This window comes from Amycolatopsis deserti (assembly GCF_014653945.1).
Taxonomy (GTDB): domain Bacteria; phylum Actinomycetota; class Actinomycetes; order Mycobacteriales; family Pseudonocardiaceae; genus Amycolatopsis_E; species Amycolatopsis_E deserti.
Genome location: NZ_BNAU01000009.1, coordinates 1 through 57,087, shown reverse-complemented (window position 1 = coordinate 57,087; position 57,087 = coordinate 1). Strand labels below are relative to the sequence as shown.

The following is a 57,087-nucleotide window of genomic DNA, read 5'->3' as shown; positions in this document are numbered from 1 at the left end:
GATGTGGTGATCTCCGGGGGCGGGCCGGTCGGCCTGATGCTGGCGGGCGAGCTGCGGCTCGGCGGGGCGACCGTGCTGGTCGTGGAACGGCGCACCGAGATCGACCCGACCCTCAAGGCGGGCTCGATCAACCTGGTGACGGCCGAGGCGCTGTACCGGCGCGGCCTGCTGGACCGGCTCGAGGCCGAGCGCGACCAGGCGCTGCGGGCGATGAAGGTCGGGACGGGGCTGCGGAACTCGCCGCCGCCGCTCGTCGGGCACTTCGGCGGGATCATGGTCGGCTCGGACCGGGTCGACTTCACCGACCCCGCGTTCCGCGACGCGGGACCGGCGGCCCGGCTGACGCTGGTGGGCCAGCAGTCCGTCGAGAAGGTGCTGGAGCAGCACGCGACCGGCCTGGGGGCGGTCGTGCGCCGGGGCGCCGAGGTCACCGGGTTCGACGCCGATGACCACGGCGTGACCGTCTTCCTCGGCGGCGACCGGGTCCGCGCCGGCTGGCTGGTGGGCTGCGACGGCGGCCGCAGTCTGGTGCGCAAGCTCGCCGGGTTCGCCTTTCCCGGCACCGATCCGGAGATCACCGGGCGCCAGGCGCTGGCCGACCTCGACGGTGCCGAGGCGCTCGGGGTGGGCTGGCACCGCACGGATACCGGCGTCTACGTGCACGGCCCGCTGCCCGGGCGGATCCTGACCGTGGAGTTCGACGGCCCGCCCGCCGACCGCACCTCGCCGGTCACGGTGGCGGAGCTGCAGGAGAGCGTCCGCCGAGTGTCCGGAGTGGACGTCACGGTCACCGCGCTGCGGTCCGCGACGCGGTTCACCGACAACGCCCGTCAGGCCACCACCTACCGCCGGGGCCGGGTGCTGCTCGCCGGGGACGCGGCCCACGTGCACTCGCCGTTCGGCGGGCAGGGGCTCAACCTCGGCATCGGCGACGCGGTCAACCTCGGCTGGAAACTCGCCGCGACCATCCGCGGCACCGCGCCGGAGGGGCTGCTCGACACCTACACCGTCGAACGGCACCCGATCGGCGAGTGGGTGCTGGAGTGGACCCGGGCGCAGATCGCGGCGATGCGGCCGGACCCGCGCGCCAAGGCACTGCGCTCGGTGCTCACCGACCTGCTCACCACCGGCGACGGCTCGACGTACCTGGCGAAGAAGCTGTCCGGGCAGCTGCACCGCTACCCGGTCGACGGCGAGCACGACCTCGCCGGCCGCAGCGCGCCGGACTTCGAGTTCACCGACGGCAGCCGGCTGGCCGACCACTGCCACGACGGACGGGCCGTGCTGATCGGCGCGCGGATCGACGACGAGCGGGTGCGCGTGGTGCCCGGCCGGTGCGTCCAGCGGCCCGGCCTCAAGGCCCTGATCAGGCCGGACGGCCACGTCGCGTGGGCCTCCGAGGACGGCGGCACCGACGGGCTGGAGAAGGCGTTCGCGACCTGGTTCGGCACGCGCGACCCCTCACATCGGGTTTTCGCGTAACAATGGGCAGGTGAGCACCCAGGATCCGCTGGCGGGATTCGTCGGCTTCGCCACCGCGCTGCGCGAAGCCGGCGTCGCATGCGGGCCGCAGCGGGTGCAGGCCTACCTCGACGCGGTCGAGCGTCTCGACGTCGGCGAGGCGGACCAGCTGTACTGGGCGGGCCGGCTGACGCTGTGCTCGGACCCGGACGACCTGATCCGCTACGACGACGCGTTCGCGCAGTGGTTCGCCGCCGCGCCGCCGGAACCGCGGCCGGCCACGGTCCGCCGCGAGCAGCGGTCCCGCATGGCGGCACTGGTGTCCCAGTCCGCGGGCGAGGGCGAGGCCGAGTCGGACAACGACGAGCTGCGGGTCGCGGCGACGGACGCGGAGGTGCTGCGCGAACGCGATCTCGCCGAGCTGACCAAGGCCGAGCGGGAGCACCTGCGGGAGCTGATGGCGGTGCTGCGGCCGCAACCGCCGGTGCGGAAGTCCTTGCGCAGCAGGCCCGCCCGCCGCGGCTCGCTCGATCCGGGGCGGACGCTGCGCGCGATGCTGGCCGGCGGCGGGGAACCGGTGCGCCTGGTGCACCGGAACCGGTCGAACCGGCCGCGGCGGGTGGTGCTGCTGCTCGACGTGTCCGGCTCGATGAGCCCGTACGCCGACTCGCTGCTCAGGTTCGCGCACGTCGTGGTCCGCCGGGCGCCGGCCGCGGTCGAGGTGTTCACCCTCGGCACGCGGCTGACCAGGGTGTCCCGGCAGTTGCGGCAGCGCGACCCGGAACGCGCGATGCTGGCCGCCGGCACCGCGGTGCCCGACTTCGCCGGCGGCACCCGGCTGGGCGAGACGCTGCGGATCTTCCTGGACCGCTGGGGACAGCGCGGGCTCGCGCGCCGCGCCGTCGTCACGGTTTTTTCCGACGGCTGGGAGCGCGGGGATCCCAGCCTGCTCGGTGAGCAGATGGCGCGGATGCGCCGTCTGGCGCACGCGGTGTTCTGGGTGAACCCGCACGCGGGACGCGAAGGCTACGCTCCGGTGCAGTCCGGCATCGCGGCCGCGCTCCCGCACGTCGACCGCTTGCTGGCCGGCCACAGCCTGGCCACCCTGGAACGACTGCTGCTGGAGATCCGCGATGCATGACGTACTGGACGAGTTGTACAAGCGCTGGCGCGAGGGCGAGGCCGTCGGCGTCGGGACCGTCGTGGCGACGTTCTCGTCGGCCCCGCGTGCGCCGGGCGCCGCGATGCTGGTCACCGAGGACGGCACGGCGGTCGGCAGCGTGTCCGGCGGCTGCGTCGAGGGCGCGGTGTACGAGCTGGCGCAGCAGGTCGTGGCTGACCGCGAGCCGGTGCTGCAGCGCTACGGCGTCAGCGACGACGACGCGTTCGCGGTGGGCCTGACCTGCGGCGGGATCATCGACATCTACGTCGAGCGGATCGACCGGGAGACCCTGCCCGAGCTGGGCGACGTCGTGGACTCCGTGCACCGCGGGGAGCCGGTCGCCGTCGTCACCGTGATCGAGCACGAGGACCCGGAGCGGCGCGGGCGGCACATGATCGTGTGGCCGGACCGGACCGCGGGCACGCTCGGCACCGACCGGATCGACGACGCGGTCGCCGACGACGCGCGCGGCCTGCTCGCCAACGGGCGCACCGGGACGCTGCACTACGGGCTCGAGGGCGAGCGGCGCGGCGAGGGCATGGCGGTGTTCGTCAGCTCCTTCGAACCGCAGCCGCGGATGCTGGTGTTCGGCGCGATCGACTTCGCGGCGGCGATGGCGCGCATGGGCTCCTACCTCGGTTACCAGGTCACGGTGTGCGACGCGCGTCCGGTGTTCGCCACCGCGTCGCGGTTCCCGGAGGCCGACGACGTGGTCGTGGACTGGCCGCACCGCTACCTCAAGGCCGAGGCGGAGGCGGGCCGGATCGACCGGCGGACGGTGATCGCGGTGCTCACCCACGACCCGAAGTTCGACGTGCCGCTGCTGGAGGTCGCGCTGCGGCTGGACGTCGGCTACATCGGGGCGATGGGATCGCGGCGCACGCACGAGGATCGCCTCACCCGCTTGCGGGAGGCGGGATTGACAGAGGACGAACTGTCGCGATTGGCCTCCCCGATCGGGCTCGACCTCGGGGCGCGCACACCGGAGGAAACGGCGGTGTCGATCGCCGCGGAGATCATCGCGTTGCGGTGGGGCGGCGGCGGGAAACGGCTCACGGAGTTGTCCGGGCGCATCCACGGCTGACTTCTCGCGCGTGCACGAGTGGGCCCTTTCGCACCTCTGCGAGTGGTCAGTTCGTACGAGGCTGTTCCGCGTTTGCGGCGGTGTTGCGGGGGATTTCCGTGCAGTTGCGGGAGCCGGGTTGAAGTGTCACCCAACCAGGACTTGTCCGATCGGCACGGACGTAGCACGCTCGCTTGTGAAGCCGATCACCCAGCTCCCACCACTGGAGGCCTCATGCGCATCACCGTCAATGTGGACGGAACCAGCTACACCGACGAGGTCGAACCCCGCACGTTGCTCGTTCACTACCTGAGGGAGACGCTCGGGAAAGTCGGCACCGTCGTCGGGTGCGACACCAGCAACTGCGGTGCCTGCACGGTGCACCTCAACGGGCACAGCGTGAAGTCCTGCTCGGTTCTCGCCGTGCAGGCCGACGGGGCCGAGGTGACGACCATCGAGGGCCTGGCCCGCGACGGCAAGCTCCACCCCGTGCAGGAAGCGTTCCACGACAACCACGCCCTGCAGTGCGGGTTCTGCACCCCGGGCATGATCATGCAGTCGATCGACCTGCTCGCCGACAACCCGAACCCCGACGAGCACGCCGTGCGCGAGGGGCTGGAAGGAAACCTGTGCCGCTGCACGGGTTACCAGAACATCGTCCGGGCCGTGCGCGACGCCGCGCAGCGGATGAGCCCGGGCGCGGGCCCGGAGGCCGAGCGCGTGTCCGGTGACGACGTCACCCGGGCTCCCAGCGCGTTCGCGGGCGGGGGCGAGTGACATGACGTCGACGATCGAGCCCGAGGTCGGCAAGGCGCGCACCCGCAAGGAGGACGCGCGGCTCATCACCGGCCGCACCCGCTGGACGGACAACATCACGCTGCCCGGGATGCTGCACGTGGCGATCCTGCGCAGCCCCTTCGCCCACGCCCGGATCAATTCCATCGACACGGCCGCGGCGCGGGACATGCCGGGCGTCGTGGCCGTCTACACGGCCCGCGACCTCGACCCGGACAGCGCGATCGGCATGCCGTGCGCGTGGCCGATCACGCCGGACATGAAGCAGCCGCGGCGGCCCGTGCTGGCCGCCGACCAGGTCAACTTCGCCGGTGAGGGCGTCGCGGTGGTGGTGGCCCGCAGCAAGGCCGAGGCCGCCGACGCGCTCGAGGCCATCGACGTGGACTACGAGGAACTGCCCGTGGTCCTCGGCCTGGAGAACGCGATCGCCGACGACGCGCCGCTGGTCCACGAGGACCTGGGCACGAACAAGCAGGCGACCTGGGTCTTCGACTCGGGCGAGGCCGGCACCGGCGGCAACGTCGAGGAGGCGCTGTCCGGCGGTGAGGTCGTGCTCAAGCGCCGCTTCCGCCAGCAGCGGCTGGTCCCGGCGTTCATGGAGCCGCGCTCGGTCGTGGTCGACCCGACCGGCACCCAGATCACCATGTGGTCGGCCACCCAGGTGCCGCACATCCTCAAGACGATGACCGCGCTGACGCTCGGCATCCCCGAGCACAAGTTGCGCGTCATCGCGCCGGACGTCGGCGGCGGGTTCGGCGGCAAGATCGCCGTGCTGCCCGAGGAGACCATGGCGGTCCTCATCGCGCAGAAGCTCGGCAAGCCGGTCAAGTGGACCGAGACCCGCTCGGAGTGCATGCAGACCGCGCACCACGGCCGCGACCAGATCCAGGACATCACGATCAGCGCGAACCGCGACGGCACGGTCACCGGCCTCAAGGTCGAGCTGCTCGCCGACATGGGCGCCTACAACGGGCTGGTCGGCCCCGGCGTGCCGATCCTGGGCGCGTTCATGTTCAACGCGATCTACAAGATCCCGGCCTACCACTTCGCGTGCACGAACGTGTTCACCAACACCACGCTCACCGACGCCTACCGCGGCGCCGGGCGGCCGGAGGCCACGTTCGCTATCGAGCGGATGATGGACGAGCTGGCCGCCGAGCTGGGCATGGACCCGCTGGAGCTGCGCGAGAAGAACTGGATCAAGCACGAGGAGTTCCCGTTCACCACGGTCTGCGGGCTGACCTACGACTCGGGCAACTACGAGGCCGCCACCGAGCGCGCCAAGGAGCTGTTCGACTACGAGGGCCTGCGTCGGGAGCAGCGGGAACGCCGTGAGCGCAAGGATCCGGTGCAGCTGGGCATCGGCATCTCGACGTTCACCGAGATGTGCGGCCTGGCGCCGTCCCGGGTGCTCGGGTCCCTCGACTACGGGGCCGGCGGCTGGGAGCACGCGGCCATCCGCGTGTTGCCCACAGGCAAGGTCGAGGTCGTGACCGGCGCCTCGGCGCACGGGCAGGGGCACGAGACGGCGTGGAGTCAGATCGTCGCCGACCGGCTCGGTGTGGCGTTCGAGGACATCGAGGTCATCCACGGCGACACGCAGTCCTCGCACAAGGGCATGGACACCTACGGGTCGCGGTCGCTGGCCGTCGGCGGCATCGCGGTGGTCAAGGCCGCCGAGAAGGTCGTCGACAAGGCCCGCACGATCGCCGCGCACCTGCTGGAGTGCTCGCCGGACGACCTGGAGTTCGAGGGCGGCAAGTTCACCGTCCGCGGCACGGACACGTCGACGACGATCCAGGACGTCGCGTTCGCGACCTTCGCCGCGCACAACCTGCCCGACGGCATGGAGCCCACGCTGGACTCGGAGGCCGTGTTCGACCCGGAGAACTTCTCGTTCCCGCACGGTACGCACCTGTGCGCCGCCGAGGTGGACACCGAGACCGGGCGGGTGCGGTTGCGCTCGTACGTGTGCGTGGACGACGTGGGCAAGGTGGTCAACCCGCTGATCGTGGAGGGGCAGGTGCACGGCGGTCTCGCCCAGGGCATCGCGCAGGCCCTCTACGAGGAGGCGGTGTTCGACGAGAGCGGCACGCTCACCACCGGCACGTTCGCCGACTACCTGCTGCCCTCGGCGGCCGACCTGCCGTCGTTCGTCACCGACCGCACCGAGACGGCGGCGACGTCGAACCCGCTGGGTGTCAAGGGCGTCGGCGAGGCCGGCACGATCGCCTCCACCCCGGCGGTGGTCAACGCGGTGGTGGACGCCGTGCGGCACTTCGGGGTGAACGACATCGAGATGCCGTGCTCGCCCATGCGGGTTTGGTCGGCGATCCACCGCGGCCGCACCGACGCCGGTGGCGTCGGCGCGGAAGCCGGCGGCGGACTGGGTTCCATCGACGCTTCGGGAGGTGCGCAGTGATCCCCGCTGCCTTCGACTACGTCGCCCCGTCCACTGTGGACGAGGCGGTGCAGGCACTGGCCGCGGCCGGTGAGGACGCCAAGGTGCTGGCCGGCGGGCAGAGCCTGCTTCCGGTGCTGCGGATGCGGCTGGCCGCGCCGACGACGCTCATCGACCTCGGCAAGATCACCGAGCTGCGGGGCGTCCGCGACGACGGTGACGCGATCGTCATCGGCGCCATGACCACGCACTACGACGTGCAGCGCGACCAGCTGGTCGCCGAGCACGCCGCGCTGCTGGCCAGGGCGACCGACACGGTGGCCGACCCGCAGGTGCGGCACCGGGGCACGTTCGGCGGTTCGATCGCCCACGCGGACCCGGCGGGCGATCTGCTGGCCCCCGCGCTGGCGCTGGACGCCGAGATGGTGATCGCGAGCAGCAGCGGCAGGCGGACCGTGCCGGCGGCGGAGTTCTTCCAGGACTTCTTCACCACGGTGCTGGACCCGGGCGAGATCCTGGTCGAGGTCCGCGTGCCGAAGCACACCGGCTGGAAGGCGCACTACGAGAAGTTCAACCGGGTCGCCCAGGCGTGGTCGATGGTCGCGGTGGCGGCCACGGTCCGCACGGACGGCGACACGATCGCCGAGGCTCGGGTGGCGCTGACGAACATGGCGTCGGTGCCGGTGCGCGCCACCGCGGTGGAGCAGGCCCTGGTCGGCCAGTTCGCGTCTGACGACACCATCCGCGCGGCGGCCGCCCACGCCGCCGAGGGCACCAGCCCCACAGCGGACGGCAACGCGGACGTGGAGTACCGCCAGGAGCTGGCGAAGGTGCTGACGGGCCGGGCCGTGTCGGCAGCCCTGGCAGCGGTCTGAGCCCGGTGGGTGGCCACCCCGGCGGCGGGGTGGCCACCCACCGCACGGCCGCGCGGTCCTGCGCGCGGCCGCGGCCCGCCGGTGCGCGGCCCCCGTCCCCCGTGGGCACCCACCGCCCAGCTGCGCCGGGCACGCCGCCCCGCCGCTCTGCCGCCTCGCCGCCGAGGATCGAGCGGGCCGCGTCGTCTCGGCGCCCAACCGCGGTGAGCAGCCACCCCGAAAGCCATCCCCCCGCGCACAGCCACCCAGTGCCCGCGCAGCCACTCACCGCGCGCACAACCACCGATCCGGGTCCCTCGAAGTCACCCGCAAGCCGGTTCCGGCACTAAGGTGGCTCCGAGGGACTTGCAGCTTTCTGGAGAAGGGAGGTCGGCCCGTGCGGCTCGACCATGAATTCACCGTTCCGGCCCCGCCCGCCGAGGTGTGGAAGGCGGTCACCGACCCGGAACGCGTTGCCCCCTGCATGCCGGGCGCGACCCTGACCAAGGTCGAGGGCGACACGTTCACCGGCACGGTCAAGGTGAAGCTGGGGCCGATCTCCCTGCTGTACAAGGGCTCCGGCGAGTTCCTGGAGACCGACGAGCAGGCCCGCAAGATCGTGATCAAGGCCTCCGGCAAGGACTCCCGCGGAGCCGGCACCGCGGCGGCGACCGTCACGGTGACGCTGGCCGAGGAAAACGGCGGCACCAAGGGCACCGTGGCGACGGACCTGAACGTCACCGGCCGCCCGGCGCAGTTCGGCCGCGGCATGATCTCCGAGGTCGGGGGCAAGATCCTGGACCAGTTCGCCGCTAACCTGGCCGACCGCCTCGGCACGCCGGAGGCCCCCGCGACCCCGGCGGCGGAGGAGAAGCCGGCCGAGTCCGGGGTGACCACCGAGCCGGCCCCGGACAAGCCCAAGCTCGAGACGGTCAAGCCCCAGCCGCAGGAAGCCGAGGCCATCGACCTCTTCGAGTACGCCGGCAGCTCCGTGACCAAGCGCCTGGCCCCGGTGCTGGCCGGAGTCGCCGCGGTGCTCGGCATCGTGGCGATCGTGCGCCTGATCCGCCGCCGCTGACCCTTCGCGCGTCGAGCAGGCACCACCCCCCTGCTCGACGCGCCCCCCGACGCAGCGCGGCTCGTTCCGCGCCCCGGACACAAGACGCAACCGCGCGCCCCGCGCTCCGCGGTCCCGGGCGCCCCGCGCCTCGCGGGTCGTCGCGCCATGCGCGGCCCCCCGCCCTTCGCCCCCAGGTGCCTTTCGGCCTCGCCCTCCGCCCCGCGCGCCTCGCCCTCCACATTGGGGGCCCGCCGCCCCGTGCGCCTCCGCCTGCGCGCCCCGCGGTCCGCGCCTCGCGGGCCCCGCGCCCCGCGATCCCCGCGCGCCCGCGCCTCGCGATCGCGCAACGCGCGCCCCCGCCACGTGCCCGCCCCTTCGCCCCAGGGGCCTTGCGGCCCTGCCCTCCGCCCCGCCCTCCGCGTTGGGGTCCCTCCGCCTCGCGCCCCTCCGCCTGCGCGCCCCGCGGTCCCGCGCCCCCCGCGGTCCGCGCCTCGCGGGGCTCGGGGCCCCGCGCGCGAGCTGTCCCGCGCGCCCCGCACCTTCGCGCCAGGGGCCTCGCCCCTCCGCACCGGGCGCCTCGCGCCCCGCGCGCCCCGCGCGCCTCGCGCCTCGCGCCCCGCGCCCCGCGGGTCTCGCGCGCCGCGCATCGAGCCTCCGCGCCTCGCGGGTCTCGCGCGCGCCGCGCGCCCGCGCGCCGCGCCTCGCGGGTCTCGCGCGCGCCGCGCATCGCGCCTCCGCGCGTCACGGGCCTCGCAGCCCGTCCCGCGTCGCCTGGGCGCTTTGCCCCGGTTGCCGCGACGTGCTGCGCGCCACGGTGGGGAAGTGGCGCGCCGCCTGGGCGGTTGTACCGGGTGTGCGCAGCGAAACCGACGTCGTGGTGATCGGGGCGGGGCAGGCTGGGCTGTCGGCCGCCTACTTCCTCCGGCGGGCTGGTCTGGAGTTCGTCGTCCTCGACCAGAATCCCGGGCCGGGCGGTGCGTGGCGGCACCGGTGGCCGTCGCTGCGGTTGGACAAGGTCCACAAGTTCCACGACCTGCCCGGCATGGCCTTCGCCGAGCAGGACGAGCACCGGATGGCCTCGGAGGTCGTCGCGGAGTACTTCGACCGCTACGAGCGCACCTTCGACCTGCCGGTCCGTCGCCCGGTCGAGGTGCGAGCCGTGCGGGACGAAGGTGAGCGGCTCCTCGTCGAGAGCGCCGGCGACAGCTGGGCCGCCCGCGCCGTGATCAACGCGACCGGCACCTGGACCCGCCCGTTCTGGCCGCACTACCCCGGCCAGGAGACGTTCACCGGCCGCCAGCTGCACACCGCCGACTACCGCAGCGCCGAGGAGTTCCGCGGGCAGCACGTCCTGGTCGTCGGCGGTGGGACGTCGGCCGTGCAGCTGCTGATCGAGATCGCGGACTTCGCCGGCGGCACCACGTGGGTGACCCGCCGCCCGCCGGTGTTCAAGGACGTCGAATTCGGCCCCGAACTGGGCCGCGAAGCCGTGGCGAAGGTCGAGCGCCGGGTCCGGGCGGGCCTGCCGCCGGCGAGCGTGGTCAGCGTGACCGGCCTGATGCGGACGCCCCAGGTGCGTGACGCCGAGGCCCGCGGAATCCTCGACCGCAAGCCGATGTTCGACCACATCACGCCGACGGGCGTGGTGTGGCCGGACGGCAGCGAACAGCGCGTGGACGTGATCCTCTGGGCGACCGGCTTCCGCGCCGCCCTGGACCACCTGGCGCCGCTGCACCTGCGCGAACCCGGCGGCGGCATCCGCATGGAGGGCACCCGCGTAGCCGCCGAGCCGCGCCTCCACCTGGTCGGCTACGGCCCATCCGCGAGCACGATCGGCGCGAACCGCGCGGGTCGTGCGGCTGTCCGCGAGATCCGGCAGTTGCTCGCCGGGGTGGAGGTCGCGGCGGCATAAGCCGGACCTGCGGGCGAACTGCGGTCTGGCGGGACGCCCGGTGGGTGAGAATTGTGCGGGCCGCGCGGCTGCTCGCGAGGTTCGGTGACCGCTTGCCGGGTCGGAAGCAGTGGCGGCGGTGGAGTCTGGCGGAAGCCGGTGGATGAGGACTGTGCGGGCCGTGCGGGATCGGGACCCCCGGTCGCGGGCGGCAGGGGCACGCACCCTGGTGGGCGCCAACGGAGGTTGCCGGCGCGGCTGCCGGGTCGGCGCGGCTGGAGTCTCCCCAGCGCGGCTGACCCGCCCAACGCGCTAATTCGGCAGCGCGAACACCCGCCGGGCGTTGCCGCCCAGGAACAGCTCCTCCGGGGTGGCTCCCAGCTCCAGGTCGGGCAGTCGCTTCAGCGCCTGGGCCGGCGTCAGCATCGGGTAGTTGCTGCCGAACAGCACCCGCGTCCGGCCGCGTCCCCGCATGTACTCCACCAGCTCCCCGGGTAACCGGTGCACCGCGTAGGCCGACGTGTCCACGTAGAAGTTCGGGTACTTCGTCGCCAGGGACAGGACCTCCGCCATCCACGGGTAGCCCACGTGCCCGCCCACCACGACCAGCTCCGGGAAGTCGAGCAGCACCTCGTCCAGGTAGGGGATCGGCCGCCCCGGCTCGGACGGGCACAGCGGCCCGGTGTGCCCGATCTGCGTGCAGAACGGCACGTCCTCCTCCACGCACGCGACGTAAACCGGGTAGTAGCGCCGGTCGTTCGGCGGCAGGTTCCACAGCCACGGCACCACCCGCACCCCGACGAACCCGTTCCGCACGCACCGCCGGATCTCCCGCACCGCCCGCACCGGGTCCGTCAGATCCACCGAGGCCACCCCGGCGAACCGGTCGGGGTGCGCCGACACCACCTCGGCCACCTCGTCGTTCGTGATCAGCGCGCCGCCCGGCCCGTGCCACGCCGACAACAGCCCGACCCGCACCCCGGCCTCGTCCATCGCGTCGAGCGTCGCCGCCAGCCGCGGCGCCCGGCGGGACATGTCCGTCCACCGCAGCAGCGTCTCCAGCCACGGCTGGTCCATGAACCGCTGGTTCGGCTGCTGCATCCACACGTCGATCACGTCAGCCATCGCTCTTCCCTTCGCCGGTCAACAAAGTGCGGGCAGCCCGCGCCACCAGGGCCTCGGCCAAAACGGGGGGTGGCCGCCCCTGCGCCAGGTAACGCCGCACAGTCGCGTACGGCAGGTCGATCAACACCAGCAGCAGCTCGTCGGTGCCCAAACCGGTGGCCGGACGCAGCGGCCGCAGCGCGGCCCGCAGGATGTGGTCGAGGTCGGCGTCCGTCCGGCCGGCCGCTGTCCGGTCCTCCGCGGACCAGGTGCCGAACCCCAGTGCCCGCTTGCCCGCGTACAGCACCTGCGCCTCACCCGGATGCTCCCGGCACCAGCGCACCACCGAGGCGGTCGCCTCGACCACGGCCCGCACCGACGGCTCCGACCCCAGCACCGAGCGGTAGTCGCCGTGGAACCGCCGCACCGTCCGCAGCCACAGCGCGGCGAGCAACGCCGGCCGCCCGGAGAACCGGTGGTACACCGACCCGCTGGGCGCCCCTGCCTCCCGCGCCACGGCCGACATGGTCACGGCCTCCGGCCCACCCGAAGCGAACAGCCGGACGGCCGCGTCCAACAGGTCGTCGGCGGAATGACGAGGTGGCCTCCCCATTTTTTAGAGAGTACTCTCCAATTCATGGTGGTCAACCTCCACACCCGCCGCTTCGCCGTCGGCGAGACCGCGACCGGGAAACTGATCGACTCCCTCGGCGGGCCCGGCGACCGGTTGTGGCCGCGGAAGTGGCCGCCCATGCGGCTCGAACTGGAAGTGGGCGCGACCGGTGGTCACGGCCCGGTTCGCTACCGCGTCGAGTCCTACGTGCCGGGCCGGCTGCTCCGCTGCCGTTTCCTGCGCCCGCGCGGCTTCGACGGCTACCACGAGTTCACCGCTCTGCCCGGTCCGGATGGCACGAGCGAGCTGCGGCACGTCGTGGTGGTCCGGCTGCGCCGGTGGGCGCTGCTCACCTACCCGCTGTTCTGGCGTCCGGCACACGACGCGGCGCTGGAAGATCTCCTGGACCGCGCCGAGCGTGAGCTCACCGGCACCGTCGCCCGGCCCGCCCGCTGGAGCCCGTACGTGCGGCTTCTCCGCGCGCTCGCTTGACAGCGCACCGCCCGCCCTCAAAGGTTTGACCCATGAACAAGGGCATGCTCACCCTCGACCAGCTCCGGGAACTGGTCGAGGAGGGCACCGTGGACACCGTCCTCGTCGCGATGACCGACATGCAGGGCCGTCTCCAGGGCAAACGCTGCTCGGCCGAGTACTTCCTCAACGAGGTCGTCACCCACGCCACCGAGGCCTGCAACTACCTGCTCGCCGTCGACGTGGACATGAACACCGTCGACGGCTACGCGATCTCCTCCTGGGAAAGCGGTTACGGCGACTTCGTGCTGCGCCCCGACCTGTCCACGCTGCGCCGCGTGCCCTGGCACGACGGGACCGCCCTGGTCCTGTGCGACGTCGAGCGCGTCGAGGGCGGCGAGGTCACCGCCTCGCCACGGCAGGTCCTGCGCGGCCAGCTCGACCGGCTCGCGCAGCGGAACCTCGCCGCCTACGTCGGCACCGAGCTGGAGTTCATCGTCTTCGACGACACCTACGAACAGGCCTGGCGCCGCGGCTACCGCGACCTCCAGCCGGCCAACCAGTACAATGTGGACTATTCGATGCTCGGCACGGCGCGGCTGGAACCGTTGCTGCGCCGCATCCGCAACGACATGGCCGGCGCCGGCATGTACGTCGAATCCGCCAAGGGCGAGTGCAACCCCGGCCAGCACGAGATCGCGTTCCGCTTCGACGAGGCCCTGCGCACCTGCGACAACCACAGCATCTACAAGACCGGCGCGAAGGAGATCGCCGCGCAGGAGAACCGCAGCCTCACCTTCATGGCGAAGTACAACGAGCGCGAGGGCAACTCCTGCCACATCCACCTCAGCCTGCGCGGCACGGACGGCACGCCGGTGTTCGCGCAAGACCCGACGCTGATGCGGCACTTCATCGCCGGACAGCTGGCCTGCCTGCGCGAGCTGACCTGCTTCCTCGCCCCGAACATCAACTCCTACAAGCGTTTCGTGCCCGGCAGCTTCGCGCCGACCGCCGTCGCCTGGGGCACCGACAACCGCACCTGCGCGCTGCGCGTTGTCGGTCACGGGCCGTCGCTGCGGGTGGAGAACCGGGTGCCGGGCGGCGACGTCAACCCCTACCTCGCGGTCGCCGCGCTCATCGCCGCCGGCCTGCACGGCATCGAGAACGAGCTGCCGCTGGAGGACGAGTTCATCGGCAACGCCTACCACTCGGACAAGCCGAGGGTCCCGGCCACGCTGCGGGAGGCGGCGGAACTGCTGTCCGACAGCAAGGTCGCCCGCGAGGCGTTCGGCGAGGACGTCGTCGAGCACTACCTCAACGCTGCCCGGGTCGAGCTCGCCGCCTTCGACGCCGCCGTCACCGACTGGGAGCGCCAGCGTGGGTTCGAACGCCTCTAAACCGGTCATGGGTCTCACCACCTACACCGAGAAGGCGAGCTGGGGCGTCTGGCACACCGATGCCGCACTGCTGCCAAGCTCCTATGTGGACTCCGTGCGCAATGTGGGCGGCATACCCGTCCTGCTCCCCGCAGGGGACACCGACGTGCTGTCCGCTGTGGACGCTCTCATCCTGACCGGGGGAGCGGACGTCGAACCCCACCGCTATGGACAACAGCCCCAGGACAAGACCGTCACGCGCCCCGAGCGGGACGCCTTCGAGTTCGCCCTCGTGCGCGCCGCCCTCGACCGGGGGATGCCCGTGCTCGGTGTGTGCCGCGGCATGCAGGTCCTCAACGTCGCGCTCGGCGGCAGCCTGACCCAGCACCTGCCGGACCGCGTCGGGCACAGCGAGCACCAGCCGTCACCGGGCGTCTACGGCCCGACGCACGTCACGCTCGCCGACGGCAGCCGCGTCGCCGGGATCCTCGGCGCGCAGACCAAGTGCCAGTGCTACCACCACCAGGCCGTCGAGGAGCTCGGCGACGGCCTGCGCGCCGTCGGCTGGGCCGCGGACGGCACCATCGAGGCGGTGGAGCTGCCGGGCGCGGACTTCGTGGTCGGCGTGCAGTGGCACCCGGAGCAGGACACGCAGGAAGTCCGGTTGTTCGCGGCGCTGGTGGCGGCATGCCGCTGACCGGCCCGCACGAGGAGCACGGAGGAACAGGGATGCAGCGGTTCGACGGCCGGGTCGTCGTGATCACCGGCGGCGGCAGCGGGATCGGCCTGGCGACCGCCCGCCGCCTGGCGAGCGAGGGCGCGAAGGTGGTGATCGCCGACATCGACGCCGACGCGGGCAAGGCCGCCGCGGACGAGGTCGGCGGCGAGTTCGTCGCCACCGACGTCACCAGCGAGGAGCAGGTCGAGGCCCTCTTCCAGACCGCGGTGGACCGCTTCGGCTCGCTCGACGTCGCGTTCAACAACGCCGGCATCTCGCCGCCGGAGGACGACTCGATCCTCACCACCGGCCTGGACGCCTGGCAGAAGGTCCAGCAGGTCAACCTGACCTCGGTGTACCTGTGCTGCAAGCACGCCATCCCGCACATGCGGCGGCAGGGGAAGGGCTCGATCGTCAACACCGCGTCCTTCGTGGCGGTGATGGGCGCGGCGACCTCGCAGATCTCCTACACCGCGTCCAAGGGCGGGGTGCTGGCGATGACCCGCGAGCTGGGCGTGCAGTTCGCCCGCGAGGGCATCCGGGTCAACGCCCTGTGCCCCGGTCCGGTGAACACCCCGCTGCTGCGTGAGCTGTTCGCCAAGGACCCGGAGCGGGCCGCGCGCCGCCTGGTGCACGTGCCGCTGGGCCGCTTCGCCGAGCCGGAGGAGATCGCCGCTGCCGTGGCTTTCCTGGCCAGCGACGATGCGTCGTTCATCACGGCGTCGCAGTTCCTGGTGGACGGCGGTATCTCGGGCGCGTACGTTACCCCGCTGTAGACTGAAGCCGGACAACTGAACAGCAGGCCGTCACGAGCCGGAGCGGGAGAGTCCCCAGGTCAGCTGGGGCGCCGAAGGAGCAACTTCCCCGCCAATCTCTCAGGTACCAGTTACCGCTCCGCGCCAGGCCACTCTGGAAAGCAGGCGCGCCATCGCGTCTCACCCAAGGTGAAAGCCGCGAGCGCGGTGAAACTCTCAGGTGCCGATGACAGAGGGGGAGTTCCCGCCACCCGCAGATGAGGAGCTCCCGATGTCCTTCGCCGATCGCCACATCGGACCTTCCGAGCACGAACAGGCCAAGATGCTCGCCGAGTGCGGGTTCGGCAGCCTGGACGCGCTGGTCGAGGCCGCCGTCCCGGCGTCCATCCGCACCGCGGGCGCGCTGGGCCTGCCGCCGGCCTCCGAGCAGGAGGCGACCGCCGAGCTGCGCGCGCTCGCGGCGAAGAACCGCCCGATGACCCAGATGATCGGCCTCGGCTTCAGCGACACCGTCACCCCGCCGGTCATCCGCCGCAACGTGCTGGAGAACCCGGCCTGGTACACCGCGTACACGCCGTACCAGCCGGAGATCTCGCAGGGGCGGCTGGAGGCGCTGCTCAACTTCCAGACGATGGTGTCGAACCTGACCGGCCTGGACATCGCCAACGCGTCCCTGCTCGACGAGTCCACCGCGGTCGCCGAGGCCGTCCTGCTCATGCGCCGCGCGTCGAAGGCGAAGTCGTCGCGCGTCGTGCTGGACGCCGAGTGCCTGCCGCAGACCATCGCGGTGGTGCGGACCCGCGCCGAGGCGGTCGGCATCGAGGTCGACGTGCGCGACCTGGGCACCGGCCTGCCGGAGGACTTCTTCGGCGTCGTCGTGCAGTACCCGGGCGCGTCCGGCGTGCTGCGCGGCCGGGGCTTCTACGAGGCGATCGGCAAGGTCGCCAAGGACGCCGGCGCGCTCTACACGGTGGCCGCGGACCTGCTGACGCTGACGCTGGTCACCGCGCCCGGCGAGTTCGGCGCCGACATCGCCGCCGGCACCACCCAGCGCTTCGGCGTCCCGCTCGGCTACGGCGGGCCGCACGCCGGGTACCTGTCCGTGCGCAAGGGCCTGGAGCGGTCGCTGCCCGGCCGCCTGGTCGGCGTCTCGGTGGACGCGGACGGCAACACCGCGTACCGGCTCGCGCTGCAGACCCGCGAGCAGCACATCCGCCGCGAGAAGGCGACCTCGAACATCTGCACCGCGCAGGTGCTGCCCGCCGTGCTGGCCGCGATGTACGCCGTCTACCACGGGCCGGAGGGGCTCAAGGAGATCGCCCAGCGGGTGCACGGCCTGGCCGCCGGGCTCGCCGGAGCGCTGCGCTCGGCCGGCGTGGAGGTCGTGCACGAGGGCTTCTTCGACACCGTGCTCACGCGCGTGCCGGGCCGGGCCGCCGCCGTGGTCGCCGCGGCGCGCGAGTCGGGCATCAACCTCGGCCGCGTGGACGACGACCACGTGCGGATCGCCTGCGACGAGGTCACCACCCCGGACATCGTGGACCGCGTGCTCCGGGCCTTCGGCGCCGAGCCGGGCATCGTCGACGGCGTCACCGCGCTGCCCACCGGCCTGGCCCGCACCAGCGAGTTCCTGACGCACGAGGTGTTCCACAGCCACCGCTCCGAGACCGCGATGCTGCGGTACCTGCGCCGTCTGTCCGATCAGGACTACGCGCTGGACCGCGGCATGATCCCGCTCGGCTCGTGCACCATGAAGCTCAACGCGACCGCCGAGATGGAGCCGATCAGCTGGCCGGAGTTCGCCGGCCTGCACCCGTTCGCCCCGGCCGAGGACGCGGCCGGCTACCGCGAGCTGATCGACCAGCTGTGCGGCTGGCTCGCCGAGGTCACCGGCTACGACGAGGTGTCCCTGCAGCCCAACGCCGGCAGCCAGGGCGAGCTGGCCGGGCTGCTCGCCATCCGCGCCTACCACCGCGCCAACGGCCAGCCCGAGCGCGACGTGTGCCTGATCCCGTCGTCGGCGCACGGCACCAACGCCGCCTCCGCGGTGCTCGCCGGGATGCGCGTGGTCGTGGTCGCCTGCAACGACAACGGTGACGTCGACCTGGACGACCTGCGGGCCAAGGCCGAGCAGCACCGCGACGCGCTGTCCGCGATCATGGTCACCTACCCGTCCACGCACGGCGTGTACGAGGAGGGCATCGGCGAGATCGCGCGCGTCGTGCACGAGGCCGGCGGCCAGGTCTACGTCGACGGCGCGAACCTCAACGCGCTGCTGGGTCTGGCCAAGCCGGGCGAGTTCGGCGGCGACGTGTCGCACCTGAACCTGCACAAGACGTTCTGCATCCCGCACGGCGGTGGCGGCCCCGGCGTCGGCCCCGTCGCGGTGCGCGCGCACCTCGCGCCGTACCTGCCCAACCACCCGCTGCTCGACGGCGCCGGCCCGGACTCGGGGGTCGGCCCGATCTCGGCGGCGCCGTTCGGGTCGGCGTCGATCCTGCCCATCTCGTGGGCCTACATCCGCATGATGGGCGGCGCCGGGCTGACCAGCGCCACGAAGGTCGCCGTGCTCGCCGCGAACTACGTCGCCGCGCGGCTGTCCCCGCACTACCCGGTGCTCTACACCGGGCGCAACGGCCTGGTCGCCCACGAGTGCATCCTCGACCTGCGCGCGCTGACCAAGCGCACCGGCGTGACGGTCGACGACGTCGCCAAGCGCCTGGTGGACTACGGCTTCCACGCGCCGACCATGTCGTTCCCGGTCGCCGGGACGCTGATGGTCGAGCCGACGGAGAGCGAGGACGTCGGCGAGCTGGACCGGTTCTGCGACGCGATGATCGCCATCCGGCGGGAGATCGAGGAGGTCGCCGACGGCCGGTGGTCGATCGAGCAGAGCCCGCTGCGCAACGCCCCGCACACCGCCGAGATGCTCACCGGCGACTGGGACCTGCCCTACGACCGCAAGACCGCGGTGTACCCCGGCGGGGTGTCGCCGAAGAACAAGTACTGGTCCCCGGTCCGGCGCATCGACGGCGCCCACGGTGACCGCAACCTCGTCTGCTCGTGCCCGTCCATCGAAGCCTACGGGAGCTGACCATGCGGACCGCACTGCATTCCGTCCACAAGGGACTGGGCGCGCTGTTCACCGACTTCGCCGGCTGGGAGATGCCGGTGCGCTACGGCAGCGAGCTGGCCGAGCACCGCGCGGTGCGCGAGGCGGCCGGGTTGTTCGACCTCTCGCACATGGGCGAGATCGAGGTGACCGGACTGCAGGCCGCGGACGCGCTCGACTACGCGTTCGTCGGCAAGCTGTCCGCGGTCAAGCCGGGCCGCGCCCGCTACACGATGATCTGCGACGCCGACGGCGGTGTGATCGACGACCTCGTCGTGTACCGGCTGGAGGACGAGAAGTTCCTCGTGGTCGCCAACGCGGGCAACGCGCCGACGGTGGCGGCGGAGCTGACCTCGCGGGCCGCGGGTTTCGACGCGCGGGTCACCGACCGCTCGGCCGACGTGGCGCTGATCGCCGTGCAGGGCCCGAAGGCGGTGGACGTGGTCGGCGCGGTCACCGACGCCGATCTCGCGAGCCTCAAGTACTACGCGAGCGTGCCGGCGACCGTGAAGGGCCACGAGGTGCTGCTGGCGCGCACCGGCTACACCGGCGAGGACGGCTTCGAGCTGTACGTGCCGGCCGAGGAGGCGACGTCGGTGTGGCACCTGCTGACCGACGCCGGCCAGCCGCACGGGCTGGTGCCCGCCGGGCTGGCCTGCCGCGACACGCTGCGCCTGGAGGCGGGCATGCCGTTGTACGGCAACGAGTTGTCCCGGCAGCGGTCGCCGTTCGAGGCGAACCTGGGCCGCGTGGTCAAGTTCGACAAGCCGGACTTCGTCGGCAAGGCGGCGCTGGAGGGGCGGCAGGAGCCGTCCGAGGTGCTGGTGGGCCTGCGCGGCGGCGGCCGGCGCGCGCCGCGGCACGGGTACCGCGTGCTCTCCGGCGAGGAGCCGGTGGGCGAGGTGACGAGCGGCGCGCTGTCGCCGACGCTGGGCTACCCGGTGGCGATGGCCTACGTGCCGGTCGCGCTGAGCGAGGCGGGCACGAAGCTGGCGGTGGACATCCGCGGCCGCGTCGAGCCGGTCGAGGTGGTCCCGCTGCCGTTCTACCAGCGGGAGACGGCTACCCGGTGAGTTCGCCGCGGCGGTGCATCTCGTCGAAGACGAGCGCGCCCGCCGCCGAGAGCCGGTCGCGGTCGGCGGCACCCAGCCACGCCAGCTCCGCCACTTCCGCCGAGGCCGCGAGGGTTCCGTGGTACTCGGCGGTGTAGCAGGCCATCCGCACCACCCCGGCCCGTCCGTGGGCCGGGGCCTCGAAGGTGCCGAAGTGGTGGACGGTCGCCGGGTCGATCGTCACGGACAGCTCCTCGGCGACCTCCCGCACCAGCGTCGCCACGTCGCTTTCGCCCGGCTCGCGCTTGCCGCCCGGCAGGTACCACACCGACTTGCCGTGCGAGCGCGCCGCGAGCACACGGCCGGACTCCACCCGCAGCCAGGCGACCTTGTCGATCACTCCGTCACCAGCGCGAGCGTGAACCCGTCGTAGCCCTTCGAGCCCACCGTCTGCACCACGGTCGCCTCGACCCGCGGCTCGGCGGCGATCAGCTCGTGCATCTCCCGCGTGGCGACGATCGCCGGGTCCGTGGTGTCCGCGTCGGCGATCGCGCCGTTGCGCACCACGTTGTCCACGATGATCACCGAACCCGGCCGCGACAACCGCAGCGCCCACCGGAAGTACTCCGGGTTGTTCGGCTTGTCCGCGTCGATGAAGATCAGGTCGAACGGCCCCTCGACCGACGGCAGCGTGTCCAGCGCCTTGCCGACCCTCACCTCGACGATCTCGCCGAACCCGGCCGCGTCGAGGTTGTTCTCCGCCACCTGCGCGTGCTTGCGGTCCGCCTCCAGCGTCACCAGCCTGCCGTCCGGCGGCAGCGCCCGCGCCAGCCAGATCGTGCTGTAGCCGCCGAGTGTGCCGATCTCCAGGATCGAGCGGGCGCCGTGCATCCGCGCCAGCAGGTGCAGCAGTTTGCCCTGGGGCGGGGACACCGCGATCGGGGGCAGCCCGGCGTCGTCCGTGGCGGCCCGCACGTCGTCGAGCACCGGGTCGGCTGGGATGAGCGTCCGGCCGACGTAGTCGTCGACCGCGCTCCACACGTCCTGGCTCACAGGGCCGAAACTACCGGCGGGCCTTCGGGATGACCAACGGAGTGCCGGTTTCCGGGTCCGGGATCACCGAGCACGGCAGGTCGAAGATCTCCTCGACGCGCTCGGCGGTCACGACCTCCTCCGGTGTGCCGGTCGCAAGGACCTCGCCGCCGCGCATCGCGATCAGGTGCGTGGCGTAGCGGGCCGCGTGGTTGAGGTCGTGCAGCACCGCGACCAGCGTGCGGCCCTGCTCGGCGTGCAGCTGCGCGCACAGGTCGAGGATGTCCATCTGGTGCGCGATGTCCAGGAACGTGGTCGGCTCGTCGAGCAGGAGCAGCTCGGTCTCCTGCGCCAGCGCCATCGCCAGCCACACGCGCTGCCGCTGCCCGCCGGACAGCTCGTCGACCATGCGGTCGGCCAGCTCGGACACGCCGGTGGCGGCCATCGAGCGCTCGACCACCTCGGCGTCCTCGCGCGACCACTGGCGCAGCAGCCGCTGGTGCGGGTAGCGGCCGCGGGACACCAGGTCGGCGACCGTGATGCCGTCCGGCGCGATCGAGCTCTGCGGCAGCAGCCCCAGCTTGCGCGCGACCTGCTTGGCCGGCAGCGACGTGATGACCTCGCCGTCCAGGTAGACCATGCCCCGCCGCGGCTTCAGCAGCCGGCTCAGCGCCCGCAGCAGCGTGGACTTGCCGCACGCGTTCGGCCCGACGATGACGGTGAACGACCGGTCCGGGATGGTGACCGAGAGATCTTCGGCGACGACCCGCCCGTCGTACCCCAACGTCAGGCCGTCACCGTGCAGCCGGGTGCTGGTGGTCGGCTCGGCGACGAGATCCACGGTCTGGGCCATAGAGGTTAGGCTAACCTACAAGTCTGGCGAACGGTACGGACCATGCCTACCTTGGCAGAGTGTTCGACGTCACGGATCTGACCCGCGTCACGCCCGTGCTCGACTCGCGGGCGGTCACGTTCGAAAACCCCACCGGAGAGCGCGGCGCGGGCGGCCGGGCCGGCGGCGGCCGCAAGGGCGCCCCCAGCCGGGTCATCGAGGGCGGTGAGCGCGTCACCCTCGCCGACCTCGCCGGGCCGGGCACGATCCGGCACATCTGGATGACGTTCCCGCCGGACCGGCCGGCCCGCATGCGCGCCGTCTACCTCGAGGTCCGCTACGGCGGCCTGTCCTACCCCAGCGTCTCGGTGCCCTGCCTGGACTTCTTCGGCTCGCCGCACGGCCGCCCGGTCGCCTACGCCAGCGCGCTGACCAGCATGCCGGAGGCCCGCGGCTTCAACAGCTACCTGCCGATGGCGTTCGGCGAGCGCATCCACATCGACCTGGTCAACGGCAACCCGGACCCGATCGTGCTGTACTTCCAGATCGACTACACGCTCGGCGAGTCCGGGGCCGGCCGGCTGCACGTGGGCTTCCGCCGCGAGAACCCGACGGTGTCGAAGCGGGATTTCGTGGTGACCGACGGGCTGCGCGGCCCGGGCCGGTTCCTCGGCTGGGTCGGCGGGGTGCGGCCGATCGACGGCGGCCAGTGGTACGGCGAGGGCGAGGTGAAGATCTACCGCGACGGGGACCGCGAGTTCCCCACGATCTGCGGGACCGGGCTGGAGGACTACGTCGGTTCGGCGTGGGGGATGGGCCCGCACGCCGGGCTGTACGCGGGTGCGCCGCTGGAGGTGTCCGGCCGCGGCCCGATCCCGAAGTACGTCGGGTTCTACCGCTGGCACGTGCTCGACCCGGTCATGTTCAGCACGGACCTGCGGGTGACGCTGCAGCAGATCGGCGCCGACCGGGGTGGTCTGGTCGAGCGCGTCGACGACTACTGCGCGGCCGCGTTCACGGTGTGCGAGCGGGCCCAGGCGGTGCCGCCGGTGGACGTCGCCGCGGCCGTCGCGGATCTGGAGTGACTACTGGGACCGTTCGCCGACCACGACGACGGCGTCGCGCAGTGCCGCGCGCAGCCGGCCGACGTCGAGCGGTTCGAGCACCGCGGCTTCGCCCGGTGGCGCCACCAGGACCACCCGTCCGCTGCTCACGAACACCGTCAGGTCACGCCGCCTGCCGGCCAGGTCCCGGCAGCTGATCGACCATTCGTCTCGAGCCGCCACGTCCGTCGCCTTCCCTCGGTGGTGTTGCGGGTGACAAGGGGACGCTCCAGCGGGGCCGGCGTGACGCGGTGGCGCGGAAAAAATGTCCGCAGTAGCGTCGGGTGGCACGGATCACACGGATGAGGAGCGGCCCATGTCCGAGCCGAAGCGGATCTTGATCGTCGGCGCTGGTCTCGCCGGGGCGTCGGCAGCGGCGGCCTTGCGCGAGAACGGCTACGACGGGGACGTGGTGGTCCTCGGCGCGGAGGCGCACCGGCCCTACGAGTTGCCGCCGTTGTCGAAGCGGATCCTGCTGGGCGAGGGCGACGAGCCGGACTGGGTGCGGGACGCCGACTTCTACGCGCAGAACCGCATCGACCTGCGCTCCGGCACCAGCGCGACGCGGGTGGAACTGGGGGCGCGGGTGGTGCTGGACGCGCGTGGCGGGCGGCACTCCTACGACCGGCTGCTGCTGGCGACCGGGTCGCAGCCGCGGACGCTGCCGGTGCCCGGGGTGGACCTGCCCGGCGTCTACACGCTGCGCACCCTCGACGACGCGCTCGCCCTGCGTTCGGCGTTCACCGGTTCGCCGCGGGTGGTGGTGATCGGCACGGGCTGGATCGGGACGGAGGCCGCGGCGGCCGCGCGGCACCACGGCGCCGAGGTCACGATGGTCGACGTGCTGCCCGGGCCGCTGTGGGCGCTCGGGCCGGAGATCAGCAAGGTGTTCGCCGACCTGCACACCGAGCACGGCGTGCGGTGGCGGCTGGGCAGCGGGATCGAGCGGGTCACCGGTGGTCCGAGCGGGGTCGCGGGCGTGCGGCTGGCCGACGGCAGCGAGCTGCCCGCGGACGTGGTGCTGGTCGCCGTCGGTGCGGCGCCGCGGGTCGACCTGGCGCACGCGGCCGGGCTGGAACTGGCTGACGAGGGCGGGGTGGCCGTGGACGCGTCCCTGCGCACGGCGGCGCCGGGGGTGTACGCGGCGGGGGACATCGCGGCGCAGTGGCACCCGCGCTACGGACGCCGCGTGCGCGTCGAGCACTGGGCGAACGCGAAGAACCAGGGCGCCCACGTGGCGGCGAACCTGGCCGGCGGGCAGGAGCAGTACACGCGCACGCCGTACTTCTTCACCGACCAGTACGACCTCGGCTGCGAGTACCGCGGCTTGGCCGACCCCTCGCGCGACGAGTTGGTGGTCCGCGGCGACCTGGGCAAGCGCGAGTTCACCGCGTTCTGGCTGCGCGAGGGCCACGTGACGGCCGCGATGAACGTGAACATGTGGGACGACGGCGACGCGCTGAAGGCCCTGGTCGACGGCGAAACGAAGGTGACGGCGGACCAACTTCGCGAGGGAGATCTGGCCGCGCTCGCGTGAGCGCAGAGCGGGCCCGTGCCGCTCTCCGCTCCTGCGCCAAGGTCCCGCCTGCGGCCGTGAGGCTTCCCCGCGCCGCAGGCGGGCAATGTACGTGGTCGTGCGCCCAGCGGCCCCTGCGGTCGGCGCGCGGGACCAGCGCCGTGGCGTCTGGCCCCGCCGCGAAGGCAGCGACCTCGACCCCGCGCCCGGGTGAAGAACGCGTTGTTCCGGGCGTCGCCGGGAATTAGCGTCGGGCGATGCGGTTCGTCGTGGCGGGCGGCGGTGTGGCCGGTCTCGCGTCGGCGCTGGCGGTGGCCAGGGCCGGGCACGACGCGGTTCTGCTGGAGCGCGACGCGCCCGATCCCGCCGGGCCTCCGGAGAGCGCGTTCGCGCTGGAGCGCCGCGGCATCCCGCACTACTTCCAGCCCCACACGTTCCTGCCCCGCGGCCGGAAGCTGCTGGCCGAGTGGGCCCCGGACGTCCTCGCCTCGCTCGCGCAGGCCGGCGCGACCGACCAGGACCTCACCGAAAAGCTGCACGGCCCCCGCGAACCGGGCGACGAAGACCTGCTCTACCTCTGGGCGCGCCGCCCGCTCATCGAGTGGGCGCTGCGCCGCGCGGTGGCCGCCGAACCGGGCGTCGACCTGCGGGGCGGGGTGCACGTCGACGGGCTTTCCGAGGACGGCTCGGTGGTGGCCGACGGGCAGCCGGTGCCCGGCGACGTCGTGGTGGACGCGCTCGGCCGTTACCGGCGGCCGCCGGCCTGGCCGAAGGCCGCGGGGGAGCCGACCGACTGCGGCGCCGTCTACTACTGCCGCTACTTCCGCCTGCGGCCCGGCGCCGAATACCTGGACGCGCCGGTGCTCAACCCGCGCGGCGACCTGGGCTACCTCGGGTTCAACACCTTCCGCGGCGACAACCGCACGTTCGCGGTGATCATCCTGACCCCGAGCGAGGACCGGGAACTGCGCGCGCTCCGGTCCGAGCCGGCTTGGCAGGCGGCCTGCGCGCGGATCACGCCGCTGGACGTGATGACCGCGCCGGACTTCGCCGAGCCGATCACCGGCGTCATGCCGATGGGTGGCCTGCGCAACGTCGACCACACCCGCTCGACGGCGCTCCTCGCGGTCGGGGACGCCTTCTGCCACACCGACCCGGCCTTCGCCTACGGGTTGTCGTTCGCGCTCGCCCACTCGCGGGCCCTGGCCGATGCCGCGGCGGAGGCGCCCGACGACCTCGGGGCGTGCTTCCGCGCGAAGGCCGGCCCCGAGGCCCGCGAGCGGCACGCGCTCGCGTGCGGCATCGACGCGGGCCGGTCCGCGCGCTGGCGTGGTGAACCGGTGAACCTCGCCCGTCCCGACGGGGACTACCCGCTGTTCTCCTTCGCCGGCGCGCTGGCCGCGGCCTCGCACGACGACTTGGTGCTGCGCCGGACCATCCGGCGGATCGGACTGCTGGACCGGGTCGCGGTGTTCGACGAGGACCGCGCCCTGCACGACCGCATCGCGGAGATCCTGGCCGCACTCGGCCCGCCGACCCCACCCGGCCCACCCCGCGACGAGCTACTGGCGCACCTGCGGGAGAGACACCTGCTCGGCTGAACCTGACCCGCACATCCACCCGATCGGAGCAATGCGCCAATACCCTCGATCCTCGTGATCAACGAAGGCGCCAGGCGCGGCCGGGTCGCCAGCTGTCCGGATCCGGCGGCCGGTCCGGTGGCCGCGTTCGCGCACCGGTTGTGGGCCCTCAAGCGGTCGGCGGGCGATCCCTCCTACGACCGCATGCGCACCGAGCTGGGGGCGCTCGCCTCGAAGTCCGCCCTCTCGGCCGCCGCGCGCGGGCAGCGGCTGCCGTCCTGGGACACCACCTGGGAGTTCGTGCGCGTCCTGGCCGTCGGCGTGCTCGGCGAGCACGAGGACGAGGTCCGGGCCCGCTGGCGCGCCGACTGGGAACGCGTCCGCGTCGGCGCGGCGAAACCGTCCACCGTCCGGCGCCGCCGGGGCCGCCTGGTGGTCCTCGCCGCCGCGGCGACCGTCGTGCTGGCGATCGGCGTCGTCGCCGGGGTCGCGGTGCTGCGCACGCCGGAACCCGTCACGACGCAGGCGGCCACCCTCCCGCCGCTGGTCCCCGGCGACGCGTCCGAGTTCACCGGGGATGTCACCGTGCCCGACGGCACCGTGGTGCCGACCGGCGCGCGGTTCGTCAAGACGTGGGAGTTCCGCAACACCGGCACCGTGCCATGGGTGGACCGCTCGCTGCGCCGCGAGGGCGGCTTCGGCCCCGGCGACGGCTGCCAGACGCCTGCCGTCGTGCCCATCCCGGAGACCCCGCCTGGCCAGTCCGTGCGCGTCTCGGTGGAGGTGCGCGCGCCGGACGAGCCCGGGTACTGCCAGGTGTACTTCAAGATGGCCGACAGCGCGGGCCGGCTGCTCCTGCCGGGCACCCGCGCGGCCTACTGCTACGTCCGGGTGGTCGGCTGATTCGGCCACCCGCCCCGGTGGTCAAAGCCCTGACCTGCGTGGACGTCCGGATTTGACCACCGCACGGGTTGTGGCCGCCGCGAGTCTTCCGCCGGTGGTCCAGACCTCTCTAGCGTCGGCGCCAGGACACCCGACGAAGGAGATCCCGGATGCGGAAATCGATCAGGACCCTGGCCGTCGCGCTGCCCCTCGCGGCGGCGCTCCCGCTGCTCGTGGCGCCGCAGGCGTCGGCCGCGGAGAAGGTGTGCGCCGGCGGCTCGCTCATGGGCGGCCGGACCACCACCGCCGGCGTGGCGGCCGACCAGGTCATCCACATCAAGGTCCACAACCACGACTACCGCGGCCTGGCGCTGGTGATCCGCGACGTGACGCGCGAGAAGCAGCTCTGGAAGGGCGTCATCGCGCCCGGCAAGGAGCACACGGTGCGGACCGACGTGTTCGGCGAGCCGCCGATCGGCTACGAGATCGCGTTCGACGTGACCTCGAACCTGTCGAACAACTACACGTACGCCATCTCCTCCGCCCGCTGCTACTGAAAGGCCACGACATGCGCACCCTCCTGATCGCGGCCGTCGCCGCGACCGCGGCCGCCCTGCCCGTGCCGGCGTCGGCCACGCCGGCGCCCGTGACCGGCTCGGACATCATCACCACCTGCGGCCAGGGCTACTCGGGCTACATCCGCCGCTTCGGCAAGGACGCCCTGTGCCTGCAGCCCGGCACCCGCACGTGGACGGGCTTCAAGGCGTTCGAGTGCAAGGGCGACATCACCGTCTACTTCAAGAACGGCACGAAGCTCGAGTGCGGTGGCGGAGTGGACTTCCCGGACAACGGCGGGATCGTCAAGACCGTCGCCCGCTGACACCGACCACGACGCGCGCGACCAGCGCGGCGACGGCGAGGACGCCGGCGCCGATCGAGGGCGCCAGTTCGGCGAAGGTGGGCCGGTGCGCGCCGGCGCCGAGGAACAGCACGACCGCGGTGACCACCAGCGCCGCGGTCACCAGGCTCAGCGAGCACGCCCACCGCTGCCGGCGCCGCGCCCGCGCGGTGGGCTGCCCGGGCTGCAGGAACCACCACGTCACCAGGAACAGCAGACCCATCGCCGCGAACACGAACCCGAAGCCGTGCCCGTCGAGCACGAGGCTCCCACCGAGCGGGACGAAAAGCACGCCGAGGAGGAACAACGCGGGACGCGCCGCCCAGTTCGGCGTGCGGGACGAGACGTAGGGCACCTCAGCCCCGCCGCCGGGTCAGCGTCCCGAACACCAGCAGCGCCACCACCGCGAACGAGGCCATCACGGCGCCCATCGGCACCGCGCTCGCCTCGTCGCCGAGGCTCACCAGCGGCGTGGCCAGCCCGCCGACCACGAACTGCATCACCCCGAGCAGCGCGGACGCCGCCCCGGCGTTGTGCGGGTGCTCGGCCAGCGCCAGCGACGACGCATTCGGCATGACCAGCCCGATGCTCGACACCATCACCAGCAGCGGCACCAGCAGGACCGGCAGCGGCAGCCCGGCCACCGCCGCCACCAGCACCCCGATCCCGCCGGCCGCCGAGGCGCACAGGCCGACCGTCAGCAGCGTCCGTTCGGCCACCCGGCCCACGATCCGCCCGTTGACCTGCCCGGCGATCACGATCCCCAGCCCGTTCGCGCCGAACACCAGGCTGTACTCCTGCGGGCTCAGCCCGTACAGCTCCTGCAGCACGAACGACGACGCGGAGATGTAGGCGAACAACCCGGCGAACATCAGCCCGGCCGACAGCGCGTACCCGACGAACGACCGGTCCCGCAGCAGTCCGGCGTACCCGCGCAGCGTCGAGCCGATCCGGGCCGGCCGGCGGCGCTGCGCCGGCAGCGTCTCCGGCATCGCCAGCGCCGCGGCCACCAGCAGCAGCGCGCCGAACACGGCCAGCACCACGAACACCCCGCGCCACGACGTCAGCCGCAGCACCTGCCCGCCGATCACCGGCGCCAGGATCGGCGCCAGGCCGCTGACCAGCATCAACATCGAGAAGAACTTCGTCATCGCGGTGCCGGCGAACAGGTCCCGCACGCACGCCCGCGCGATCACCATCCCGGCGGCCGCGCCCAGGGCCTGCACCGCCCGTCCCGCGACCAGCAGTTCGGCGGTCGGGCTCACCGCGCACAGGACCGACGCGACGGCGTAGAGCGCCAGGCCGGCCAGCAGCGGACGGCGGCGGCCGAGCGAGTCCGACAGCGGCCCGGCGATCAGCTGCCCCAGCGCCAGCCCGATGATGAACGCGGTCAGCGTCAACTGCAGCGTCGGCGCCGAGCTGTGCAGGTCGTCGGCCATCCGGGGGAGCGCGGGCAGGTACATGTCGATCGACAGCGGCGCGAACGCCGACAGCCCGCCGAGGATGAGCACGTAACGCAGAGTTCCGGGGGACCGTCTGACCTTCGCCGGTGCCGTGACCGCTGTCGTGCTCAAACCGCCTCCACTCGACCGGATCCACCCGGCAACACCGAACACCGGACATCGCGCTCGCATTCCCCGTTGTGGCACGGACCACCCGGACGTGATCAGTCCACTGTGGACTCTACTGTCTGGTATTCTGGACATACCGGACCGAGGTCGAGAGGAGTGTTGTGCGGCGGAAGCTGGGTGCGAGCTCCCGGCACCGGTCCGTCCGCGCCCTGCTCGTCCTGGCGCTGTTGCTGCTCAGCCTCGTCACGCCGACGACGCCGGAGAACCACCCGCACCCGCCCGTGCCGGACGGCATCGCCGCCCTCGCGGCCGAGCCGTTGCCGCACGTCACCGCCGCTCCGCTGCCGGTCGCGGACCTTCCGCCGATCGCCGTCACGCGACCACCGGACGCGCACGCGGAAGACCCGCCAGCGCTGGCCGTCGCGCCGCTCACCCACCATCCGGGCACCGCTCTCGGCGCCCGCGCGCCGCCCTCCAGGTAACGCCCCGGACCGTTTCCGCACACCGCGTCCCACCGCGGTGCGCTCGCCCTGCCCTGGAGGGACTTCACGACATGCACACCGGACACGCCCTGCTCGCCGTCGGCGGCGCCTTCCTCGCCGCCGGCGTGCTGGCCAGAGCCGGCGCCCGCATCGGGCTGCCCACGATCCCCCTGTTCATGCTGGCCGGCTTCATCTTCGGCCCCAACACCCCCGGCCTGTCGCTGGTGCACGACCCCGGCGAGCTGAGCGTGCTCGCCGGGCTCGGCCTGGTGTTCCTGCTGTTCTACCTCGGCCTGGAGTTCTCCCTCGACGACCTCGCCAAGGGCGGCCGCAAACTCGCCGTGTCCGGCCTGGTCTACCTCGCGCTCAACATCGGCGGCGGGCTCGCGTTCGGGTTCCTGCTCGGCTGGGGCTCCAGCGAAGCGCTGGTGATCGCGGGGGCGATCGGGATCTCGTCGTCGGCGATCGTGACCAAGCTTCTCGTCGAAACCGGCCGCACGCGCACCCCGGAATCGCGCCTGATCATGGGCATCATCGTGATCGAGGACCTGTTCCTCGCGCTGTACCTGGCGCTGCTGCAGCCGGTGCTGTCCGGCGCCGACTCGTTCTGGCCCGCGCTCGCCGACTTCGGCAAGGCCCTCGGCTTCCTGCTGGCGCTGGCCGCGCTGGCCCGCTGGGGCGGCCGGCTGGTGTCGAAGCTGTTCGGCTCGGCCGACGACGAGCTGCTGACCGTGTGCTTCGTCGGCGTCGCCGTGCTGGGCGCCGCGGTCGCCGAGGAACTGGGGGTCTCCGACGCGATCGGCGCGTTCATGGTCGGCATGATGCTCGGCGGTTCGAAGGTCGCGCCCCGCATCCACAAGCTGGTGCTGCCGCTGCGAGACGCGTTCGGCGCGTTGTTCTTCTTCATCTTCGGGCTCAGCATCGACCCCGCCGCGGTCGGCACGGTCGTGGTGCCGGTGCTGATCGCCGTGGCGCTGACGCTCGTGCTGAACCTCGCCGCGGGCGCGATCGCGGCGAAGCTGCACTCGTTCGACGGCCAGGCCGGGCTGAACATCGGCCTCACCGTGCTCACCCGCGGCGAGTTCTCGCTGGTCCTGGCCACGCTCGCGGCGGCGGCCGGGCTGGACTCGCGGGTCGCGCCGTTCGTGGCGGGCTACGTGCTGCTGCTCGCGATCATCGGTCCGCTCGCGGTGCTGCGGTCGGCGAGCCTGGCACGGCTGGTCCGAGCGCGACCGGCATCACCAGTGTCGTGAACGATCCCTGATCGGCCGACCGGACACGGGTGACCCGCAGCGGCCCGGCGAACTCCAGCAGCACGTCGGGCCCGACGCCCGCTTCCAGCGCGGCGCCGAGCACGGCCGGGTCGAAGCCGATGCGCAGGTCGTCGCCGGTGATGGCGGGCACCGTCGTGCCGCCGACGGTCAGCCGGTCCGGTCCGAGGACCAGCTCGGCCGGGCCGGTGGCGGGCAGCGCGTCCCGGAGCGCGACGCGGTCGACGACGACCCGTTGCTCCGGGACCGGCAGCGCGTCGAGCACGGCGCGGTAGTCCGGGAAGGTCTCGTCCACCAGCGGCAGCGTCGTGTCGTCGAGGGTCACCTCGTCCTGTCGCGCGAACCACGGACCGAGCGCGGCCAGCTCCCGCGCGGGCACCACGAACCGGCCGGTGCCGCCGTGCACCGGACGCAGGACCCGCATCGCGAGCCGGTAGCGGTCGGTGGCGACGACGTGGACCTCGTCGCCGTCGGCCTCGATCAGCACGAAGTCCAGCGGCGCGCCCGCGGCGGGCGCGACCTGCCGGATCGCGCTCGCCAGGTCGAGGCCGGCGAGCCGGGCGGGGCCCGGCAGCAGGCGGCCGACCGCCTCGGACGCGGCCCGGAAGTCCTCCCGCAGCCGCCGCCGGTGCGCCTCCAGCACCGCACGCGCCTGCGCGGGCGGCCCGTCGAGCACCGTCGTGACCTGCGCGAGCGGCAGGCCCGCGGCGCGCAGTTCGCGCAGCCGGACGGCCCGCTCGACCTGGTCCTCGCGGTAGTAGCGGTAGCCGGTGACCTCGTCCACGCGGGCCGGGGTGAGCACACCGCAGTCGTCGTAGAAGCGCAGCGCGCTCGGCGTGAGCCCGGCCCGCCGCGCGAACGCGCTGATGGTCAGCATGCGGGAGATTCTGCGGCTTCGAGCGGGTCGAAGGTCAACAGCGGTTCAGCATGTCGCTCAGCGCCGCCTGCTCCGCGGTCGTGACGGACAGCTGGTAGTAGTGCTTGACCTCGATCCAGTCCGTGGCGTAGGTGCACCAGAACGACTCCAGCGGCGGTTTCCACTCGTCCGGCGCCTTGTCGCTCTTGGCCTGGTTGACGTTGTCGGTGACCGCCCACAGCTGCGGGCGGACCAGGTCGTTGGCGAACGCCTCGCGCTGGGCCTGCGTCCACGCCGACGCCCCGCTGACCCAGCTCTGCGCGAGCGGCACCATGTGGTCGATGTCCACATCGGACGCTTTGGTCCAGGTCGCGCCGTCGTAGGGGCTGACCCAGGTGCCCGACGTGGGCGAACAGTCCTTGCCCACCACCACGTTCGTGCCGGAGCGCTTGAGCACCTCCTCGCGGGTGTTGCAGGTGCCCTCGATGGTGTCCCAGTGCGGGTACTTCTCGCGGGAGTAGCCGTTGAGCGTGCCGCGCGGCTTGACCTGCAGCTCGGCGAGCTGCTGCCGCGCCACCCCGGGATCGGTGCCCGGATTCGCCTTCGACGGCGGCACCGGACCGGGCCGCCACACCACCACCAGAACCGCCACCGCCACCACGACCAGGAACGGCACCCACACCCGAGCCTTCACGCCGGTGAGGTTAGGTGATCAAGTACCGGCGGTACGCTGCGGTCTCCGGCGTGTCGACGAGGAGGTTCGCGTGGGCGAGCGGTTCGGTGGCTACCAGAACGAGATCTACCTGCACGGACTCGGCGGGACGAAGCCGCCGTTCACCACCGATCCCACGCGCCTGGCGGAGTCGGCCCGCGCGGTGCTGTCCCCGGAGGCCTACGGCTACGTCGCCGGCGGCGCGGGCTCCGGCGCCACGATGGACGCCAACCGCGCGGCGTTCGACAAGTGGAAGCTCGTGCCGCGCATGCTCACCGACGCGACCGCCCGCACCACGTCGGCCACCGTGCTCGGGTCCGAGCTGCCCGCGCCGGTGCTGCTCGCGCCGGTCGGGGTCCAGTCGATCGTGCACCCGGACGCCGAGCTGGCCACCGCCCGGGCCGCGGCGGCGCTGGGCCTGCCGATGATCCTGTCCACCGCCGCCTCCCGCACGATCGAGGAGGTCGCCGAGGCCTCCGGCGACGGCCCGCGCTGGTTCCAGCTGTACTGGCCCGCCGACTCGGACGTCACCGCGAGCATCCTGACCCGCGCGAAGAAGGCCGGCTACACCACGCTCGTCGTCACGCTCGACACCTGGACACTGGCCTGGCGCCCGCGCGACCTCGACTCCGCCTACCTGCCGTTCCTGCGGGGCGAGGGCCTGGCCACGCCACTGTCCGACCCGGCCTTCCGCGCGCTGCTGGACAAGGCGCCCGAGGACGACATGCCCTCGGCGATCCTGCGGTGGGTGTCGTTGTTCACCGGCACCGACCACAGCTGGGACCAGTTGCCGTTCCTGCGCGAGCACTGGGACGGCCCGATCGTGCTGAAGGGCATCCAGCACGTCGACGACGCGCGGCGCGCGGTGGACGCCGGGATGGACGGCCTCGTGGTGTCCAACCACGGCGGACGGCAGGTCGACGGCGCCATCGGGTCACTGGAGGCGCTGCCGCCGATCGTGACCGCGGTCGGCGACCGCATCGAGGTGCTGTTCGACTCCGGCGTGCGGACCGGCGCGGACATCCTCAAGGCGCTGGCCCTGGGCGCGAAGGCGGTGCTCGTCGGACGGCCCTGGGTGTACGGGCTGGGCCACGCGGGCGAGGACGGCGTGCGGCACGTGCTGCGCAGCCTGCTCGCGGACCTCGACATCAGCCTGGCGCTGACCGGTCACCACTCGATCGCCGAGCTGGGCCCGGAGTCGCTGCAACGGTCCTGATCACGGCGAGCAGCCGCGACGCCAGCGGCTCCTGGGGCGGGCGGGCAGCAAGTCCGCCAGCGCGAACAGATCCAGCGCCCGCGCGGCGTCCCGCCAGCCCGCGGGCCGCGGGCCGTAGCCGTCGAGTACCCCTTCGGTGAACGGGGTGTCGCCGAACCGCAGGACGTTGCCGAGGTCGGTGAGCGGGCTGCCGCTGTGCGCGAATTCCCAGTCCAGCACGGTGACCCGCCAGCCGTCGCCGGTGCGGGCGGCGATCAGGTTCTTCGGGTTGAAGTCGGAGTGCACCAGGCGCGCCTCCCCGGCGGGCACCAGCGGCGCCCACGCCCCGGCCCGGTCGAGGAGCCCGCGCTCGTCGGCCGCGGTTAGCGGCCAGCCGGGGTGCCGCCGGGACAGGCAGTCGCGCACGAACCCGGTGAGGTCGCCCGGCATCGGGCCCAGCCGCAGCTCCCCGTCGAGGAACCAGCCCGGCGCCGGGAACCGCACCGCGCCGATCCGCGCGAGCGCGTGCCCGGCCGCGAGACCCAGCTCGCGGGCCCGGGCGTCGGGAAGCTCCGCCAGCAGCACCTCGACGCTGGTGCCAGGCACGAACGCGGTCACCGCCGCGTCTTGCGTGACGGCGATCACCTCGGGCGCGATCCCGGGCACCAGCCGGGCCAGCGCGGCCTCGACCCCGGGCCGTCCGCCCGTCTTGAGCACGTACCGGTCCTCCAGCGACCACACGGTTCCCCGGTACCCGCCGGACAGCGGGCGACGGCGCAGCCCGTCCAGGCCCAGCTCGCGGAGCCACTCCAGGTGTGGTGCGGGCATATTCGCAGGCTAGCCGGATCGCGCGGAGCTATCCTGGAGGCCGTATGTCTACGCGATCCCCCCTCGAAGACCTCCGGGCCCGGCTGCCCGGCCTGATGCTGCGCGACGAGCACCGGTTGCGCCGCCGGCTCGACGGTGCCCGCCGGGCCCGTGACAAGGACCGCGTCGCGCGGGAGATCGCCGCCGACATCGAGGCCGCCGAGGCCCGGGTGCGGCGCCGCCGCGCGCCGGAGATCCGCTACCCCGACGAGCTGCCGGTCAGCCAGCGCAAGGACGACATCGCCGCCGCGATCCGCGACAACCAGGTCGTGATCGTCGCCGGCGAGACCGGCTCGGGCAAGACCACCCAGCTGCCGAAGATCTGCCTCGAACTCGGCCTGGGCGTGCGCGGCCAGATCGGGCACACCCAGCCCCGCCGGCTGGCCGCCCGCACCGTCGCCGAGCGCATCGCCGAGGAGCTGAAGACCGAGCTGGGCAGCACGGTCGGCTACAAGGTGCGCTTCACCGACTCCTCGGGCGACGACACCATGGTCAAGCTGATGACCGACGGCATCCTGCTCGCCGAAATCCAGAGCGACCGGATGTTGCGCCGCTACGACACGCTCATCATCGACGAGGCCCACGAGCGCAGCCTCAACATCGACTTCATCCTCGGCTACCTCAAGCAGCTCCTGCCGAAGCGGCCCGACCTCAAGGTGATCATCACCTCCGCGACCATCGACCCGGAGCGCTTCTCCAAGCACTTCGGCGACGCGCCGATCGTCGAGGTGTCCGGCCGTACCTACCCGGTCGAGGTCCGCTACCGCCCGATCGTCGACCCGGACGACCCGGCGTCGGAGGACCGCGACCAGGTCACCGCCATCGCCGACGCGGTCGAGGAGCTGTGCGCCGAGGGCCCGGGCGACATCCTCGTGTTCCTCTCCGGCGAGCGGGAGATCCGCGACACCGCCGACGCGCTGAACCGGATGGACCTCCGCAACACCGAGGTGCTCCCGCTCTACGCACGGCTGTCCGCGGCCGACCAGCACCGCGTGTTCAGCCGCCACACCGGCCGCCGGATCGTGCTCGCCACCAACGTCGCCGAGACGTCGCTGACCGTCCCGGGCATCAAGTACGTCATCGACCCGGGCACCGCGCGCATCTCCCGCTACAGCCACCGCACGAAGGTGCAGCGCCTGCCGATCGAACCGGTGTCGCAGGCCTCGGCCAATCAGCGCAAGGGCCGCTGCGGCCGCACCTCCGACGGTATCTGCATCCGGCTCTACAGCGAAGAGGATTTCCTGTCCCGGCCCGAGTTCACCGACCCGGAGATCCTGCGCACCAACCTCGCGTCGGTCATCCTGCAGATGACCTCGCTCGGCCTCGGCGACCTGGCCGCGTTCCCGTTCGTCGACCCGCCGGACCGCCGCCAGGTCACCGCCGGAGTCCAGCTGCTGCAGGAACTCGGCGCGCTGGAGGAGTCCGCCAAGGAGCGGCGGCTCACCGAGATCGGCCGTCAGCTCGCGCAACTGCCGGTCGACCCGCGGCTGGGCCGGATGGTGCTGGAGGGCGCGCGCACCGGGTGCGTGCGCGAGGTGATGATCATCGCCGCCGCGCTGTCCATCCAGGACCCGCGCGAACGTCCCGCGGACAAGCAGGACGCCGCGGCCCAGCAGCACGCCAGGTTCGCCGACAAGTCCTCGGACTTCCTGGCCTACCTCAACCTGTGGGAGTACCTGCGGGAGCTGCAGAAGACGCTGTCCAACAGCCAGTTCCGCAAGCGCTGCAAGGCGGAGTACCTGAACTACCTGCGCGTGCGGGAGTGGCAGGACATCTACAGCCAGCTGCGGCAGCTCGCCAAACCGCTGGGCGTCACGCTCAACTCCGAGCCGGCCGACCCGCAGCGCGTGCACACCGCGCTGATCGCCGGGCTGCTGTCGCACATCGGGCTCAAGGACCCGGAGAAGGGTGACTACCTCGGCGCCCGCGGCACGCGGTTCGCGATCTTCCCCGGCTCGGCGCTGTTCAAGAAGCAGCCGCGCTGGGTGATGTCGGCGGAGCTGGTCGAGACCTCGAAGCTGTGGGGCCGGGTCAACGCGCGCATCGAGCCGGAGTGGATCGAGCCGCTGGCCGGGCACGTCGTCAAGCGCACGTACTCCGAGCCGCACTGGGAGCGCAAGCGGGGCGCGGTGATGGCGTCCGAGCGGGTGACGCTGTACGGGGTGCCGCTGGTCGTCGGCCGCAAGGTCAACTACGGGCGGATCGACCCCGAACTGTCGCGAGAGCTGTTCATCCGGCGGGCGCTGGTGGACGGCGACTGGGACACCGACCACCAGTTCTTCAAGGCGAACCGGGCGCTGCTCGACGAGGTCGAGGACCTGGAGAACCGGGCCCGCCGCCGCGACCTCATGGTCGACGACGAGACGCTGTTCGAGTTCTACGACCAGCGGGTCGGCGAGGAGGTCGTCTCCGCGCGGCACTTCGACAGCTGGTGGAAGAAGGTCCGCGCCACGCAGCCGGACCTGCTCAACTTCGAAAAGGCCATGCTGCTCAACGAGGCCGCGGAGCAGGTGTCCGAATCGGACTACCCGGACACCTGGACGCAGGGCTCGCTGCGGTTCCCGCTGACCTACCAGTTCGAGCCGGGCGCCGACGCCGACGGTGTCACCGTGCACATCCCGGTCGCGGTGCTCAACCAGGTCACGCCGGACGGGTTCGACTGGCAGGTGCCGGGGTTGCGCGAGGAGCTGGTGACCGCGTTGATCAAGTCGCTGCCCAAGCAGCTGCGGCGCAACTTCGTGCCGGCGCCGGACACCGCTGCGGCGGTCCTGTCCCGGGTCGGTCCCGCCGACGGCCCGCTGCTCGACGTGCTGGCCCGCGAGCTGGAGGCGTTGCGCGGCGTGGCGGTGCCGCCGGACGCGTGGCAGCTCGACGCGGTGCCCGACCACTTGCGGATGACGTTCCGGGTGGTGAACGACAAGCGCCGCAAGCTCGCCGAGGGCAAGGACCTGGCGGTGCTGAAGGAGGAGCTGAGCGGCGAGGTGCGGGCGACGATCTCGGCGGCCGCGGACAGCATCGAGCGGGCCGGGCTGACCACGCCCGCGTTCGGGGAGCTGCCGCGCGTGTTCGCCGGGAAGCGGCGCGGGCACCAGGTCAAGGCGTACCCGGCGCTGGTCGACGAGGGCGACACGGTGGCCGTGCGGATGCTGGACACGCCGGTGCAGCAGCGGCAGCGGATGTGGCAGGGCACGCGGAAACTGTTGCGGCTCAACCTGCCTTCGCCGATGAAGTTCATCAACCGTGCGCTGACCAACCAGGCGAAGCTGGCGCTGAGCCGCAACCCGCACGGCAGCGTGGCGGCGCTGCTGGAGGACTGCGTGGACTGCGCGGTGGACAAGCTGATGACCGACAACGGCGGCCCGGCGTGGGACGAGGCCGGGTTCGGGGTCCTGCTGGAGAAGGTGCGCGGTGCGCTGAACCCGACGGTGCTCGACGTGCTCACCGAGGTGGAGAAGATCCTGAAGGCCGCCAACGAGGCCGAGGTCGCGCTGGAGGGCGCTCGTGGTCCGACGGAGTCGCTGGCCGACATGCGGCAGCAGTTGTCGCGGCTGGTGTACCCGGGTTTCGTGACCGGCACCGGGTTCGACCGGTTGCCGCATCTGGTGCGGTACCTGCGCGGGATCGGGCGGCGGCTGGAGAAGCTGCCGTCGATGGGCGCCAAGGACGTCGAGCTGCTGCGTGACGTGGAGTGGGTGACGGGCGAGTATGAGGCAGCCGTCGCGGCGCTCCCGCCCGGCGTGGCGCCGGGGCCGGAGCTGCTCGAGGTGCGGTGGATGATCGAGGAGCTGCGGGTGAGCTTCTTCGCGCAGACCCTGGGGACGGCGCATCCGGTGTCGTTGAAGCGGGTGATCCGGGCGCTGGACAAGGCCGCCGCTTAGCTGTCGGCCCATGGTCGTTGTTGACCAACCGGCGGTCTTGGCGCACCTGCAAAACCTCCCGCTGCACGTCCGCGCAAGCGCGGATGGGCGAGGTGTGCGGGCGACTCGAGCGATCGGCCAGCGCGGCCTGGCCCTCCTCTTGCCGAGCTTCACCCCGACGAAACCGCCGCCACCTGCGCCGCCTTCCTCCGCCGCGCTACCCGACTTCCTCCACCACTACAACCACCACCGAGCTCACACCGCACTCAGCGGCCAACCACCCATCACCCGCGTCGACAACCTCACTGGGTACTACACTTAGCTACTTGGCGTCGGCGTAGGTGTCCACTGTGGCCGGTTGCATGGGGAAGTGCACGGGGCAGGCGGGGCCGAACGTGAGCGCGGCCGCCTCGGGGACGGCGTCGCCGATGGCGGCCTCGACCTGCGGCGCCAGGTCCTCCGGGGTGTGCACGATGACCTCGTCGTGCTGGAAGAACACCAGGTGCGCGGGCGCGGGCAACTTGCGGCGCAGGGTGGCGAGCAGCACCGCGGTGAAGTCCGCCGCGCTGGCCTGGACGACGAAGTTGCGGGTGAAGCGGCCCCAGTTGCGGGCCGCCTGGCGGGCGCGGGTCTCGTCCTCGTTCGCGCCGCCGGTGAGGGCGCGCCACGCTTCGCTCGGCGCGGGGGAGACCCGGCCGAGCCTCGAGCGGACGCGCTCACCGCGTTCCCCGGCCTGGGCGGCGCGCTCCACATAGGACACCGCGTCCGGGAAGCGTTGCCGCAGCAGGGCGAGCAGTGACGCGGCTTCGCCTGCCGTGCCGCCGTACATCGCGGACAGCATGGCGATCTTGGCGCGGGGCCGGCCCTCCGCGGTGGTCATCGTGCCGGCGAACATGGCTTCGGACAGGCGGGCGTACAGGTCGGTGGAGGCGGAGGCCTCGGCCAGGCGGCGGTCGCCGGACAGGGCGGCCAGCACGCGGGGTTCGAGCTGGGCGGCGTCGGCCACCACGAGTTTCCAGCCGGGGTCGGCTTTCACGCACACGCGCAGGGTCTTGGGGATTTGCAGGGCTCCGCCGCCGCTGCTGGCCCAGCGTCCGGAGACGACGCCGCCGACCACCCATTCCGGCCGGAACCGCCCGTCGGTGACCCATTCGTCGAGCCACACCCAGCCGTTGGCGGAGTGCAGCCGGGAGAGTTCGCGGTACTCGATGAGCAGGGGGACGGCGGGGTGGTCGATGTCGCGCAGGACGTGCGCGCGTGCCGAGGGGATGGAGATGCCTTCGCGGCCGAAGGCGCGGACGATGGTCTGCGGGCTGTCCGGGTTGACGGGTTTGCCCCCGAAGGCTTCGGTGATGCGCGCCGCCAGCTCGACGAGCTTCTTGGGCCGTTGACCGGCCGGCACGCGGGGGCCGAGCAGCTCGGTCAGGAGGGCGTCGTGCACGTCGGCGCGCCACGGCAACCCGTCGGCCCGCATCTCCTCGGCGACGAGCGCGCTGGCCGACTCCGCCGCCACGAGGAGCCGGAAGCGCTCGGGGTGCTCGACGTGGCGGATGCGGCGCTCCTGATCGGCGAGGACCGCCGCGGCTGCGTCGGCGACGCTGGTGCCGGGCGGGAGGCCGGAGGCGCGGGTCTCGAAGAGGGCGGGCTGGGCGTCGGCGTGGGTGGGCACGTCCGGCGGCGGTTCCTGACCGTGGAGCCGAGCCCAGGCCGCGGGCAGCGCCTTGGGCTGACCAGCTCTTCCTTCCGCGGCGAGGAGGAGACCTTCGGTGAGGGCGAGGTCGTGGCAGCGGTTGAGGCGGAGGTTCGCGCGCAGGAGGAGCGGGTAGAGCTGGGGGACCGAGTGGAAGACCCAGCGTGGTGCGTGGGTGCGCTCCAGCTCGGCCAGGCGGTGGGCGAGCTGGTTCTCGGAAACCCGCTGTTGGCCTGCGGGCGTCGATATGACGAAGCTACGGTCCTCCTCCCGCGTGACGATCGCCTGCACGCGTCCATTGTGCGCCGGGGGGCTGACATTTTCGGGTGGGTTTGTTTTCGGAGGCGGAGCGGGTCTTGCTGCCGAAAGCGATCCGCTCCGGGTCGTTGGTGGGCTCACCGTGGTGGCGCGTGATTCACCGCCCGTGGGGCGGGCTCTTCGCCGTGCCGGGTGCGGGTTCAAAGATCAAAGGATGTCCTCGCCGGACGGGCAGGCTCCGGGATGACGGGGTGACGTTGTCGGCTCGCCTTGGGTGGGTGGTCGCTGTGCGGTCATCCCGTCGCCTGCCGGTTTGGGTGTATCACTTTGAGCCAGGCCCGCAAGGTCGCGTTGTCGGCTGCCAGTGGGTGCCCTGGGTTGCGGGCCTGGCTCAAAGTGATGGTTCTGATCCCAGGCGACGGGATGACCACCCAGCTCGGGTCGGGGTCAAAGATCAAGGGCGCGCAGCACGTGCGCTGCGCTGTCGCGCTACCCAGCACGTGCGGTGCGCGCCGCCGCGCGGCCCAGCACTGCGGCGTGCACCGCCGGGCGGCCGCGCCCGCTTGGGTGCCTCGGTCGCGTGCTGCGTGTCCGGCCCCCGCGCCAGGCGCCAGCCCGCCGGCTTGCGCGCTCCGCGTCGCACGACCGCATGCGGCGCCCGGGTTACCGACCGCTGCTGGTGCTGCGCTGCCGCACTACCTCGCGCGGCGCAGCCGCGCCCGTCCCCGCTACCGCCTGCGCTACCGCGCGCCGCGCCAGCGCACTGCGCCGCGCCCTCTCGCACTCTCGCGGTGCGCCCGCCCGTGCCATTCGTGTGTTGCTGCGCCTGCCGCGCGCTGCGCCAGGTTGCCATCCGCGTAGCCGCCGCGCCGCGCTGCGCCCGGCCGCGCTCCCGCGCCCGCCCATTGCTGCCGCCCTGCGCGCCAGCGCACTGCGCCGCGCGCCCGCGCTTCCGCGCGCTACCGTGCTGGTGCCGCGCTCCCGCCGCTGCGCCACCGCCGCGCTGCGCCACGCCCGCACTGTGCCGTGCCGTGCTCCCGCGCTGCGCTCTCCCGCGCCCCGCTCCGTGCTCCCGCGCTGCACCGCGCTTCCCCGCTGCGCTCTCCCGCGCGCTGCCGCCCTCCCGCCCTCCCGCGCGCTGCCGCGGTCCCGCGCGCTGCCGCGCTCCCGGCCGCGCTTCCACGCCCTGCCGCGCTGCCCCGCCCGGCCGCGCTGCCCCGCCCGGCCGCGCTGCCCCGCGCTGCGGCGCCGCGGTCCGCGTGCCCGCGACGCCGCGCCCGCGCACTGCGCCGCGCTCCCGCGTGCCGCGCCCGCCCGCGCTTCCTCGCTACGCCGCGCTACGCGCCCCCCACCCCTGCGCACCAACCATCCCATTTGCCCGTTTCACCCGTTCCACCCCGCACCCTGGCGCGCCCCCGCAACCTTCGGCTACTGTCCAGTAACCACACATACTCCCAGTACGGTCGGCCCAATGGAGGTGCTGTCCATGCGAATTCCGCCCCGCTTGTCCGTGCTCCCCGGCAAGGTGGCGGAGACCGCCCGCGGCGTGGAGGTCATGTGGCGCGCCGGGCTCGTCCCGTTTCCCCGTCTGGACGAGGGCCTGCGCAGCGTGATCGCGACTCGCAAGGTCGGTCCGTTCGCCGCCGCGGCGCAGACTTCCGCCCGGCGCGATCCGAACGCCATCGGGCTGGTCGACGAGCTGGGGCCGCTCACCTTCCGCGAGCTCGACCTGCGCTCCAACGCCCTGGCCCGCGCCTGGGCGGACCGCGGCGTGCGGCCGGGCACCGTCATCGCGGCGTTGTGCCGCGACCACCGCGGCCTCGTGACGGTCATGATCGCCGCCGGCAAGGTCGGCGCGCGCCTCCTGCTGATGAACACCGGCTTCGCGAAACCGCAGCTCACCGACGTCGCCGCGCGCGAGAAGGTCCAGGTGCTCGTCCACGACCAGGAGTTCACCGACCTGCTCTCCGGCATCCCGGACACCGTCGACCGCTACCTGGCCTGGGTGGACGACCCCGACCCGGCCGGCCGCGTCCCCGTCCTCGACGAGCTGATCGCCAGCACCGACGACCGCCCGCTACCCCCGCCACCCCAGCGCGGCGGGTTCGTGCTGCTCACCAGCGGCACCACCGGCACCCCGAAGGGCGCCCCGCGCGAGCGGACCTCCGTGCTGGCCACCGTCCAGTTCCTCGACCGCATCCCGCTGCGCGCCGGCGAGGCCACGTTCCTCGGCGCCCCGATCTTCCACGGCACCGGCATCTCGCAGTTCATCCTGTCGTTCGCGCTCGGCTGCAAGGTCGTGCTGCGCCGCCGGTTCGACCCCGAAGCCACCCTGAAGGGCGTCGCCGACCACGGGTGCACCGCGCTGGTCCTCGTGCCGACCATGCTGCAGCGCATCGTCGACCTCGGGCCGGACATCCTGGGCAAGTACGACACGTCGTCGCTGCGGATCATCTTCGTCGCGGGCTCGGCGCTCTCGCCCGACCTGGGCAACCGCGCCACCCAGGCGTTCGGCGACGTGATCTACAACCTCTACGGCTCCACCGAGGTCGCGGTCGCCACCGTCGCCACCCCCGAGGACTGGCGCAAGGCCCCCGGCACCGTCGGCCGCCCGCCCGTCACCTGCAAGGTCCAGCTGTACGACGAGCAGGGCAACCGCATCACCGAGCCGCACGTGACCGGCCGCGTGTTCGTCGGCAGCGGCCTGTCCTTCGAGGGCTACACCGACGGCCGCCACAAGGAGATCATCGACGGCCTGCTCTCCACCGGCGACGTCGGCCACTTCGACGAGGACGGCCTGCTGTTCATCGACGGCCGCGACGACGAGATGATCGTCTCCGGCGGCGAGAACGTGTTCCCGGTCGAGGTGGAGAACCTGCTGGTCGAGCACCCGGACGTACTGGAGGCCGCCGTCATCGGCGTCCCGGACGACGACTTCGGCCAGCGCCTCAAGGCGATCGTGGTGACGAAGCCGGACTCCACGCTCGACGCCGACGCGATCCGCGAGTACGTCAAGGGCAACCTGGCCCGCTACAAGGTGCCGCGCGACGTGGAGTTCGTGCCGGAACTGCCGCGCAACGCCACCGGAAAGGTCCTGCGCAACAAGCTGAGCTGAGGTGCGCCGTGGAGGAGACCCGCCTCCGCCGCGCACTCGTCGGGTTGTGCGGCACCCAGGTGATCAGCTGGGGCGCGCTCTACTACGCGCTGCCGGTCGCCACCGCGCCGATCGCGGGCACCACCGGGTGGACACCGAGCACGATCACGCTGGCGTTCTCGGCCGGTCTCCTCGTCGCGGCCGCCGCCGGGATCCCGCTCGGCCGCTTGATCGACCGCTACGGGCCGCGGCTGGTGATGACCGCCGGGTCGGCGGTCGCCGCCGTCGCGCTCGTGCTGGTGGCCACGGCGCAGAACCGCCCGCTGTTCTTCCTCGCCTGGGTGGTCGTCGGCGTGGCGCAGGCGATGCAGCTGTATCCGCCGGCGTTCGCGGCGATCACCATCTGGTACGGCGACCGCCGGGCCCGCCCGCTGACGATCGTGACGCTGGTCGGGGGCCTGGCGAGCACCGTGTTCGCGCCGCTCACCGCGCTGCTGGTCGACCAGGTCGGCTGGCGCGCGAGCTACCTCGTCTACGCCGCGGTTTTCGTCGTGGTCAACCTGCCAGTCCACTGGCTGCTGCTCACCCCCGCCTGGCCGGACCACCGCACGCGTCCCATGGCCACGCCGGTCCGTCACGTGACCCGCTCGGCCCGGTTCCGGCTGCTGCAGACGGCGATGACACTCGCCGCTCTCGGCTTGTACGCGTCGGCGATCGTGATGGTGCCGCTGTTCGTGGAACGGGGCCTGAGCCACGCGCTCGCCGCGGTCGCACTCGGGCTGGTCGGCGCCGGCCAGGTCCTCGGGCGGCTCGTGTTCGCCGCCGTGCCGCGCAGCAGCGCACCCGCCTGGCGCACGACCGGCGTCCTCGCCGCGAGCTGCGCCGCGCTCGTCCTGCTCGCGTTGCTGCCCGGGCCCGCGGGCGCGTTGCTGGTGGTCGCGGTGATCCTCGGCATGGCCCGCGGCGCCTTCACGCTCGTGCAGGCCACGGCCGTCGCCGACCGGTGGCTGACGGCCCGGTTCGGGGCGCTCAACGGGCTGTTCAACGCCCCGATCACCGCGGCGACGGCCATCGCGCCCGGTGGAGCCATCGTGCTCGCCGAGCGCGCCGGCGGGTACGCCACGGCCCTGATCCTGCTCGCGGGGCTCGCCGGGATCGCCGCCGTCCTGGCGACCCTCACCTGAACGAGTGGCCGCCGGTCTACCGAGACGAGCCGTTCGGCGACGCACGTCGGCCGGTGGGCGCTGACGCTCGGCGATTTCGTGACGGTGCCGAGCCGTTTCTGCACGATGAGTGATGTCGCGCCGCACCGCGACAGAGCGCGGCCCCCTGCTGCCACAGGGAGCCGCGTAGGTGTCGACCATCCGGAGAGGAAGGATCAACGTGCCCACCGTACAACCGCCGGCCGAGCACCGGCCGGAACGGCACCGGATCGTGCTCGACGGGTCGTTCTACGCCGTCGAGCCCGCCCCCGCCGACGAGCCGCCGCCGGTACGTCCCGTCCTGGACCGCGCCGTCGCGAAATGCGCCCGCGTGTGGCGGGTGGTCCTGCTCGGCCTGACGGCCGTGTCCGCGCTGGCGATGATCGCGTTCGCCCTGATGAAGGCCGTTCCGTCCACGGCGCTGTGCATGCTGGCGCTGGTCGTGGTGAAGATCGCCGATCACATAGCGGAGCCCGGGGGCCGACGAGCGGTCGATCATGAACGGTGAGCTGCCGAGCGCGTGTGAAGTTCCGGCGTGCACGGCCGACACCAACGGGCGAATCGCCATCCGAACGAGTGGAGTGGTTCCGGTAGCTAGCACACTGTGACTCTTGATCTTGCCTGTCCCGCTGTTTGGCTCACCTGAACGAATTGCCCGTCGCCCGGAGCGGCCCGGCCGGTCTACCCTGCGCCGTTCGGCGACCGGGAAGAGCCGATCGTCGCTCCGTTCGAGAACTGACGCGCGAGTAACAGAACGGTTTCTGCACTATGGCCTTGTCGCGGTATACCGCGATATGGAGCGCGGCCCCCTGCTGCAACAGGGAGCCGCGCGTTTTGTCAGTGGCACAACCCATGCAAAGGAGGCACTGAGGTGCCCACGTTACAACCGGAGACTCCGGGAATGCCAGACGAGCCTTCGCCGGATCGGGGTGAGATCGCGCCGGAGGTGTTCAGCACGCGGGGCGAGGACCCGGTCTGGGAGTTCGTGGAGCGGACGCTCGAGGGGCCCGCGCTGTTCTGGCGCGTCGTCGTCCTCGGGTTCCTGTGCGCGGCCGCGCTGGCGATGATCGCGTTCGCCCTGGCGAAGGCGATCCAGCCGGCCGTGCTGTGCATGCTGGCGCTCGTGCTGGTGAAGGTCGCCGACCAGGTCACCAGCCGCCGGCTCGAGTCGGCGTGAAGGCGGGGCCGGCCATGGCGCGAGCCGTGGCCGGCCCGGTCACTCCCAGGAAATGCCGAACACGCCGGGCCCGTAGTCGAGCGCCACGGCGTGCACCCCGCCCGCGGTGTCCAGGTGCAGTTCCCGCCGTTCCTCGGTCTCCGCGTTGCCCCGGCGCGCGTACTGCCAGCACCCGCGCAGCGCGTCGGCCTCGTCGAAGCGGATCTCCAGCAGGTACTCGCGGATGGGGCGGCGGAACTCGCGGTAGTAGGTGTTCTCGCAGTCCGGGTACGGCGGCCCGCTGTTGGTCAGCGTGTATTCGATCAGGCAGGTCTCGCCGCGGTGGATCGGGCGGTCGAACAGCAGCTCGGCGACCGTGAGGCCGTGCTCGGGATCGATCTCGACCCGCCCGCTGCGGCAGTTGCGCAGCTGGTGCAGCGTCGGCGCGGGCGCGCCGCCGTGGTCGTACACCAGGATCCACCGGTCCTGCTGGTCGGCGGTGGCCTGGAACACCGACCGCGTGGTCAGCGAGCGCTGCCGTCCGCCGGCCGCGATCTCGCACCGGTCGTGCAGGTTGAGCAGGTTGAGCCGGTGCTGCTGCTCGAGCGCGTGCGGCGCGCCGACCCGCTCCAGCAGGATCCGCAGCGCCTCCATCGGGAACTTGACGACCCCGTCCGCCTGCCGCCGCGACGGCAGCCCGCGCGGGCGCGGCGGCGGGAGCAGGGACAGCAGCTCACCGCGCTGCAGGCCGAGGACGTCCTCGAGCACCCGCACCGCCGAGATCGAGCTCTGCCGCTCGGGCTGCCGCTTGCCGGACTGCCAGTAGCTCAGGGCCGTGACGCTGATCGGCACGCCGCTGGCCTGCAGGCGGGCCTGGATGCGATCGAGACTGAGCCCACTGCGGGCGATCGCGGACCGGAGTCTCCTGGCGAACGGGCTCGGCACCGCGCGCTCGGACGTGGACACCTGTTACCACCTGGAAATCGACTTCGCCACCGCCGATGGTAGCAGTCAGTGACTTCTACTCGTCCGAGAAGGACGATCAACGCCTCATCCCTTCGAGTGGTTGATACCTGCCCCGATCGGGTGAGTACTGGTAACTGTGAATCATTGCCCCGCTCCGGCCCCCGGGATTGCATGAGAACGCACCACCCGGTCGGGGAGAGGAGACGGTGGCTCATGCGCAAGCGCGTGATGTGGTCCGGACTCGCGGCGGCGCTGGTCGCCACGACGGTCTGGGCCGGGCCCGCCCAGGCGCGGGAAGGCCGGATCCTCGAGGCCGGCACCCCCGGCTCAGTCGCGGACAGCTACCTCGTCGTCCTCAAGCAGAACGCCACCTCGCGGGCCGACGACCTGACCAGTCGCTACGGCGGCGCGCCCACCCGCACCTTCAGCGCCGCGCTGAAGGGCTTTTCGGTCCGCGCGACCGAAACCCAGGCCAAGCGGCTCGCGGCCAACCCCGACGTCGCCTACGTCGTGCAGAACCACGTCCTGCACATCACCGACGTCCAGCCGAACCCGCCGTCCTGGGGGCTGGACCGCATCGACCAGGCGGACCTGCCACTCGACTCGTCCTACCGCTACGACACCCCGGCGGACACCGTGACCGCCTACGTCATCGACACCGGCGTGCGCGCGAGCCACGAGACCTTCGGCGGCCGCGTGACCGGCGGCAAGGATTTCATCGACAACGACGACGACGCCACCGACGAGCACGGGCACGGCACGCACGTCGCCGGCACCATCGGCGGCAGCGAGTACGGCGTCGCCAAGGGCGTGACGATCGTCCCGGTGCGGGTGCTCGACGCGCAGGGCAGCGGCACCACCGACCAGGTCGTCGCCGGCATCGACTGGGTGGCGCAGACCGCGAGCGGCCCGTCCGTGGCGAACATGAGCCTCGGCGGCAGCGCCGACACCGTCCTCGACGACGCCGTCCGCGGCGCGATCGCCAAGGGCGTCACCTTCGCCATCGCCGCCGGCAACGACGGTGCCGACGCCGGCAACGACTCCCCGGCGCGCGTCACCGAGGCGATCACCGTCGCGGCCAGCGACCGCACCGACCGGCAGGCGAGCTTCTCCAACTACGGCAGCGTCGTCGACCTCTACGCGCCCGGCGTGAACATCACCTCGTCGTGGGGCACCGGCGACAGCGCGACCAACACGATCAGCGGCACCTCGATGGCGACCCCGCACGTGGCCGGCGCCGCGGCCCTCTACCTGGCCGGACACCCGGACGCGACCCCGGCGCAGGTGGCGGGCGCCCTGATCGCCTCCGCCACCCCGGACAAGATCGTTAACGCAACCTCGGGCACGCCCAACCGTCTCCTCAACACCGCTGGCTAGGCTGCGGCGGGGCACGGCGAGCGAAAGGACGGCCGATGGGCGCCATCCACCTGATCCGGCACGGTCAGGCCTCTTTCGGCGCGGCCGACTACGACCGGCTGTCCAGCACCGGCATCGAGCAGGGCGCGGTGGTCGGCGCCGAGCTGCTGCGCCGCAAGATCCGCGTCACCGAGGGCCGGACCGGGTCGATGGCCCGTCAGCGCGCCACCGCGGAGATCGTCCTGGACTGGCTCGGGGCGGGCGCCTCGGCCAAGGAGGATCCGCGCTGGAACGAGTACGACCACGTCGACATCGTCGCCCGGCACGGCGGCGGCGCGCTGCAGGACGCCAGCGACCCGCGTGGCTACCAGGAGGTGCTGGACTCCTCGCTCGCCGCGTGGGTCCGCGCCGGGAACGACAGCCCGTGCGCGGAGACCTGGCCGCGGTTCGCCGAGCGGGTGCGCGAGGCGCTGGCCGACCTGGTCGGCGTGCTGCGCAAGGGCGAGAGCGCGGTCGTGTTCACCTCGGGCGGGGTGATCGGCACGCTGGCCGGGCACCTGCTCGGCGACCCGGCGATGGGGTTGCTGCGGCTCAACCGGGTGACGGTGAACTGCGGGATCACCAAGCTGGTGTCCGGGCGCGGCGGGGTCACGCTCGTGTCGTTCAACGACCACGCGCACTTCGAGGGCCGCGCCGCCCGCCTGCTCACGTATCGGTGACCGTGGGGAACACCTCCTCGATCAGCGTCACCAGCGAGCGCGACAGCAGCGTGTGCACCTGGTCGCGGTCGAGGTCGCCGCGCAGCAGCCACTCGCGGCCGGCGGCCTTGACCATGCCGCCGTAGGCGCGGATCAGCGCGTTGCAGGCCTCGGAGTGCGCGGGGTCGACCTTCACGCCCAGCGCTTCCAGCACGCGGGCGGCCGAGCGCCGTTCGGCCTCGACGAGGATTTCCTCGACCTCGGGGTCGCTGCCCAGGCCATCCGGGGCAGTGGCCACCAGCCAGGTCTTGCCCTGTTTGGTGACGAGGGTGAGGAACCAGTCGACCGCGACGCGGGCCTTCTCCTCGAGCGGGCCGTCGGTGACGATGTCCAGCGCCGCGGTCGGGATCGTCATCGTACGGCGCAGCACCGAGAGGTACAGCTGGCGCTTGGTGCCGAAGTAGTGGTTGATCAGCCCGCGGGCGACGCCCGCCGCCGCCGCGATGTCCGATGTGGACACCTCGGCGTACGGGCGTTCGCCGAAGAGCCGGGCGGCGCAGGCGAAGATCTGCTCCCTGCGCTGGTCCGGTTCGAGTCTCCGCCACCGGGGCTCGGAGTCCGTCATGGGCGACATGCTGGCACGGGTCACCCGACGGAGTTGTTCTTTTCCGACATGTCGGCGAATACGTCATTCGATCGGAGGCACGTGTTAAGAGCGTAACCCGGTGGAAGGGGCCGCGCATGCGTGATCGGGATCCTGTCGGTATTGGAATTGCCGGGCTCGTGGTGCTGGTGCTGGCCTTGGTCGCGGCGGCGAATGCGGACTCGCTGCCGATCATCGGGGCGGGGATTGCGTACGAGGCGGAATTCAGCGAAGCGGCGGGGCTCGCGGTCGACGACGAGGTGCGGGTGGCCGGCGTGAAGGTCGGCAAGGTCGTGGATGTCGGGCTGGACGGTGGGTCCGTGCGGGTCAGGTTCAAGGTCGAGGACACCTGGCTGGGTGATCGGACGACGGCGGCGATCAAGATCAAGACGCTGCTGGGGCAGAAGTACCTGGCGCTGGACCCGCTCGGCGCGGCGCCGCTGGAGGACGTGATCCCGCGGGAGCGGACGGTGGCGCCCTACGACGTGCTGGACGCGTTCCGGGACCTGTCGACGACGGTTCGTTCGCTGGACACGGAGGGGCTGGCGCGGTCGTTCGAGGTGCTGGCGGAGGCGCTGCCCGGCGGGCCCACGGTGCGGGGCGCGTTGTCCGGTTTGACGCAGCTGTCGGAGACGATCGCGTCGCGGAACGCGGCGTTGTCGAGGCTGCTGGCGAACACGGCGGCGGTGTCGCGAACACTGTCGGACCGGGACTCCGCGCTGGTGCGGTTGCTGTCGGACGGAAACCTGGTGCTGGCCGAGGTGGCGGCCCGCACCCAGGCGATTTCGACGTTGCTGGCCGGGGCGCGGGAGTTGTCGCGGCAGGTGCGGGGGATGGTCGATGACAACGATGTCGCGTTGCGCGCGGTGCTGGGTTCGCTGGACCAGCTGACCGGCATGTTGCAGCGCAATCAGGAGTCGCTGGCCACGGGCGTCGCACGGCTCGCGCCGCTGATCCGCTACGCCACGAATGCCACGGGGCACGGGCATTGGGGGGACACGTACGTGTGCCTGCCGGTGGTGTCGGCCTGCTATTGAGCGCGGCGGGTTGTTGGGCTGGTGACGGTCCACTCGGGCGCTGGCTGGTGGTTCGCTCGCTGCAGCGGGTGGTCCTCCCGCGCTACCGCGGACGGCGCTGCCGTGCCGCCGCGAGTGGCGCTGCCGTGCTGCCGCGAGTGGTCGTTTCGTACGCCCGTGACTGGACCACTCGCGCTGCCGCGGGTGGCCCCTTCGTGAGCTCGCAGACGGTCCTCTCGTGCTGCCGCGAGTGGTCCTCTCGCGCGACGGTGACTAGCCCCCTCATGCGGCGATGAGTGGTCCTCTCGCATGGTCACGTGCGGTTGGTCCTCTCGTGCGGCGATGAGTGGCCCACTAGCGTGGCTGCGACTGGCCCTCTCGCGCGAGGGCGAGCGACTGGCCCTCTCGTGCGCCTACGAGTGGTCCTTCTCGTGCCGCTGTGTGTGGCCCTGTCGTGCGGCGGTGACTGGCCCTTTCGTGGGGTCGCGAGTGGTCCTCTCGTGCGGGGGTGGGCGACTGGGCCTCTCGTGCGCCTGCGACTGGTCCATCTCGTGCCGGTGCCAGTCGCCCCGTCGTGCGGGGGTGGGCGACTGGGCCTCTCGTGCGCCTACGAGTGGTTCTTCTCGTGCCGGTGCGAGTGGCCCTGTCGTGCGGCGGTGACTGGCCTTTTCGTGACGGCGCGAGTGGCCCTCTCGCGCCGTCGCGAGTGGCCCTCTCGTGCCCCGAAGCCGGCCACCGAAGCCCACCCCGAAGCCCACCCTCGAAGCCTGCCGCCGCAGACCCCGCAGCCCAGCCCCTACCCCCGCCGCCGGCGGCGGGGCTTCGCCGTGCTCTCGCGGACCAGCACCTCCCCCGACAGCCGCCGGACGCGGCCCCGGCCGGCGCCCCCGCTCTCGTCCAGGGCCAGCTCCAGCGCCTCCGCCCCGATGCGCTCCAGCGGCAACGACACCGTCGTCAACCCGGGCACGAAATCCCGCACCAGCGGCACGTCGTCGAAGCCGGTGACCGAAACATCCTCCGGCACCGACAGTCCCGCCGCCCGCAGTGCGCTCACCGCCCCGACCGCCATCACGTCCGAAGCAGCCAGCACGCACGTCGCCTTGTGTTTCGCCGAAAGGAGGGCCCTCGTCGCGTCGTAGCCGCCGTCCCGGTCGAACGAACCGGCGAACACGTCCCGATCGGACAGTTCGACCCCGAGCCCGGCCAGCCCCTCCCGGAACCCGGCCACCCGATCGGCCACTGTGGTCAGCTGCGGCGGCCCCGTCACCACCGCGAACCGCCGGTGGCCCAGCCGGTGCATCGCCTCGACCAGCGCCCGCGCACCGCCCCGGTTGTCCGGCGCGATCGTGTCCGCCTTGAGCGACCGGTGCCGCGTCACGACGGCCACCCGCCCGCCCCCGCGCCGGTAGGGCTCCAGCTCGGCCGCCATCCGCCGCTCCCACGCCCGGTCCTCGAACGCCGAACCGGTCAGCAGGATCGCCGACGCCCGCTGCGCCCGCAGCGTCGACACGCACGCCAGCTCCCGATCCGGATCAGCGAACGTCCCGGCCAGCATCACGAGCAGGCCGTGGCTGTCGGCCACCCGCATCACCCCACGGGTGATCGCCGCGAAGTACGGGTCGCTGATGTCGTGGCAGATCACCCCCACCGTCCGGCGCGACCCGCCGGCGAGAGCCTGCGCGTGCGCGTTGGGCGTGTAGGCCAGCTCCGCGGCGGCGGACAGGACCCGCTCCCGCAGGTCGTCGCGCACTCTGGTGGTGCCGTTGAGCGCACGCGACGCCGTCGCGAGCGAGACCTCGGCGGTCCTCGCCACGTCCTCGAGCGTCACGTGCTGCCGGTCGCTCATCGTTCCTCCCGCGGTCGGCGTTGGGCCGAATTCTAGGTCGGTTTCCGGCTTTTGCCTGGTCAGGACCACCCGAGCGAGTGGGGATCACCGAAAGTGACCCCGGAAATACCCCCGCGCCCCCGCGCGTTGCGAAATCACGGAGAAGTCCGCCGAAACGAAAGGACCCCCGCATGCTCTACGGCGACGAACACGTACGGCGCTACGAGGAAACCGATGGTGAAGTCGGTCACGACTGGGAGAAGGGCGCCCCGATCCTGATCCTCACCACCGTCGGCCGCAAGTCCGGTCAGGAGCGCAAGTTCGCCCTGATCTACCAGGAGCACGAGGGCGACTACGTGATCGTCGCGTCCAAGGGCGGCGCGCCCCAGCACCCCGGCTGGTACCTCAACCTGCAGGCCAACCCCGAGGTCAAGGTGCAGGTCAAGGCCGACAAGTTCACCGCCAAGGCCCGCACCGCGACCGACGAGGAGCGCGAGGTGCTCTGGCCGAAGATGGCGAAGGTGTGGCCGGCTTACGACGACTACCAGCGCAAGACCGACCGCAAGATCCCCGTCGTGATCCTCGAGCGCGCCTGATCAGGGGCCGGTCGTGGGTCCGAGCACCCACGACCGGCTCTCCCGCGAGGGCATAGGGTGGCGGGTATGAGTGCGCATTTCGACGTTGTGGTGCTGGGTGCCGGGCCCGGCGGGTATGTCGCGGCGATCCGGGCTTCGCAGCTCGGCCTGAAGACGGCGATCGTCGAGGAGAAGTACTGGGGCGGCGTGTGCCTGAACGTCGGGTGCATCCCGTCGAAGGCGCTGCTGCGCAACGCGGAGCTCGCCCACCTGGTCACCAAGGAGGCCAAGACCTTCGGGATCAGCTCGGACGGGCCGATCACCTTCGACTACGGCGCCGCGTTCGACCGCAGCCGCTCGGTCGCCGACGGCCGCGTCAAGGGCGTGCACTTCCTGATGAAGAAGAACAACATTCAGGAATTCACCGGGCGCGGCAAGTTCACCGACGCGCACACCATCGAGGTCACCGGTGAGAACGGCACCGAGACCGTCACCTTCGACCACTGCATCATCGCCGCCGGCGCCACCACCAAGCTGCTGCCGGGCACGCAGCTGTCCGAGCGCGTGGTGACCTACGAGGAGCAGATCCTCTCCCGCGAGCTGCCGGGCAGCATCATCATCGCCGGTGCCGGCGCGATCGGCGTCGAGTTCGCCTACGTCATGCACAACTACGGCGTGGACGTGACGATCGTCGAGTTCCTGGACCGCATGGTGCCGCTGGAGGACGCGGACGTGTCCAAGGAGCTGGCCAAGCGCTACAAGAAGCTCGGCATCAAGGTCCTGACCGGCACCAAGGTCGAGAGCATCGACGACAGCGGCGCCAAGGTCAAGGTCACCGTGTCCAGCAACGGCAGCCAGCAGACGCTGGAGGCCGACAAGGTCCTGCAGGCGATCGGCTTCCAGCCGCGCGTCGAGGGCTACGGGCTGGAGAACACCGGCGTCGAGCTGACCGAGCGCCGCGCCATCGCGGTCGACGGGCGCTGCCGCACGAACGTGCCGCACATCTTCGCGATCGGTGACGTCACCGCGAAGCTGATGCTCGCCCACGCGGCGGAGTCGATGGGCATCGTGGCGGCCGAGACGATCGGCGGTGCGGAGACCATGGAGCTGGACTACACCATGATCCCGCGCGCGACGTACTGCCAGCCGCAGGTCGCGAGCTTCGGCCTGACCGAGGCGCAGGCGCGCGAGCAGGGCTACGACGTGCAGGTCGCCAAGTTCCCGTTCACGGCCAACGGCAAGGCGCACGGCCTCGCCGACGCGGGCGGTTTCGTCAAGATCCTGTCCGACGGCAAGTACGGCGAGCTGCTCGGCGCGCACCTGATCGGGCCGGACGTGACGGAGCTGCTGCCGGAGCTGACGCTGGCGCAGCAGTGGGACCTGACGGTGCACGAGGTGGCCCGGAACGTGCACGCGCACCCGACCCTCGGCGAGGCGGTCAAGGAGGCCATCCACGGCCTCGCCGGACACATGATCAACTTCTGATCCACGATCGGGCTCCCCGCGTCCACCGGGCGCGGGGAGCTTTTTCGTTGACCTCCAGTTAACTGGAGGTGCCACCGTTGATCTCGCAGGCCGAGATCGAGGAGGCACTTCATGAAGGCAGCGGCGTTCACCGAGCCCGGTGGTCCCGAGGTTCTGCGCACCATGGACCTCCCGGACCCCCAGGCGGGCCCGGGACAGGTCCGGGTCCGCGTGCGGGCGGCGGGTGTCCAGCCGTTCGACGCGGCGGTCCGGGCCGGCTGGGAGCCGCCGTACGCGACGGGGCTGACCTGGCCGCGGATCCCCGGCAACGAGTTCGCCGGCGTGGTCGACCAGGTCGGGGACGGGGCGGCGTGGTCGGTGGGTGACGAGGTACTCGGCTACAACGTGCTCGGCTGCTACGCCGAGTTCGTGGTGGTCGGGGAGGACCAGATCACTTCGAAGCCCGCGGGTATGCCGTGGACCGTCGCGGGCGGGTTCACCGCCGGGACGCAGACCGCGTACATGGCGTTGCGGCAGCTCGAGGTCGGCGAGGGCGACACGGTGCTGATCCACGCGGCGGCGGGTTCGGTCGGTACCGCGGCGGTGCAGCTGGCGCGGCGGTGGGGTGCGACCGTGATCGGCACCGCGAGCGAGGCGAACCAGGACTACGTGCGCTCGCTCGGGGCGACGCCGGTCGTCTACGGCGAGGGTCTGGAGGACCGGCTGCGAACGCTCGCACCCGGTGGAGTGCACGCGGTCCTGGACGGCGCGGGTGGTCCGGCGCTCGATCTTTCACTCGCCCTGGTGAAGGAGCGGCGTCGCGTGGTCACCCTGGTGGACCACGGCCGGGCGGAGTCGCTGGGCGTGCAGCTGGTGCGCGGGCAGCGGTCGGCCGAGCGGCTGGCCGAGGTGGCCGGCATGTACGCCCGGGGCGAGCTGAGCTTCCTGGTGCGGCGGACGTACGCCTTGGATGAGGCCGCCGAGGCGCACCGGGAGATCGAGACCGGGCACGGACGTGGCAAGGTCGTGTTGACTGTGTAGGCGAACGGCCTGGCTGTGGTTCGGCTGGGGCCGGTGCTGGCGGGAGGTGCGCATGGGTGGGGTCGCCGTCGTGACGGGTGCGGGTTCCGGCATCGGCCGGGACGTGGCGCGGGGGCTGCTGGACGCCGGCTACCGCGTCGCGCTGGCCGGCCGCAGAGCCGACGCCCTGGCGGAGACCGCCGCCGGCGCGCCGGACGCCCTGGTGCACCCGGCCGACGTCACCGACCCCGCCCAGGTCAGCGCCCTGTTCGAAGCCGTGACGGACCGCTGGGGCCGGGTCGACGTGCTGTTCAACAACGCCGGCACGTTCGGCCCGGCCGGCGATCCGGACGAGATCCCGGTCGAGGCGTGGCAGCACACCGTGGCGGTGAACCTGACCGGCGCGTTCCTGTGCGCCCGCGAGGCGTTCCGGATCATGAAGCACCAGGACCCGCGCGGCGGCCGCATCATCAACAACGGCTCCATCTCGGCGCACACCCCGCGCCCCGGCAGCGCGGCCTACACGGCGACGAAGCACGCCATCACCGGCCTGACGAAGTCGCTGTCGCTGGACGGGCGCCCGTACGACATCGCGTGTGGCCAAATCGACATCGGCAACGCGGCGACGGAGATGACCGCGGGCATCGCGCGGGGCGCCCGCCAGGCCGACGGCCGTGAACTGCCCGAACCCACGTTCGACGCGAGACACGTCGCGGAGGCCGTGCGGTACATGGCGGACCTCCCGCTCACGGCGAACGTGCAGTTCATGACGGTGACGGCGACGAAGATGCCGTTCATCGGCCGAGGTTGAAACGTTCCCCCGCCGTCCGGCGATAGGGGAAGTGACGTTGACTAAACTGCAGGTCAGGACGGCCTGCGGGTCGTCGGCGCCAGGCCCTCGTAGCTCAGCCGGATAGAGCAAGAGCCTTCTAATCTCTAGGTCGCAGGTTCGAGTCCTGCCGGGGGCACCACAAGCATGGGACCAGGGTCGTCCCGGCGCCTGGTCCGCCCCGCCGTCGACGGCTGATCGGTCGCCGGGCCAGTTCACGCGAGGACGAGCCGCGGCGCGGGAACGGCCGGCGAGCGGTTCGCCGCTCGCCGGCCGTTCCAGTCTCGGGTGGGACAGTCGTCGGGCTTCAGAGGCTGCTCACCTCCTGCTTGGGCGCTTCCGTGCGGATCGTGGCGAGTGCGAGGAAGCCGCCGAGGATGGCGAGGGCGGCGGCGCCGAGGAAGGCGGCGGAGAAGCCGTTGGTGAGGGCGATGGTGTTGCCGAGTTCGCCGGCGCCGGAGGTGAGGGCGAGTGCGGTCATCGCGGCCAGGCCGAGGGCGGAGCCGATTTGGTAGGCGGTGTTGACGATGCCGGAGGCGAGTCCGTCTTCCTCGGGTTTGGCGCTGGAGAGGGCCATGCCCAGGGAGGGGATGAACGCCAGCGCCTGCCCGAGGGCGGCCACCAGCGAGGCGGGTAGCACGTCGATCACGAAGGATCCGGTGGGGCGGGCGAAGGACAGCCACACCAGGCCCGCGGCCAGTGCCCACAGCCCGGCCACGATCAGGTTCTTGGAGCCGAACCGGGCGATCAGGC

General features: G+C 72.4%; 51 protein-coding genes, 1 tRNA gene, 1 pseudogene and 1 riboswitch (1 of these 54 only partly in view). Of the genes and pseudogenes, 37 read left to right on the top strand and 16 right to left on the bottom strand.

Features of this window, described 5'->3' with window-relative positions; all coding sequences use genetic code 11:
- The 8 genes from IE290_RS31160 to IE290_RS31125 form a co-directional block, all read left to right on the top strand.
- Window positions 1–1,482 carry the 3' portion of an FAD-dependent monooxygenase gene (locus IE290_RS31160; RefSeq protein WP_191248311.1) on the top strand. 9 nt of this gene lie to the left of the window's left edge, so 1,482 of the gene's 1,491 nt are visible here — the last part of the coding sequence; the start codon falls outside the window, past its left edge; the stop codon is at window positions 1,480–1,482.
- A gap of 10 nt (window positions 1,483–1,492) precedes the next feature.
- The gene (locus IE290_RS31155; protein WP_191248310.1) at window positions 1,493–2,602 is read left to right on the top strand and encodes a vWA domain-containing protein; all 1,110 of its coding nucleotides are present in this window, start codon (window positions 1,493–1,495) and stop codon (window positions 2,600–2,602) included.
- A complete protein-coding gene (locus IE290_RS31150; protein ID WP_191248309.1) occupies window positions 2,595–3,707 on the top strand; it encodes an XdhC family protein in 1,113 nt (370 codons plus the stop codon). The genes IE290_RS31155 and IE290_RS31150 overlap by 8 nt, the downstream gene beginning before the upstream one ends.
- A 213-nt stretch (window positions 3,708–3,920) precedes the next feature.
- A complete protein-coding gene (locus IE290_RS31145; RefSeq protein WP_191248308.1) occupies window positions 3,921–4,463 on the top strand; it encodes a (2Fe-2S)-binding protein in 543 nt (180 codons plus the stop codon).
- A gap of 1 nt (window position 4,464) precedes the next feature.
- Window positions 4,465–6,903: a xanthine dehydrogenase family protein molybdopterin-binding subunit gene (locus IE290_RS31140; RefSeq protein ID WP_191248307.1), complete on the top strand. Its 2,439-nt coding sequence runs from the start codon at window positions 4,465–4,467 to the stop codon at window positions 6,901–6,903.
- Window positions 6,900–7,757: an FAD binding domain-containing protein gene (locus IE290_RS31135; RefSeq protein WP_191248306.1), complete on the top strand. Its 858-nt coding sequence runs from the start codon at window positions 6,900–6,902 to the stop codon at window positions 7,755–7,757. Before IE290_RS31140 ends, IE290_RS31135 begins: the two co-directional genes overlap by 4 nt.
- Window positions 7,758–8,133: 376 nt before the next feature.
- The gene (locus IE290_RS31130; protein WP_191248305.1) at window positions 8,134–8,814 is read left to right on the top strand and encodes an SRPBCC family protein; all 681 of its coding nucleotides are present in this window, start codon (window positions 8,134–8,136) and stop codon (window positions 8,812–8,814) included.
- An 835-nt stretch (window positions 8,815–9,649) separates the two neighbouring features.
- Window positions 9,650–10,708, top strand: a complete 1,059-nt coding sequence (locus IE290_RS31125) for an FAD-dependent oxidoreductase (protein ID WP_191248304.1) — start codon at window positions 9,650–9,652, stop codon at window positions 10,706–10,708.
- Between the two features lie 291 nt (window positions 10,709–10,999).
- Here IE290_RS31125 and IE290_RS31120 read toward each other — a convergent pair whose 3' ends face one another.
- Both IE290_RS31120 and IE290_RS31115 read right to left on the bottom strand, forming a co-directional pair.
- Window positions 11,000–11,812, bottom strand: coding sequence for an amidohydrolase family protein (locus IE290_RS31120; protein WP_191248303.1), 813 nt, complete (start codon window positions 11,810–11,812; stop codon window positions 11,000–11,002).
- Window positions 11,805–12,404: a TetR/AcrR family transcriptional regulator gene (locus IE290_RS31115; RefSeq protein ID WP_191248302.1), complete on the bottom strand. Its 600-nt coding sequence runs from the start codon at window positions 12,402–12,404 to the stop codon at window positions 11,805–11,807. The genes IE290_RS31120 and IE290_RS31115 overlap by 8 nt, the downstream gene beginning before the upstream one ends.
- 24 nt (window positions 12,405–12,428) lie before the next feature.
- Between IE290_RS31115 and IE290_RS31110 the strand changes: the two genes are divergently transcribed.
- The 6 genes from IE290_RS31110 to gcvT all read left to right on the top strand — a co-directional run bounded on the left by IE290_RS31110 (window position 12,429) and on the right by gcvT (window position 19,909).
- Window positions 12,429–12,896 (top strand): SRPBCC family protein, encoded by a 468-nt coding sequence (locus tag IE290_RS31110; RefSeq protein ID WP_191248301.1) that lies wholly within the window; start codon window positions 12,429–12,431, stop codon window positions 12,894–12,896.
- A gap of 44 nt (window positions 12,897–12,940) precedes the next feature.
- Window positions 12,941–14,272, top strand: coding sequence for a glutamine synthetase family protein (locus tag IE290_RS31105; RefSeq protein WP_191248524.1), 1,332 nt, complete (start codon window positions 12,941–12,943; stop codon window positions 14,270–14,272).
- A 7-nt stretch (window positions 14,273–14,279) separates the two neighbouring features.
- Complete coding sequence (locus IE290_RS31100; protein ID WP_373300571.1) at window positions 14,280–14,948, top strand: gamma-glutamyl-gamma-aminobutyrate hydrolase family protein; 669 nt, start codon at window positions 14,280–14,282, stop codon at window positions 14,946–14,948.
- A gap of 32 nt (window positions 14,949–14,980) precedes the next feature.
- On the top strand, window positions 14,981–15,745 hold the full coding sequence (locus tag IE290_RS31095; RefSeq protein WP_191248299.1) for a 3-oxoacyl-ACP reductase: 765 nt from the start codon (window positions 14,981–14,983) through the stop codon (window positions 15,743–15,745).
- Between the two features lie 33 nt (window positions 15,746–15,778).
- A riboswitch (glycine riboswitch) is annotated at window positions 15,779–15,871 on the top strand.
- 124 nt (window positions 15,872–15,995) lie between these two features.
- Window positions 15,996–18,818, top strand: a complete 2,823-nt coding sequence (gene gcvP, locus IE290_RS31090) for an aminomethyl-transferring glycine dehydrogenase (RefSeq protein ID WP_191248298.1) — start codon at window positions 15,996–15,998, stop codon at window positions 18,816–18,818.
- 2 nt (window positions 18,819–18,820) lie between these two features.
- Window positions 18,821–19,909, top strand: a complete 1,089-nt coding sequence (gene gcvT, locus IE290_RS31085) for a glycine cleavage system aminomethyltransferase GcvT (protein WP_373300569.1) — start codon at window positions 18,821–18,823, stop codon at window positions 19,907–19,909.
- Here the strand turns inward: gcvT and IE290_RS31080 are convergent.
- From IE290_RS31080 to IE290_RS31070, 3 genes are read right to left on the bottom strand one after another with little or no spacing between them, the layout of a single operon-like run.
- On the bottom strand, window positions 19,899–20,288 hold the full coding sequence (locus tag IE290_RS31080) for an NUDIX hydrolase (protein WP_191248297.1): 390 nt from the start codon (window positions 20,286–20,288) through the stop codon (window positions 19,899–19,901). The genes gcvT and IE290_RS31080 overlap by 11 nt on opposite strands.
- Window positions 20,285–20,941, bottom strand: a complete 657-nt coding sequence (locus tag IE290_RS31075; RefSeq protein WP_191248296.1) for an O-methyltransferase — start codon at window positions 20,939–20,941, stop codon at window positions 20,285–20,287. The genes IE290_RS31080 and IE290_RS31075 overlap by 4 nt, the downstream gene beginning before the upstream one ends.
- A 10-nt stretch (window positions 20,942–20,951) precedes the next feature.
- Entirely contained in the window at window positions 20,952–21,773 is an 822-nt protein-coding gene (locus tag IE290_RS31070) for an ABC transporter ATP-binding protein (RefSeq protein ID WP_191248295.1), read from the bottom strand.
- 59 nt (window positions 21,774–21,832) lie between these two features.
- Here IE290_RS31070 and IE290_RS31065 point away from each other — a divergent pair, with 59 nt between their 5' ends.
- Window positions 21,833–22,837 carry a glycoside hydrolase family 172 protein gene (locus tag IE290_RS31065; RefSeq protein WP_191248294.1) on the top strand — a complete coding sequence of 335 codons (1,005 nt, stop codon included), beginning with the start codon at window positions 21,833–21,835 and terminating at the stop codon, window positions 22,835–22,837.
- Here IE290_RS31065 and IE290_RS31060 read toward each other — a convergent pair whose 3' ends face one another.
- Window positions 22,838–23,038 (bottom strand): hypothetical protein, encoded by a 201-nt coding sequence (locus IE290_RS31060; protein WP_017984299.1) that lies wholly within the window; start codon window positions 23,036–23,038, stop codon window positions 22,838–22,840.
- A gap of 133 nt (window positions 23,039–23,171) precedes the next feature.
- On the opposite strand from IE290_RS31060, the gene IE290_RS31055 reads away from it, so the two are divergent.
- The 5 genes from IE290_RS31055 (at window position 23,172) to IE290_RS31035 (ending at window position 27,713) form a co-directional block, all read left to right on the top strand.
- A complete protein-coding gene (locus IE290_RS31055; RefSeq protein ID WP_191248293.1) occupies window positions 23,172–24,392 on the top strand; it encodes an NAD(P)/FAD-dependent oxidoreductase in 1,221 nt (406 codons plus the stop codon).
- Window positions 24,393–24,628: 236 nt separating this feature from the next.
- Entirely contained in the window at window positions 24,629–25,972 is a 1,344-nt protein-coding gene (locus IE290_RS31050; protein WP_191248292.1) for an FAD-dependent oxidoreductase, read from the top strand.
- 54 nt (window positions 25,973–26,026) lie between these two features.
- Window positions 26,027–26,854: an NBR1-Ig-like domain-containing protein gene (locus tag IE290_RS31045; RefSeq protein WP_229874831.1), complete on the top strand. Its 828-nt coding sequence runs from the start codon at window positions 26,027–26,029 to the stop codon at window positions 26,852–26,854.
- Between the two features lie 149 nt (window positions 26,855–27,003).
- Window positions 27,004–27,390, top strand: coding sequence for a hypothetical protein (locus IE290_RS31040; RefSeq protein ID WP_191248291.1), 387 nt, complete (start codon window positions 27,004–27,006; stop codon window positions 27,388–27,390).
- 11 nt (window positions 27,391–27,401) lie between these two features.
- Entirely contained in the window at window positions 27,402–27,713 is a 312-nt protein-coding gene (locus IE290_RS31035; protein ID WP_191248290.1) for a hypothetical protein, read from the top strand.
- On the opposite strand, the gene IE290_RS31030 is transcribed toward IE290_RS31035, so the two are convergent.
- Together IE290_RS31030 and IE290_RS31025 are read right to left on the bottom strand one after the other, a co-directional pair.
- Entirely contained in the window at window positions 27,694–28,086 is a 393-nt protein-coding gene (locus tag IE290_RS31030) for a hypothetical protein (RefSeq protein ID WP_191248289.1), read from the bottom strand. The two genes, IE290_RS31035 and IE290_RS31030, sit on opposite strands and share 20 nt — an antisense overlap.
- A 1-nt stretch (window position 28,087) precedes the next feature.
- A complete protein-coding gene (locus IE290_RS31025; protein WP_191248288.1) occupies window positions 28,088–29,305 on the bottom strand; it encodes a Bcr/CflA family multidrug efflux MFS transporter in 1,218 nt (405 codons plus the stop codon).
- A 158-nt stretch (window positions 29,306–29,463) separates the two neighbouring features.
- On the opposite strand from IE290_RS31025, the gene IE290_RS31020 reads away from it, so the two are divergent.
- Together IE290_RS31020 and IE290_RS31015 are read left to right on the top strand one after the other, a co-directional pair.
- Window positions 29,464–29,784 carry a hypothetical protein gene (locus tag IE290_RS31020; protein ID WP_191248287.1) on the top strand — a complete coding sequence of 107 codons (321 nt, stop codon included), beginning with the start codon at window positions 29,464–29,466 and terminating at the stop codon, window positions 29,782–29,784.
- Between the two features lie 71 nt (window positions 29,785–29,855).
- The gene (locus IE290_RS31015) at window positions 29,856–31,037 is read left to right on the top strand and encodes a cation:proton antiporter (RefSeq protein ID WP_191248286.1); all 1,182 of its coding nucleotides are present in this window, start codon (window positions 29,856–29,858) and stop codon (window positions 31,035–31,037) included.
- Here IE290_RS31015 and IE290_RS31010 read toward each other — a convergent pair.
- Together IE290_RS31010 and IE290_RS31005 are read right to left on the bottom strand one after the other, a co-directional pair.
- Window positions 30,958–31,932, bottom strand: a complete 975-nt coding sequence (locus IE290_RS31010) for a MerR family transcriptional regulator (protein ID WP_191248285.1) — start codon at window positions 31,930–31,932, stop codon at window positions 30,958–30,960. The genes IE290_RS31015 and IE290_RS31010 overlap by 80 nt on opposite strands.
- Window positions 31,933–31,966: 34 nt before the next feature.
- Complete coding sequence (locus tag IE290_RS31005; RefSeq protein ID WP_191248284.1) at window positions 31,967–32,605, bottom strand: HNH endonuclease family protein; 639 nt, start codon at window positions 32,603–32,605, stop codon at window positions 31,967–31,969.
- Between the two features lie 70 nt (window positions 32,606–32,675).
- Here IE290_RS31005 and IE290_RS31000 point away from each other — a divergent pair, with 70 nt between their 5' ends.
- The gene (locus IE290_RS31000) at window positions 32,676–33,839 is read left to right on the top strand and encodes a lactate 2-monooxygenase (protein ID WP_191248283.1); all 1,164 of its coding nucleotides are present in this window, start codon (window positions 32,676–32,678) and stop codon (window positions 33,837–33,839) included.
- Here IE290_RS31000 and IE290_RS30995 read toward each other — a convergent pair whose 3' ends face one another.
- Window positions 33,840–34,646 carry a phosphotransferase family protein gene (locus tag IE290_RS30995; protein ID WP_191248282.1) on the bottom strand — a complete coding sequence of 269 codons (807 nt, stop codon included), beginning with the start codon at window positions 34,644–34,646 and terminating at the stop codon, window positions 33,840–33,842.
- A gap of 44 nt (window positions 34,647–34,690) precedes the next feature.
- Here IE290_RS30995 and hrpA point away from each other — a divergent pair, with 44 nt between their 5' ends.
- Window positions 34,691–38,563 carry an ATP-dependent RNA helicase HrpA gene (gene hrpA / locus IE290_RS30990; RefSeq protein WP_191248281.1) on the top strand — a complete coding sequence of 1,291 codons (3,873 nt, stop codon included), beginning with the start codon at window positions 34,691–34,693 and terminating at the stop codon, window positions 38,561–38,563.
- 193 nt (window positions 38,564–38,756) lie between these two features.
- A pseudogene (locus IE290_RS30985) lies at window positions 38,757–38,864 on the top strand (IS481 family transposase); the annotation flags it as partial.
- Here the strand turns inward: IE290_RS30985 and IE290_RS30980 are convergent.
- A complete protein-coding gene (locus IE290_RS30980) occupies window positions 38,865–40,523 on the bottom strand; it encodes a bifunctional 3'-5' exonuclease/DNA polymerase (RefSeq protein WP_191248280.1) in 1,659 nt (552 codons plus the stop codon). It abuts the pseudogene before it with no gap.
- Window positions 40,524–41,976: 1,453 nt separating this feature from the next.
- Between IE290_RS30980 and IE290_RS30975 the strand changes: the two genes are divergently transcribed.
- From IE290_RS30975 to IE290_RS30960, 4 genes are all read left to right on the top strand, one after another.
- On the top strand, window positions 41,977–43,605 hold the full coding sequence (locus tag IE290_RS30975; protein ID WP_191248279.1) for an acyl-CoA synthetase: 1,629 nt from the start codon (window positions 41,977–41,979) through the stop codon (window positions 43,603–43,605).
- Between the two features lie 8 nt (window positions 43,606–43,613).
- Window positions 43,614–44,768, top strand: coding sequence for an MFS transporter (locus tag IE290_RS30970; protein ID WP_191248278.1), 1,155 nt, complete (start codon window positions 43,614–43,616; stop codon window positions 44,766–44,768).
- 199 nt (window positions 44,769–44,967) lie between these two features.
- Window positions 44,968–45,294 (top strand): hypothetical protein, encoded by a 327-nt coding sequence (locus IE290_RS30965; protein WP_229874830.1) that lies wholly within the window; start codon window positions 44,968–44,970, stop codon window positions 45,292–45,294.
- A gap of 393 nt (window positions 45,295–45,687) precedes the next feature.
- Window positions 45,688–45,963 carry a hypothetical protein gene (locus IE290_RS30960; protein WP_191248277.1) on the top strand — a complete coding sequence of 92 codons (276 nt, stop codon included), beginning with the start codon at window positions 45,688–45,690 and terminating at the stop codon, window positions 45,961–45,963.
- A gap of 39 nt (window positions 45,964–46,002) precedes the next feature.
- On the opposite strand, the gene IE290_RS30955 is transcribed toward IE290_RS30960, so the two are convergent.
- On the bottom strand, window positions 46,003–46,908 hold the full coding sequence (locus tag IE290_RS30955; protein ID WP_191248276.1) for a hypothetical protein: 906 nt from the start codon (window positions 46,906–46,908) through the stop codon (window positions 46,003–46,005).
- Window positions 46,909–47,121: 213 nt separating this feature from the next.
- Between IE290_RS30955 and IE290_RS30950 the strand changes: the two genes are divergently transcribed.
- Together IE290_RS30950 and IE290_RS30945 are read left to right on the top strand one after the other, a co-directional pair.
- A complete protein-coding gene (locus IE290_RS30950; protein WP_191248275.1) occupies window positions 47,122–48,285 on the top strand; it encodes a S8 family peptidase in 1,164 nt (387 codons plus the stop codon).
- 35 nt (window positions 48,286–48,320) lie between these two features.
- A complete protein-coding gene (locus tag IE290_RS30945; RefSeq protein WP_191248274.1) occupies window positions 48,321–48,983 on the top strand; it encodes a histidine phosphatase family protein in 663 nt (220 codons plus the stop codon).
- On the opposite strand, the gene IE290_RS30940 is transcribed toward IE290_RS30945, so the two are convergent.
- The gene (locus tag IE290_RS30940; RefSeq protein ID WP_229874829.1) at window positions 48,970–49,587 is read right to left on the bottom strand and encodes a TetR/AcrR family transcriptional regulator; all 618 of its coding nucleotides are present in this window, start codon (window positions 49,585–49,587) and stop codon (window positions 48,970–48,972) included. The two genes, IE290_RS30945 and IE290_RS30940, sit on opposite strands and share 14 nt — an antisense overlap.
- A gap of 116 nt (window positions 49,588–49,703) precedes the next feature.
- Between IE290_RS30940 and IE290_RS30935 the strand changes: the two genes are divergently transcribed.
- Window positions 49,704–50,642, top strand: a complete 939-nt coding sequence (locus IE290_RS30935; protein WP_191248272.1) for an MCE family protein — start codon at window positions 49,704–49,706, stop codon at window positions 50,640–50,642.
- Window positions 50,643–51,417: 775 nt separating this feature from the next.
- Here IE290_RS30935 and IE290_RS30930 read toward each other — a convergent pair.
- Window positions 51,418–52,467: a LacI family DNA-binding transcriptional regulator gene (locus IE290_RS30930; RefSeq protein WP_191248271.1), complete on the bottom strand. Its 1,050-nt coding sequence runs from the start codon at window positions 52,465–52,467 to the stop codon at window positions 51,418–51,420.
- 170 nt (window positions 52,468–52,637) lie between these two features.
- Here IE290_RS30930 and IE290_RS30925 point away from each other — a divergent pair, with 170 nt between their 5' ends.
- From IE290_RS30925 to IE290_RS30905, 5 genes are all read left to right on the top strand, one after another.
- Complete coding sequence (locus IE290_RS30925) at window positions 52,638–53,042, top strand: nitroreductase family deazaflavin-dependent oxidoreductase (RefSeq protein ID WP_191248270.1); 405 nt, start codon at window positions 52,638–52,640, stop codon at window positions 53,040–53,042.
- Window positions 53,043–53,108: 66 nt separating this feature from the next.
- On the top strand, window positions 53,109–54,506 hold the full coding sequence (gene lpdA, locus IE290_RS30920; RefSeq protein ID WP_191248269.1) for a dihydrolipoyl dehydrogenase: 1,398 nt from the start codon (window positions 53,109–53,111) through the stop codon (window positions 54,504–54,506).
- Window positions 54,507–54,617: 111 nt separating this feature from the next.
- On the top strand, window positions 54,618–55,526 hold the full coding sequence (locus IE290_RS30915; RefSeq protein WP_191248268.1) for an NADP-dependent oxidoreductase: 909 nt from the start codon (window positions 54,618–54,620) through the stop codon (window positions 55,524–55,526).
- Window positions 55,527–55,578: 52 nt separating this feature from the next.
- Entirely contained in the window at window positions 55,579–56,316 is a 738-nt protein-coding gene (locus tag IE290_RS30910; RefSeq protein WP_191248267.1) for an SDR family oxidoreductase, read from the top strand.
- 83 nt (window positions 56,317–56,399) lie between these two features.
- A tRNA-Arg gene (locus tag IE290_RS30905) sits at window positions 56,400–56,476 on the top strand.
- Window positions 56,477–56,641: 165 nt separating this feature from the next.
- On the opposite strand, the gene IE290_RS30900 is transcribed toward IE290_RS30905, so the two are convergent.
- Window positions 56,642–57,087 (bottom strand): MFS transporter (locus IE290_RS30900; protein WP_191248266.1); only part of this gene is annotated, 446 nt, incomplete at its 5' end.

Coding starts and splice junctions, on each gene's coding strand:
- IE290_RS30915 (WP_191248268.1), top strand. CDS start 54,618: ATGAAGGCAGCGGCGTTCACCGAGCCCGGTGGTCCCGAGGTTCTGCGC.
- IE290_RS31150 (WP_191248309.1), top strand. CDS start 2,595: ATGCATGACGTACTGGACGAGTTGTACAAGCGCTGGCGCGAGGGCGAG.
- IE290_RS31035 (WP_191248290.1), top strand. CDS start 27,402: ATGCGCACCCTCCTGATCGCGGCCGTCGCCGCGACCGCGGCCGCCCTG.
- IE290_RS30940 (WP_229874829.1), bottom strand. CDS start 49,587: ATGACGGACTCCGAGCCCCGGTGGCGGAGACTCGAACCGGACCAGCGC.
- IE290_RS30960 (WP_191248277.1), top strand. CDS start 45,688: ATGCCAGACGAGCCTTCGCCGGATCGGGGTGAGATCGCGCCGGAGGTG.
- IE290_RS31055 (WP_191248293.1), top strand. CDS start 23,172: ATGTCCGAGCCGAAGCGGATCTTGATCGTCGGCGCTGGTCTCGCCGGG.
- IE290_RS30910 (WP_191248267.1), top strand. CDS start 55,579: ATGGGTGGGGTCGCCGTCGTGACGGGTGCGGGTTCCGGCATCGGCCGG.
- IE290_RS31120 (WP_191248303.1), bottom strand. CDS start 11,812: ATGGCTGACGTGATCGACGTGTGGATGCAGCAGCCGAACCAGCGGTTC.
- IE290_RS31010 (WP_191248285.1), bottom strand. CDS start 31,932: ATGCTGACCATCAGCGCGTTCGCGCGGCGGGCCGGGCTCACGCCGAGC.
- IE290_RS30925 (WP_191248270.1), top strand. CDS start 52,638: ATGCTCTACGGCGACGAACACGTACGGCGCTACGAGGAAACCGATGGT.
- IE290_RS30935 (WP_191248272.1), top strand. CDS start 49,704: ATGCGTGATCGGGATCCTGTCGGTATTGGAATTGCCGGGCTCGTGGTG.
- IE290_RS31040 (WP_191248291.1), top strand. CDS start 27,004: ATGCGGAAATCGATCAGGACCCTGGCCGTCGCGCTGCCCCTCGCGGCG.
- IE290_RS31115 (WP_191248302.1), bottom strand. CDS start 12,404: ATGGGGAGGCCACCTCGTCATTCCGCCGACGACCTGTTGGACGCGGCC.
- IE290_RS31070 (WP_191248295.1), bottom strand. CDS start 21,773: ATGGCCCAGACCGTGGATCTCGTCGCCGAGCCGACCACCAGCACCCGG.
- IE290_RS30930 (WP_191248271.1), bottom strand. CDS start 52,467: ATGAGCGACCGGCAGCACGTGACGCTCGAGGACGTGGCGAGGACCGCC.
- IE290_RS31095 (WP_191248299.1), top strand. CDS start 14,981: ATGCAGCGGTTCGACGGCCGGGTCGTCGTGATCACCGGCGGCGGCAGC.
- IE290_RS31050 (WP_191248292.1), top strand. CDS start 24,629: ATGCGGTTCGTCGTGGCGGGCGGCGGTGTGGCCGGTCTCGCGTCGGCG.
- gcvT (WP_373300569.1), top strand. CDS start 18,821: ATGCGGACCGCACTGCATTCCGTCCACAAGGGACTGGGCGCGCTGTTC.
- IE290_RS30950 (WP_191248275.1), top strand. CDS start 47,122: ATGCGCAAGCGCGTGATGTGGTCCGGACTCGCGGCGGCGCTGGTCGCC.
- IE290_RS31015 (WP_191248286.1), top strand. CDS start 29,856: ATGCACACCGGACACGCCCTGCTCGCCGTCGGCGGCGCCTTCCTCGCC.
- IE290_RS31145 (WP_191248308.1), top strand. CDS start 3,921: ATGCGCATCACCGTCAATGTGGACGGAACCAGCTACACCGACGAGGTC.
- IE290_RS31105 (WP_191248524.1), top strand. CDS start 12,941: ATGCTCACCCTCGACCAGCTCCGGGAACTGGTCGAGGAGGGCACCGTG.
- hrpA (WP_191248281.1), top strand. CDS start 34,691: ATGTCTACGCGATCCCCCCTCGAAGACCTCCGGGCCCGGCTGCCCGGC.
- IE290_RS31100 (WP_373300571.1), top strand. CDS start 14,280: ATGGGTCTCACCACCTACACCGAGAAGGCGAGCTGGGGCGTCTGGCAC.
- IE290_RS31140 (WP_191248307.1), top strand. CDS start 4,465: ATGACGTCGACGATCGAGCCCGAGGTCGGCAAGGCGCGCACCCGCAAG.
- IE290_RS31110 (WP_191248301.1), top strand. CDS start 12,429: ATGGTGGTCAACCTCCACACCCGCCGCTTCGCCGTCGGCGAGACCGCG.
- IE290_RS30945 (WP_191248274.1), top strand. CDS start 48,321: ATGGGCGCCATCCACCTGATCCGGCACGGTCAGGCCTCTTTCGGCGCG.
- lpdA (WP_191248269.1), top strand. CDS start 53,109: ATGAGTGCGCATTTCGACGTTGTGGTGCTGGGTGCCGGGCCCGGCGGG.
- IE290_RS30995 (WP_191248282.1), bottom strand. CDS start 34,646: ATGCCCGCACCACACCTGGAGTGGCTCCGCGAGCTGGGCCTGGACGGG.
- IE290_RS30975 (WP_191248279.1), top strand. CDS start 41,977: ATGCGAATTCCGCCCCGCTTGTCCGTGCTCCCCGGCAAGGTGGCGGAG.
- gcvP (WP_191248298.1), top strand. CDS start 15,996: ATGTCCTTCGCCGATCGCCACATCGGACCTTCCGAGCACGAACAGGCC.